The sequence below is a fragment of the Streptomyces sp. NPDC021622 genome (genome assembly GCF_040640795.1).
Lineage (GTDB): Bacteria > Actinomycetota > Actinomycetes > Streptomycetales > Streptomycetaceae > Streptomyces.
The window spans coordinates 171,697-229,367 of the sequence record NZ_JBFACK010000016.1; the positions used below are offsets into that span (position 1 = coordinate 171,697).

General features: G+C 70.7%; 43 protein-coding genes and 4 pseudogenes (2 of these 47 only partly in view). 10 read left to right on the top strand and 37 right to left on the bottom strand.

Going from position 1 to position 57,671, the window contains the following annotated elements; genetic code table 11:
• The 16 genes and pseudogenes from AB0G47_RS29400 to AB0G47_RS29475 form a co-directional block, all read right to left on the bottom strand.
• Positions 1-1,139: the 5' portion of a class I SAM-dependent methyltransferase gene (locus tag AB0G47_RS29400; RefSeq protein WP_360776121.1), read on the bottom strand. It extends 97 nt beyond the left edge of the window; the window shows 1,139 of its 1,236 coding nt (coding positions 1-1,139); it begins with the start codon at positions 1,137-1,139; its stop codon lies beyond the left edge, outside the window.
• Positions 1,140-2,381, bottom strand: coding sequence for a glycosyltransferase (locus AB0G47_RS29405; RefSeq protein WP_360776274.1), 1,242 nt, complete (start codon positions 2,379-2,381; stop codon positions 1,140-1,142). It lies immediately after the preceding gene.
• An 8-nt stretch (positions 2,382-2,389) separates the two neighbouring features.
• Positions 2,390-3,703, bottom strand: a complete 1,314-nt coding sequence (locus AB0G47_RS29410) for an O-antigen ligase domain-containing protein (protein WP_360776124.1) — start codon at positions 3,701-3,703, stop codon at positions 2,390-2,392.
• Position 3,704: 1 nt separating this feature from the next.
• A complete protein-coding gene (locus AB0G47_RS29415) occupies positions 3,705-5,246 on the bottom strand; it encodes a right-handed parallel beta-helix repeat-containing protein (RefSeq protein ID WP_360776127.1) in 1,542 nt (513 codons plus the stop codon).
• Between the two features lie 9 nt (positions 5,247-5,255).
• Positions 5,256-7,211, bottom strand: a complete 1,956-nt coding sequence (locus AB0G47_RS29420) for an alginate lyase family protein (RefSeq protein WP_360776130.1) — start codon at positions 7,209-7,211, stop codon at positions 5,256-5,258.
• A complete protein-coding gene (locus AB0G47_RS29425) occupies positions 7,208-9,397 on the bottom strand; it encodes a bi-domain-containing oxidoreductase (protein ID WP_360776133.1) in 2,190 nt (729 codons plus the stop codon). Before AB0G47_RS29425 ends, AB0G47_RS29420 begins: the two co-directional genes overlap by 4 nt.
• A gap of 18 nt (positions 9,398-9,415) precedes the next feature.
• Positions 9,416-11,350, bottom strand: a complete 1,935-nt coding sequence (asnB, locus tag AB0G47_RS29430; protein WP_360776136.1) for an asparagine synthase (glutamine-hydrolyzing) — start codon at positions 11,348-11,350, stop codon at positions 9,416-9,418.
• A gap of 3 nt (positions 11,351-11,353) precedes the next feature.
• Complete coding sequence (locus AB0G47_RS29435) at positions 11,354-12,886, bottom strand: Wzz/FepE/Etk N-terminal domain-containing protein (RefSeq protein ID WP_360776139.1); 1,533 nt, start codon at positions 12,884-12,886, stop codon at positions 11,354-11,356.
• Entirely contained in the window at positions 12,883-14,286 is a 1,404-nt protein-coding gene (locus AB0G47_RS29440; protein WP_360776142.1) for a Wzz/FepE/Etk N-terminal domain-containing protein, read from the bottom strand. The genes AB0G47_RS29435 and AB0G47_RS29440 overlap by 4 nt, the downstream gene beginning before the upstream one ends.
• The gene (locus tag AB0G47_RS29445) at positions 14,283-15,563 is read right to left on the bottom strand and encodes a glycosyltransferase family 4 protein (RefSeq protein ID WP_360776145.1); all 1,281 of its coding nucleotides are present in this window, start codon (positions 15,561-15,563) and stop codon (positions 14,283-14,285) included. The genes AB0G47_RS29440 and AB0G47_RS29445 overlap by 4 nt, the downstream gene beginning before the upstream one ends.
• The gene (locus tag AB0G47_RS29450) at positions 15,553-16,869 is read right to left on the bottom strand and encodes a nucleotide sugar dehydrogenase (RefSeq protein ID WP_360776148.1); all 1,317 of its coding nucleotides are present in this window, start codon (positions 16,867-16,869) and stop codon (positions 15,553-15,555) included. Before AB0G47_RS29450 ends, AB0G47_RS29445 begins: the two co-directional genes overlap by 11 nt.
• A gap of 82 nt (positions 16,870-16,951) precedes the next feature.
• Positions 16,952-18,433: a sugar transferase gene (locus tag AB0G47_RS29455; RefSeq protein WP_360776151.1), complete on the bottom strand. Its 1,482-nt coding sequence runs from the start codon at positions 18,431-18,433 to the stop codon at positions 16,952-16,954.
• A gap of 589 nt (positions 18,434-19,022) precedes the next feature.
• A pseudogene (locus AB0G47_RS29460) lies at positions 19,023-20,059 on the bottom strand (iron chelate uptake ABC transporter family permease subunit).
• Positions 20,060-20,165: 106 nt separating this feature from the next.
• A complete protein-coding gene (locus AB0G47_RS29465) occupies positions 20,166-20,336 on the bottom strand; it encodes an iron chelate uptake ABC transporter family permease subunit (RefSeq protein ID WP_360776154.1) in 171 nt (56 codons plus the stop codon).
• A 227-nt stretch (positions 20,337-20,563) separates the two neighbouring features.
• Positions 20,564-20,731: pseudogene (locus AB0G47_RS29470) on the bottom strand (AraC family transcriptional regulator); the annotation flags it as partial.
• Positions 20,732-20,737: 6 nt separating this feature from the next.
• Positions 20,738-21,499 carry a class I SAM-dependent methyltransferase gene (locus AB0G47_RS29475; RefSeq protein ID WP_360776157.1) on the bottom strand — a complete coding sequence of 254 codons (762 nt, stop codon included), beginning with the start codon at positions 21,497-21,499 and terminating at the stop codon, positions 20,738-20,740.
• A 110-nt stretch (positions 21,500-21,609) separates the two neighbouring features.
• Here AB0G47_RS29475 and AB0G47_RS29480 point away from each other — a divergent pair, with 110 nt between their 5' ends.
• Positions 21,610-21,897 (top strand): hotdog domain-containing protein, encoded by a 288-nt coding sequence (locus AB0G47_RS29480; protein ID WP_360776160.1) that lies wholly within the window; start codon positions 21,610-21,612, stop codon positions 21,895-21,897.
• A gap of 88 nt (positions 21,898-21,985) precedes the next feature.
• Here the strand turns inward: AB0G47_RS29480 and AB0G47_RS29485 are convergent, their stop codons facing one another.
• The gene (locus AB0G47_RS29485; RefSeq protein WP_360776277.1) at positions 21,986-23,389 is read right to left on the bottom strand and encodes an MFS transporter; all 1,404 of its coding nucleotides are present in this window, start codon (positions 23,387-23,389) and stop codon (positions 21,986-21,988) included.
• Between the two features lie 230 nt (positions 23,390-23,619).
• Here AB0G47_RS29485 and sulP point away from each other — a divergent pair, with 230 nt between their 5' ends.
• Together sulP and AB0G47_RS29495 are read left to right on the top strand one after the other, a co-directional pair.
• Positions 23,620-25,377 carry a sulfate permease gene (gene sulP, locus AB0G47_RS29490; RefSeq protein WP_360776163.1) on the top strand — a complete coding sequence of 586 codons (1,758 nt, stop codon included), beginning with the start codon at positions 23,620-23,622 and terminating at the stop codon, positions 25,375-25,377.
• A 60-nt stretch (positions 25,378-25,437) separates the two neighbouring features.
• A complete protein-coding gene (locus tag AB0G47_RS29495; RefSeq protein ID WP_360776166.1) occupies positions 25,438-25,902 on the top strand; it encodes a hypothetical protein in 465 nt (154 codons plus the stop codon).
• Here AB0G47_RS29495 and AB0G47_RS29500 read toward each other — a convergent pair.
• From AB0G47_RS29500 to AB0G47_RS29520, 5 genes are all read right to left on the bottom strand, one after another.
• Entirely contained in the window at positions 25,884-27,194 is a 1,311-nt protein-coding gene (locus tag AB0G47_RS29500; protein ID WP_360776169.1) for a diacylglycerol kinase family protein, read from the bottom strand. The genes AB0G47_RS29495 and AB0G47_RS29500 overlap by 19 nt on opposite strands.
• 28 nt (positions 27,195-27,222) lie before the next feature.
• Positions 27,223-28,707 (bottom strand): alpha-amylase family glycosyl hydrolase, encoded by a 1,485-nt coding sequence (locus AB0G47_RS29505; protein WP_360776172.1) that lies wholly within the window; start codon positions 28,705-28,707, stop codon positions 27,223-27,225.
• Positions 28,704-31,403, bottom strand: coding sequence for a glucosidase (locus tag AB0G47_RS29510; RefSeq protein WP_360776175.1), 2,700 nt, complete (start codon positions 31,401-31,403; stop codon positions 28,704-28,706). The genes AB0G47_RS29505 and AB0G47_RS29510 overlap by 4 nt, the downstream gene beginning before the upstream one ends.
• A 121-nt stretch (positions 31,404-31,524) precedes the next feature.
• Positions 31,525-32,031: a hypothetical protein gene (locus AB0G47_RS29515; protein ID WP_360776178.1), complete on the bottom strand. Its 507-nt coding sequence runs from the start codon at positions 32,029-32,031 to the stop codon at positions 31,525-31,527.
• Positions 32,031-33,482, bottom strand: a complete 1,452-nt coding sequence (locus AB0G47_RS29520) for a hypothetical protein (protein WP_360776181.1) — start codon at positions 33,480-33,482, stop codon at positions 32,031-32,033. Before AB0G47_RS29520 ends, AB0G47_RS29515 begins: the two co-directional genes overlap by 1 nt.
• Positions 33,483-33,639: 157 nt before the next feature.
• Here AB0G47_RS29520 and AB0G47_RS29525 point away from each other — a divergent pair, with 157 nt between their 5' ends.
• The 3 genes from AB0G47_RS29525 (at position 33,640) to AB0G47_RS29535 (ending at position 37,176) form a co-directional block, all read left to right on the top strand.
• A complete protein-coding gene (locus tag AB0G47_RS29525) occupies positions 33,640-34,188 on the top strand; it encodes a DUF1269 domain-containing protein (RefSeq protein WP_360776184.1) in 549 nt (182 codons plus the stop codon).
• The gene (locus AB0G47_RS29530; protein ID WP_360776187.1) at positions 34,188-34,673 is read left to right on the top strand and encodes a DUF1269 domain-containing protein; all 486 of its coding nucleotides are present in this window, start codon (positions 34,188-34,190) and stop codon (positions 34,671-34,673) included. The genes AB0G47_RS29525 and AB0G47_RS29530 overlap by 1 nt, the downstream gene beginning before the upstream one ends.
• 319 nt (positions 34,674-34,992) lie before the next feature.
• The gene (locus AB0G47_RS29535; RefSeq protein WP_360776190.1) at positions 34,993-37,176 is read left to right on the top strand and encodes a LuxR C-terminal-related transcriptional regulator; all 2,184 of its coding nucleotides are present in this window, start codon (positions 34,993-34,995) and stop codon (positions 37,174-37,176) included.
• Between the two features lie 44 nt (positions 37,177-37,220).
• On the opposite strand, the gene AB0G47_RS29540 is transcribed toward AB0G47_RS29535, so the two are convergent.
• Positions 37,221-37,736 (bottom strand): LuxR C-terminal-related transcriptional regulator, encoded by a 516-nt coding sequence (locus tag AB0G47_RS29540; RefSeq protein ID WP_360776193.1) that lies wholly within the window; start codon positions 37,734-37,736, stop codon positions 37,221-37,223.
• A gap of 80 nt (positions 37,737-37,816) precedes the next feature.
• Positions 37,817-38,068 carry a hypothetical protein gene (locus AB0G47_RS29545; RefSeq protein ID WP_360776195.1) on the bottom strand — a complete coding sequence of 84 codons (252 nt, stop codon included), beginning with the start codon at positions 38,066-38,068 and terminating at the stop codon, positions 37,817-37,819.
• Between the two features lie 140 nt (positions 38,069-38,208).
• Here AB0G47_RS29545 and AB0G47_RS29550 point away from each other — a divergent pair, with 140 nt between their 5' ends.
• A complete protein-coding gene (locus tag AB0G47_RS29550; protein WP_360776198.1) occupies positions 38,209-38,619 on the top strand; it encodes a hypothetical protein in 411 nt (136 codons plus the stop codon).
• A 42-nt stretch (positions 38,620-38,661) separates the two neighbouring features.
• Here the strand turns inward: AB0G47_RS29550 and AB0G47_RS29555 are convergent, their stop codons facing one another.
• Positions 38,662-39,054 (bottom strand): SHOCT domain-containing protein, encoded by a 393-nt coding sequence (locus AB0G47_RS29555; protein ID WP_360776201.1) that lies wholly within the window; start codon positions 39,052-39,054, stop codon positions 38,662-38,664.
• Positions 39,055-39,206: 152 nt separating this feature from the next.
• Here AB0G47_RS29555 and AB0G47_RS29560 point away from each other — a divergent pair, with 152 nt between their 5' ends.
• Entirely contained in the window at positions 39,207-40,610 is a 1,404-nt protein-coding gene (locus AB0G47_RS29560) for a DUF2252 domain-containing protein (protein WP_360776204.1), read from the top strand.
• A 44-nt stretch (positions 40,611-40,654) separates the two neighbouring features.
• Here AB0G47_RS29560 and AB0G47_RS29565 read toward each other — a convergent pair.
• From AB0G47_RS29565 to AB0G47_RS29575, 3 genes and pseudogenes are all read right to left on the bottom strand, one after another.
• Positions 40,655-41,500 (bottom strand): annotated as a pseudogene (locus AB0G47_RS29565) (YhjD/YihY/BrkB family envelope integrity protein); the annotation flags it as partial.
• Positions 41,389-41,850: an RDD family protein gene (locus AB0G47_RS29570; RefSeq protein ID WP_360776207.1), complete on the bottom strand. Its 462-nt coding sequence runs from the start codon at positions 41,848-41,850 to the stop codon at positions 41,389-41,391. The gene AB0G47_RS29570 and the pseudogene AB0G47_RS29565, both read right to left, overlap by 112 nt.
• A complete protein-coding gene (locus tag AB0G47_RS29575; RefSeq protein ID WP_360776210.1) occupies positions 41,832-42,689 on the bottom strand; it encodes a hypothetical protein in 858 nt (285 codons plus the stop codon). The genes AB0G47_RS29570 and AB0G47_RS29575 overlap by 19 nt, the downstream gene beginning before the upstream one ends.
• 157 nt (positions 42,690-42,846) lie before the next feature.
• On the opposite strand from AB0G47_RS29575, the gene AB0G47_RS29580 reads away from it, so the two are divergent.
• A complete protein-coding gene (locus AB0G47_RS29580) occupies positions 42,847-43,431 on the top strand; it encodes a DUF6461 domain-containing protein (RefSeq protein ID WP_360776213.1) in 585 nt (194 codons plus the stop codon).
• 44 nt (positions 43,432-43,475) lie between these two features.
• On the opposite strand, the gene AB0G47_RS29585 is transcribed toward AB0G47_RS29580, so the two are convergent.
• From AB0G47_RS29585 to AB0G47_RS29625, 9 genes are all read right to left on the bottom strand, one after another.
• Positions 43,476-44,891: a hypothetical protein gene (locus AB0G47_RS29585; protein WP_360776216.1), complete on the bottom strand. Its 1,416-nt coding sequence runs from the start codon at positions 44,889-44,891 to the stop codon at positions 43,476-43,478.
• A gap of 160 nt (positions 44,892-45,051) precedes the next feature.
• Entirely contained in the window at positions 45,052-45,861 is an 810-nt protein-coding gene (gene xdhC / locus AB0G47_RS29590; RefSeq protein WP_360776219.1) for a xanthine dehydrogenase accessory protein XdhC, read from the bottom strand.
• 1 nt (position 45,862) lies between these two features.
• Positions 45,863-48,319 carry a xanthine dehydrogenase molybdopterin binding subunit gene (gene xdhB, locus AB0G47_RS29595; RefSeq protein ID WP_360776222.1) on the bottom strand — a complete coding sequence of 819 codons (2,457 nt, stop codon included), beginning with the start codon at positions 48,317-48,319 and terminating at the stop codon, positions 45,863-45,865.
• Positions 48,316-49,779 (bottom strand): FAD binding domain-containing protein, encoded by a 1,464-nt coding sequence (locus AB0G47_RS29600; protein WP_360776225.1) that lies wholly within the window; start codon positions 49,777-49,779, stop codon positions 48,316-48,318. The genes xdhB and AB0G47_RS29600 overlap by 4 nt, the downstream gene beginning before the upstream one ends.
• 367 nt (positions 49,780-50,146) lie before the next feature.
• Positions 50,147-51,121, bottom strand: a complete 975-nt coding sequence (locus AB0G47_RS29605) for a helix-turn-helix domain-containing protein (RefSeq protein WP_360776228.1) — start codon at positions 51,119-51,121, stop codon at positions 50,147-50,149.
• Positions 51,122-51,143: 22 nt separating this feature from the next.
• The gene (locus AB0G47_RS29610; protein WP_360776231.1) at positions 51,144-51,788 is read right to left on the bottom strand and encodes a M15 family metallopeptidase; all 645 of its coding nucleotides are present in this window, start codon (positions 51,786-51,788) and stop codon (positions 51,144-51,146) included.
• A gap of 165 nt (positions 51,789-51,953) precedes the next feature.
• Entirely contained in the window at positions 51,954-52,682 is a 729-nt protein-coding gene (locus tag AB0G47_RS29615) for a CHAP domain-containing protein (protein WP_360776234.1), read from the bottom strand.
• 121 nt (positions 52,683-52,803) lie between these two features.
• Positions 52,804-55,911: a BTAD domain-containing putative transcriptional regulator gene (locus AB0G47_RS29620; RefSeq protein WP_360776237.1), complete on the bottom strand. Its 3,108-nt coding sequence runs from the start codon at positions 55,909-55,911 to the stop codon at positions 52,804-52,806.
• Between the two features lie 182 nt (positions 55,912-56,093).
• Positions 56,094-57,233 carry a PQQ-dependent sugar dehydrogenase gene (locus AB0G47_RS29625; protein ID WP_360776239.1) on the bottom strand — a complete coding sequence of 380 codons (1,140 nt, stop codon included), beginning with the start codon at positions 57,231-57,233 and terminating at the stop codon, positions 56,094-56,096.
• Between the two features lie 152 nt (positions 57,234-57,385).
• Here AB0G47_RS29625 and AB0G47_RS29630 point away from each other — a divergent pair.
• A pseudogene (locus tag AB0G47_RS29630) lies at positions 57,386-57,671 on the top strand (cellulase family glycosylhydrolase); its annotated part runs 169 nt beyond the window's last position; the annotation flags it as partial.

Genomic DNA, 57,671 nt, shown 5'->3' on the forward strand with positions numbered 1-57,671 from the left:
CGCAGGTTCCACGGGAGGACGAGGACGTAGTCCGGCTTGTCCGCGGCGATCTGCTCGGGCGGCAGGATCGGGATGCGGGTGCCCGGGGTGAACCTGCCGTGCTTGTAGGGGTTGCGGTCGACCGTGTACGGGAGCAGGTCGGGCCGGATGCCGCAGTGGTTGAGCAGGGTGTTGCCCTTGCCCGGGGCGCCGTAGCCGACGACCGTCTCGCCGCGCTCGGCCGCCTCGATGAGGAAGCGCAGGAGGTCCCTGCGCACCTTGGCAACGCGGGCGGAGAACTCGGCGTACCCGGTCAACTCCCCCAGTCCGGCGGCCTTTTCCCGTGCCAGTACGTCGGCCACCTGCCGGCTCGGCTCTCCGGCCGCCCCGGTCGGCCGGGCCCACAGCCGGATGGAGCCGCCGTGCGTGGGCAGCAACTCGACGTCCACGAGCGCGAGTCCGCCGCTCGCGAGAGCCCGGATCGCGGACGCGACCGTGTAGTACTGGAAGTGCTCGTGGTAGATCGTGTCGTACTGGTTCTCCTCGATCAGGGTCAGCAGGTGCTGCACCTCGATGGAGACCCAGCCGTCGTCGGCGACCAGGGCGCGCAGGCCCTGGGTGAAGCCGACGACGTCGGGGATGTGCGCGTACACGTTGTTGGCCACGACCAGGTCCGCCGGGCCGTGCTCGGCGCGGACGGCCGACCCGATGTCCGGACTCAGGAACTCCGTGAGCGTGGGCACGCCCGCGTCGCGCGCCGCGGCGCCGACGTTCACCGACGGTTCGATGCCCAGGCAGCGGATCCCCCGGTCCACCACGTGCTTCAGCAAGTATCCGTCGTTGCTCGCCACTTCGACCACGAAGGCCTCGGGGCCCAGGCCCACCCGCTGTGCCGCGTCGGCGACGAACGTACGCGCGTGCTCCACCCAGGATGTCGAGTACGAGGAGAAGTACGCGTACTCCTTGAACGTCTCCTCCGGCGTGATCAGCGGCGGGATCTGCGCGAGCCAGCAGTCGGTGCAGACCCGCAGGTGCAGCGGGAACGCGGGCTCCGGCAGGTCCAGTTGGTCCGCGGCGAGAAAGCTCTCGCACGGCGGCGTCGCCCCGAGATCGACCACGCTCGCCAGCGTCGCCGAGCCGCAGAGTCGGCATCGTGTCATTTACTGCCCCCCATTGATTCCGTCCCCCATTGGTTCCATCCGACCCGTTGATTCCGTCCGACCCGCGATCGCGGTGCGGTACCCCTCCACCAGGCGCTCGAGCCCGACGGCCGGGCTGAAGCCCTGCTCGTAGCGGCGCCGGGCCGCCTGCCCCATCTCCTGGTTGCGGTCCTCCTCGGTCGTGACCCTGCGCAGGCAGGACGCAAGCGATGTGGGCTCGCCCGGCCGGTGCAGGAGACCGGTCACGCCGTCCTCGACGAGTTCGACGAAGGCGCCGTGACCGGCGGCGACGGCCGGGACCCCCGCCGCCATCGCCTCCGCGACCACCAGGCCGAACGTCTCCAGGGCCGTGGAGGGAGCCACCACGGCGACCGACCGTGCGAGGGCCTGCCGGCACTGATCCGGGTCGAGCAGACCGGCATAGCGCACGTCGTCCCGGTCCGCCGCCCAGGCGGTCACCTCGCGCTCCAGTGGCCCCGCGCCGGCGAGCACGAGCGGCACGCCCACACCGCCGGCCGCCGTCAGCTCGTCCCACGCGGTCATGAGCAGCCGCACGCCTTTGGCCTCCGCGAGCCGGCCGAGGAAGAGCACATGCTCGCCGGCACCCGTTCGGCGGGCGCCGGGATCGGGTACGAAGTTGTGCTTCACCGCGAGGAGTTCGGCCGGCATGCCGGACCGCACCAGGACGTCGCGCTGCGCCGCGGAGATACAGAAGAACCGCTCCACGCCGGACCACCACCGCCGCCGGTTGACCGTCAGGCTGACCGCGAGCGGCACCGTCGCGAGGCGGGAGTTGCGGTAGCAGCCGTGCCGGACGGCGGGCAGCGAGGCCTTCGACCCGACGCACTCGGTACACGCCTTGCCATCCCTGTGCAGGGTGCCGGGCGGGCAGACCTGGGTGTAGTTGTGCAGTGTGGCGACGGCGGGTACGCCGGCGTCGGCGCAGGCGGCGAGGACCGCGGGCGACAGGAGCGGGAAGACGTTGTGGATGTGCACCACGTCCGGCCGCTCGGCGCGCAGTCGGGCGGCGAGTTCCTTGCGGATCGCCGGGTTCCACGGCACGAGGAGCGGCACCGCGGCCTTGCCGGCGAGTGACCGTCCCGCGATGTCGTCGCTGCGGCGCTCGAACAGCCCGACCCGGTGGCCGGCCGCGCGCAGCAGCCCCACTTCCTGGTCGACGACTACGTTCTCCCCGCTCGGCTGAGCCGAGGAGTAGCGGTTGTGCACCACGAGAACATGCATGCTCAAGGTCACCTCCTGGCCCATCGCGGGATACGTCGTTGCGGGACCGCGCGCGTCGTGAGGGGCGTCGCCGTCGAGAGGGGCGTGGCCGCGGCAGGTGTCGCGAGGAGCGAGGCGGCCAGGGCCAGATGCAGCAGATACGGCGAGGCATCGCCGAGTCCTGCCTCGGTGTACGACGAGATCGCGACGTAGCTGATCAGGAAGATCGCGCAGGCCCTCTGCAGTGACGGCGGTCGCAGCAACGCGACGCCGGCGAGGACGACGATGATCGCCCCGACAAGGATGACACCGATCAGCCCCTGCTCGCTGTAGACGGCCAGCCAGCTGTTGTCGATCGGCAGGCCGCCGAACGACTTGTCGCCAAGGCCCATGCCGAACACCTGCTCCGCGGTGGACCGGGGCGCTGTGAGCAGGGCGTCCCAGACCTTGGCCCGGCCGGTGAGGCTGGTGAAGTACTCCTTGCTCTGACCGCGCAGGAACCACGCCTCCACCGCGGAGGCGAACCCCACCGCGGCCACCGCCGTCACCACCACCGCCCAGACGAACAACCGGCGGGCGGCGGCGCTGGTCAGGACCAGCGAGCCGATCGCAAGGACAAGCCCGATGAGCAGGCCGACCGTGGCCGTCCGGGTGTGGGTCAAGGCGAGCAGGGCGAGTGACGGCACGATGATCAGGACCGCGCTGCCCCTGGTGGTCCGGCGGCCCAGGACGAGCAGCACGGTGAGCCCGATGATCACTGCGGCGTACTGTCCGATCTGCGGCGGGGTGAGCGGCCACAACGCGCCGACGAGCCGGCCGCCGTAGAGCTCGGGCATGGCCGCGCCGGGTGAGATGACCAGGCCGGCGGCCGCCGTCCCGATCGCCACGAAGTACATCCGGATGTGGTGCCGTACGAACGTCAGGCTGCCGTCCCACCATCGGCTGAGCAGCCACAGCGTGCCGACGAAGAGAGCCAGGCGGGCGCAGCGGAACAGCGCGCCCAACCCGACCTCCAGGTTCGCGCTGGAGATCACGCTCGGCACAAGGAGCAGGGTGAGCAGGAACAAGAAGGCGCTCGCCCGGATGCGCAGCCGGAGATTGAGCGCGAGCGCCAGCGCGAACGCGGCGGCCAGCGCACCCATGGTGACCATCTGGATGAGGGAGCGGGGCAGCGGCACGATGGTCTTCGCCCCGGCGGAGCCGAGGGTGTTGAGGGCGAGCAGCGCCCAGACGATCCCGACGGCCTTCGGCGTGCCGGCGGGGCGCGGTTCGGCGCCGGGCGGCCGCGTGTCCGCCGTATCCGGTCCGGCCGGCAGGACGCCGTGCTTCAGGTTCCCGTCCATCTCAACCACCGGACCGTGGCGCGTAGGTGCTGCCCGTGTCCTGCCGGTACGGCGTGTCCTGCCACTGCCCGGAGTCGAGCTTCTGGTCCGTGTTCTCCGCGACGAAGCTCCACGGTCCTCGGTAGGTGTTGTCGTGCCAGCGGTTGTGCTGCTTGTGGGTGATCGCGTCGGACACCCGCTTTCCCTTGTACGGCGACCACTTCGGATAGGTGCCGTAGTTGGAGAGCACCGCCATGCGGCCGCACTCGGTCTTGCACTTGACGACCGACGGGTCGAGGAGGAAGCGGTTGTCGTGGATGTCCACCCGCTGGGTCTTCCACCGGCAGTCGGCGTAGAGCGGAGCTTTGGTGATCTCCGGTTTCGCGCAGCTCTTGGTGTCCTTCACCAGCAATGTGCAGTATCCGGTGGAGGTGTTGGCCGGGCTGTTGCAGAACCGGTCGGCGTTCTCCCACAGGGTGATGCCGTTCCAGTTGTCCTCCAGCACGTTCCGGTAGATCTCGATCTTGTCGGTGCGGGCCTTGATCCGTGGTTCGCCGCCGGACTCGGACACATAGACGGTCGCGTACGGGAAGGGGTCGTCGCGCTCGGCGGACCTGCGGCCCTCGACCCAGTTGTTCCGCCGGATCGTGTTGTTGCGGATGACCGCGTTGTAGCTGGTCTCGTACATCAGCGCGGCACCGTCGTTGGCCTCAAGGAGGTTGCCCTCGATGCGGAAGTCGTTGTTGTTGTTGTCCGCCCACAGCCCGACGCCCCGGTTGTCGTGCACCCAATTGCCGCGTATCTCGGCGCCGTTGACCGCCCAGAACTTGATGCCTCCGGTGCAGCCGCAGCCCGGCCGCTTCCGCTCCCAGTCGCCGGTGTTGTTGCCCACGATCTCGTTGCCCTCGACCACCAGGCCGCGGATGGAGTCGCCGGTCTTGTACGCGTTCATTCCGTACTGCCCGTTGTCGCGCAGACAGTTGGCGCGGACCTTCTGGCGGGCACCGGCCATCAGCCCGGCGCCGGAGTTGTACTGGATCTTCGCGTGCTCGATGACCCATCCGTCGGCCATGTCGTGGTTGACCACGCCCTCGTCGGGCGGCGCGACGAAGCGCTGCACGGTCAGGTGGCGGATGGTGACGTCGCGGGCGGTGCCGCTGAACGCGTAGTTGTTCTTCTTCCCGCCGTCGAGCACCGCGCCCGGCGCACCGATGTAGCGGTTGCCCTTCTTGGTCATGACCTGGGCGTAGCGGTCCGCCTCGAGCCGGTGCTTGCCCGGCCGAAGCCAGAACGTGGTGCCCGGAGGGCTGCTCTTCGTCTTCTCGGCCAGGTCGCCGACCACCCCGGGGTCGACCGTCACCGCGCCCTTCGGCGCCTTCGCGGGGCCGGCCGCGGGCTTGGCGCACACCCGCGCCATGGACGTGGTGGGCGCCTTGGACGCGGATGACGCGTCGGTCGGCTCCGCCCGGGAGTCGTCCGGCGTGCTCGTACAGCCGGTCGCCGCCAGCACGACCAGCGCCAGCGGTGCCGCGGGCAACGCCAAGTTCCGCCACTTCATCCCCACACGTCCTCCCTAGCCGCCGAACCTGAGCACGGTGGTGAACTCCCCCGACGACGCGGCGCCGTCGACGCATCCGGTGCCGACCAGCGTGGTGGCGGGTTCCTTGCGCCCGAAGCCGGCGGAGTACCAGCCCAGCGGCGGATCGGTCTCGCCGAGATGCGCACGCCAGCTCAGCTGTCCGGGCAGGTCGAGCACCGCGGAGCGGCCCTCGCCGTCCCGGATCCAGCTGAGCGCCGCCTGGTTGCCCACCAGGTCCGCGGCGATCGCCGGGCCGAGGTGGAAGGCCAGGCGTACGTCCCGGCGTGGGCCGCGCACCTCGTCGACGACCCGCAACTCCTGTTTCGCGGGCGTCAGTTCGACCCGGCGGCGGTGCACGGAGCCGCCCTGGTAACCGTCGTGCTCGGCAGCCCACTTGGCCACGCCATCGCCGACTGCGTCCGCGACCAGAACACGGCTGCGGGCCTGCCGGGTCCACAGGAACGGGCCGCCCGATACGGACTGGTCGCCGCCGTCCAGTTCCAGGGTGTTGTGGCCGATGGTCGACCGGAAGTACTGCCGCCACAGGGGCTGCCCGTGGTAGCAGTACGTTCCCGGGTCGGCGAGCACGTCGACGCCGTCGTGCCGTACCTCCACGGACAGCGCGTCCGCGTGGGCGTGCGCGGCGATGGACAGGAAGCCGTGCGGACCACCGTCGCAGCGGCACCAGATCTCCTCCGGGCCGCGCAGGATGGTGAGCCCCGCGTCGGCGAAATGGGCCGGGCGGCTCGCGGGGCGGCCCGCGGCCGGTTCGGTGGGTTTGATGAGCGCGGCGAGGAGCGGCGTACGGACATCGGTGCCGGTCACTCCCGGCCACCAGTCGAGGCGGCCGAACACGGCGTCCCCGGTGGCGAGGAGCGAGGCCCAGCGGTCGGTGCCCGTGCCGTCCACGACCAGGCCGTGCCCGTCGTCCGCGTCGCCCTGGCGCGGCGGCCGTAACCGGTTGTCCACGACGGCCGCGAGCGCGTCGGTCATCCGCAGCAGCACGGGACGGATCGACGCGGGGACCGGCACGCCTGCGGCGTCCGCCTCGGCGACCGCGGCCAGGCCGAGTTCGAGGACGAGGCCGTGATACTCGGTGGCCAGCTCGCGGTTGAGGCCGGAGTCGAAGGTGTTGCCGCGCAGATGGCGCTCAAGCGATCGCAGCGCGTCGGCTCGCCAACGTGGCGATGAGGGGAACCACGCGAACGCACAGGCCGCCGCGAACTGCCCGGCGGCCTCGGCGATGACGTGGTTGTTCGCCGAGGAGCCCCGGCTGGGGAAGGCGGCAAGCCAGCGCTGGTGGTGCCAGATCTGGTTCAGCGCCACCGGGTTGCCCTCGAAGAGGCCGGCCGCGCCCGGCCAGCCGTCGAGCAACCGCCGGATCCACACCCAGGAGAGGAGTCGGATCCCCAGCTCGATGCCGCTGATCCAGTGCACTCCGCGCAGCGGCGCGTTGGCCGCCCACCACGACCGCAGATGCTCGGCCACGCGCTCGGCGTACCGCTCGTCCCCGGTGATCGCGTAGGCGGCGGCGAGCACGGTGAGGTACTGATGCCGGGACAGCTCCCAGATCTGCTTGATGTCCCCGACCGCCTCCTCGTTCCGGTACGGCACGTCGAAGGCATAGCCCCACGGAGCCCGGCGCCCGGTCTTCGGGTCGCACCACCAGTCCGGGTGGACGAGGTCGTCGCGGACCACCCCGAAATACTCGGCGTGCCCGTACATCAGGCGGTCCGCCTCGGCGATGAGACGTTTCGCGGCGTCCGGGGCTATGGCGGCGATCGTCCCCGCGGGCAGGACCGCGGTGAACAGGGCGTCGGTCACGCTCGGGCAGTCCGGCCGCGCCGATCGCCACCGCCGTCTGCGTACCGCGTCGACCACCCGGCCGCCGACCTCCCGCGGTCCCATCCGGGAGAGGCGTCGCAGGTACCAGTCCACGCTCATGGTCATCGCGCCCTCGCCAGCGTCACCGGCGCACCGCCCGCCAGGCCTGCCCGCACGGCGAGGGTGGCCGCCGTGGTGGCGACGAGGGACTCCAGCGGCACCGGCATCGGCCCGCCGCTCCGCACGGCCTTGACGAACGCGGCAAGCTCCGCGTTCTGGCCCTTGTCCCGGGCCTTGGGCAGCCGCGAACTGACCCACTTCTTACGCCCGACTGTGCCTTCGAAATACAGCGATGCGCGTACGAAGTCGTCGAGCCGCAGCACCTTGCCGTCCGCGACAAGGTCGAGCGTCTCCTTGGGGAAGCCCGGTGCCCCGGTGGTGACGTAACTGATGGTGGCGGTGGACCCGTCGGGGTAGCGGAGCACGACCTGCAGGTCCTCGCCGCCGGACGTGGCGACCGCGTACACGGAGACGGGGTCGGCGTCGAGCAGCCAGCTCGCCGTGTCGATGAAGTGCCCGCCCTCACCGGCGAACCGTGAGCCCTCGGTGCCCTGTTGGAGGTACCAGCTGCCCTGCTGCAGCCGGCCCGCGTTGACCAGGTAGCGCAGGCTCGCCGGTCCGGTCCGGGCGCCGAACCGCTGCCGGGCCTCGCCAAGGAGCGGCGCGAACCGGCGGTTGAATCCCACCTGCAGCCGGTCGTTGCCGGACTCCTCCACCGCCGCGAGCACGCCTGCCAGCTCGTCCTCGGTGAGGGCCAGGGGCTTCTCCACGAACACCGTCTTGCCTGCGAGCAGCGCTCTCCGGGTCAGTTCGGCGTGCGAGCTGTGCCGGGTGACCACGAACACCGCGTCGATGGACTTGTCGCCGAGCACGGCGTCGAGGTCGGTGGTCGCTTCGGTGAAGCCGAACTTCCGCTTCGCGTTGGCGGCGGACAGCGCGGTCGTGGTGACGACGGTCGAAAGATCGACGCCGTCGCGCCCGGCCAGGTGCGGCAGCAGCATCGACGTCGCGTAGTTTCCCGCGCCGACGAACGCGAGGCGCACCGGCGTCTTCGCGGCCCGTACCGGATGCGGCTTCACCTTCACCGCGGGCACGTCCACCGCTGCCGGGGCCTCGGCCTCCACGGCCTGTTCGGGGTACCGGAACAGCACGGCCACGGCCTTCAACTCGCCGTCCTTCAGGCTCTGGTACGTCTCGACGGCGTCGTCGAAGTCGGCGACGTGGGAGACCAGGGGCTCGACGTCGACGCTGCCGCGGGCGAGGAGGCCGAGGAAGCACGCCAGGTTGCGGCGCTCGGTCCAGCGCACGTAGCCGATCGGGTAGTCCCGCCCATCGAGTTCGTACTCCGGGTCGTAGCGCCCAGGGCCGTAACTTCGCGAGAACCGGACGTCGAGCTCCTTCTCGTAGTACGCGTTCCATGGCAGGTCGAGGCGGCACTTGCCGATGTCGACGACCCGGCCGCGGTCCCGGCTCAGCCGGGCGGCCAGCTCTACGGGCTGGTTGGTGCCGCCGCCGGCGGCCAGGTACACCTGGTCCACGCCGTGACCGTCGGTGAGTTCGGCGACGGCGGCCTCCACGGACGCGGACGCGGGGTCGCCGCAGGCCGCGGCGCCCAGGCTCTCGGCGAGCTCGCAGCGCACCGGGTCGGGGTCGGCCCCGACGACGCGGACTCCGGAGGCGGCGAGGAGCTGCACCACCAGCTGGCCGATCAGACCGAGGCCGATGACGAGCGCCACCTCGCCGAGCTGTGGCTCGCCCTGGCGGACGCCCTGCAGGGCGATCGACCCGACGGTGCCGAAGGCGGCGTGCCGCGGCGCGAGGCCGTCCGGCACCGGGGTGTAGAGGTTCTTCGGCACCCAGTTCAGCTCGGCGTGCAGCGCGTGTTCGTTGCCGGCGCAGGCCACGCGGTCGCCGACCTTCACGTCGTCGATCCCGGCGCCGACCTGCTCGACCACCCCGCACAGCGAGTAGCCGAGCGGCGTGTAGGAGTCCAGCTTGCCCATCACCTTGCGATAGGTGGCGGGAACCCCGTTGGTGGCCACGCTCTGCACGACCTTGGCCACCTGGTCGGGTCGGGAACGGGCCTTGCCGAGCATCGACATGCCGGCCTCGGACACCTTCATCAGCTCGGTCCCGGTGGAGATCAGCGAGTAGGTGCTGCGGACAATCACCCCGCCCGGCTTGCACCCCGGCACCGGCACGTCTAGCACCGCCAGCTCGCCGCTCTTGTAGTTCTGAACAACCTGCTTCACCCGAACTCCTCTGATTCCTTAAGCCGTTAACCGAGTGCTCTGCCCGGACCCAGAGGTCGCGTCGCGATACCAGTACTCGAGGGTCAGCACGTGCCACAGATGCTTGGAGAAGTCCCGCTGTCCTGCGGCGTCCTCGGCGACCATCCGCGCCAGCGCGTCGCGGCGCAGGATCCCGGAGTTGACGAGCACGCCGTCGTGCACCACCTCGCGCACCAGCGGTGCCAGATCCCGGCTCATCCAGGCGCGCAGCGGGGCGCTGAACAGGCCCTTCGGCCGGTACACGATCTCCTTGGGCAGGATCGAGGAGGCCGCCTCCTTGAGGACGGCCTTGCCCTGCCGTCCGACGATCTTGCGCTCGCCGGGCACGGCGAACGCCGCCTTGACCACCTCGACGTCCACGTAGGGCACCCGCACCTCGGTGGAGGCGGCCATGCTGGAGCGGTCGGTGTAGGCGAGGTTCAGGCCCGGCAGGAACATCCGGGCGTCGCCCAGGCACATGCGGTTGACGAAGTCGTCGAGGTCGTTGTCCTGGTAGATGTCCGCGTGCTCGGTGAGTACGTCGTCGACCGTCCCGGCCAAGTCCGGGTTGACCAGGGCGAGCAGCTCCGCCTGGTCGTACATGGTGTAGCTGCGGCGGAACGCGGTCTCCTCCGGCAGATCGGCGAAGGAGAGGAACCGCTTCGCGAACCGCACCGACCGGTAGCCGCGGCGGCTCGTCGCGACCGGCAGCCTGTCCACGGCCGCGGACAGGCCGCGCCGCAGGGGCCGCGGGACGCGCTGGTAGCGCAGTGCGAGCAGGTTGGCCAGGTGCTTGCGGTACCCGGCGAACAGCTCGTCGGCGCCCATCCCCGAGAGCATCACCTTGACCCCGGCCTCCCGTGCGGCCTGGCAGATCAGGAAGGTGTTGATCGCGGCGGGGTCGCCGATCGGCTCGTCCAGGCTGTACGTCATCCGTGGCAGCAGGTCGAGCACGTCCGGGGCGATCTCGATCTCGTGCAGGTCGACGCCGAACCGCTCGGCCACCTGCCGGGCATAGCGCAGATCGTCGGGCATCGCCTCGAACTTGGCGTCCTCGGCGCGGAATCCGATCGTGTACGCGGAGATCCCGGGCCGGTCTCGGGCGGCAAGGGCGGTCAGGTAGCTGGAGTCGAGGCCGCCGGAGAGGAAGGTCGCCACGGGTACGTCGGAGAGCAGGTGCTGCCGGGTCGATTCCTCGACGATGGCGGCCAGGTCCGGCAGCTCGCCGCTGCGGGCCCGCTCCTGGCCCTCGGCGGCGACGTCCTTCAGGTTCCAGAACCGGCCGCGCTCCACCCTGCCGTCGGGCCGCAGCTTCATCCAGCTCCCCGGCGGCAGCTTCTCCGCCTCGCGGAACGCGCACCGTGAGTCCGGCACCCAGTAGTAGAGGAGCGAGGCCACAAGCGCCGCATGGTCCACCTCCAGCGTGCCGCCGGTCGCGGTGGCGAGCGCCTTGAGCTCGGAGGCGAACACCAGGCCCTCGCCGCGCCGGAGCAGGAACAGCGGCTTGATGCCCAACTGGTCGCGTACAAGGACGAGTTCACCGGTGCGCTCGTCGAAGATCCCGAACGCGAACATGCCGCGCAGCCGGGGCAGGCAGTCCGTGCCCCAGCGCCGCCAGGCCTCGAGGAGCACCTCGGTGTCGGAGGTGCCGCGGAAGCGGACCCCGGCGGCCGCCAACTCGGCCCGCAGTTCGGGCGCGTTGTAGAGCTCGCCGTTGTACGTCAGGGCGAGGCCGTCCGAGACCATCGGCTGGGCACCGGTCCCGGACAGGTCGATGATCGCCAACCGGCGGTGCCCGAGCTGCACTTCGCCGTCACCGACGGGGTGACCGTACCGGCCCGCCCCGTCCGGGCCCCGGTGGGCGAGGGTGTCGGTGAGCCGGTCGGTCACGGCCTTCCCGTCCGGCCATCGGTAAGTACCTGCGATGCCACACATGTCCTACCGCGCCTCCTGGTCGTTGTCCGGGCCGTGCGCGGCCCGTACCGGCAGCCGCTCCGTCCGCCGTTGGCCCGTCCCGTTCTGCCGGGCCGGTATCTCGCTCCGGCCGCGCAGCGCGGTGTGCTGCCCGTCCCACAGCGTGCCGTCGGTCCTGTCCCGCGGATCGGGGTCGACGAGCACCACACCGATCACCTCGATGCGCTGGTCCGCGAGCTGCCGCGCCACGGTGTGCAGCCAAGCGGCGCTGCCGTGCCCGGCGCGCACGACGAGCACGGTCCGGGTCCCGAGGTACTGGAGGTCGGTCCACGCCGTGCCGGGTGCCACGGAGCCGACGCCGAGTCGGCGCTCCTGCCGCGACACGGTCCCGGCACGCTCGCCGCCGACCACGGTCGGGCCTCCCGGCCTCTGGCGTCTGGCGAGTTGAGGGCCCGGCAGACCGTCGACGACGGTCACAGGACGACCGTCCGCCCCCAGCGCCGTCGCGACGTCCAGAGCGAGCACGCTCGTACTGCGCGCGCAGCCCAGTTCGAGCAGCGAGAGCGGTTCCGCTTCCGCGGAGCCGCGCACCGTACGGACGAGGGTCCCGGTGAGCCGTTCGCGCGCCACCCGGGTCCGTCGGCGCTGCCACAACTTGCCCGACCGGTGGGGCAGTTCCGCGATGACCGAGGCGCCCAGGTTCGCCGCGATGTCCCGGCGCAGCACCGGACGGTCCGCCACCACCGTGCGGACCGCGGCGATCGCGAGCCCGAGGACGAGCCCGAGGACGAGCCCGATCGCGGCGTTGGTGGCAGCGGCCTTGGGCAGCGAGTTGCGCACCGGGCGCGCGGCGTCCACGATCTGCGTGCCGGCGATGACCTTGGGTGTGCCGGTGCGCGCCTCCGCGGCGCGCTGGTCGAAGTCGGCGATCCGCGAGGTGAGTTCCGCCCGGCGGGCGAAGAGCGACTCGACGCTCGCCGACTCCTTGGGGTCGCTCTCCGTCTCCGGCGACCGGTCTCCGATCTCCACGTTGACCTCGGCGAGTTCGCCCCGCATACGGTCACGCTGGTCGAGGAGGGCCTTGGCCTCGGCCTTCGCGGTTTCCCGCATCCGCCGCACATGGTCGGCGACGAACGCGTCGGCAAGCGCCTCGGCCCGGGCCACCGCATCCGCGTCGCTGTCCCCCGTCACATCGATCTGCAGCAGGTTGTTGGTCAGGCCGGTGCCCCGGTACTTCCCCATGAAGTCCTCCGGGGCTTCCGAGGACTTGAGCGACCGCAGGGCCTTGTCGGCGATCCGCGTGGTCTCCAGTACGGCCACGTCGGTGCGGATCAGCGTTCCCATGTCGTTGGGCTGGTCCTCCGCATGCGCGACAAGGACTTTGGTCCGCGCGCTCGGTGGCGGCGGCAGCAGGACCGCCACCGCCACGCCGGCCAGCAGTCCCAGGAGTGCCAGGGAGCACCAGAGGCGGCGGCGCCGGCGCACCGACACCACCAGCGCCTGCAAGTCGAAGAGCGGAGTGGCCGCCGACGACTCAGTGGTCGTGCTCGTCGTCACGCCGAACCTCCCGTCCCGTTGCCACGCGCCGCGAGCGCCTCAGCGGCGTGGTCCGCAGGATGGTCGGCAGACCGCGTCGGACGGGCCCGCACCGGTCCTGCGACGACGCATCCGACGACGTCGTGCCCGCCGTCCGCACACGCCTCGGCGATGCCGGCGGCCTCCTCCGCGGTCCAGCGGCCCGCGCTGAGGACGACCAGGGCACCGGACTCCGTGCCGCGGTCCGGCACCGTCGGCCGGTCGACCGAGACCTCCACCACCCGCAGCGCGGGGTATCCCCTGCTCGAAGAGCTTGCGGAAGGATCGCTCCCGGCCTCGGCGGCGAGTTTCCCGGCGGCCCGGAGAGCGATCTCGTCGCCGTCCGGTACGACGACCAACAGCCGCCGGGAACCCGGCAGTTGGTTCCGGAGGCGGGCGCACACCCGCCGGTAGCGGATCCGTCTGCCGGCCTCGTCGCCGGACCGCTGCGGGGTCGGCAGGTCCCACCGGGTGTCGACGCCGAGGAGCCGGCGGATCCGGGGCCATCGGCCACGGTCCTTGGGCCGGTGTGCGGACGGTTCATCAGGTACGTCGACGGTGCCGAGGAGCGCCGAGCCAAGCGCCGCGGCGATCTCCGGTTCGGTGCGCAGCCGGCGGTTCATCCGTGCGGCGGTGAGATGGCCGATGACCGCGGTCAGGAAGAACAGCAGCGCCCCGGCGACGATGAGCTGTGTCCGCGTCGGCGGCGCCTCACCGGACGGCCGGGCCGCAGGACCCATGACGACCATGCCGGCCTTGTCGCTCGCCGGGTCGGCCTGTTCCAGCTTCGTCATGGCCTCCTCCAGCGAGGTGCGCAGCTTCTCAAGGGTGGTGCGCGCCTGCACGCTCTCCACGGTGCGTCCCGGGTCGGCCGCTTCGGCCAGGTCGGTGATGCGGCGGTTGGTCTCCTGGACTTTCTTCCGCAGCGCCTCGGGCCCGGTGGCGGCGGCTTCGGAGTCGGTGCCGCCGCCTGAGATCCGCGCGGCGAACGTGACGAATTCCTTGGCCACTTGGTCGGAGAGCCGCTGCGCGCGCTCCGGGGTCCCGGCCGTACCGGAGATCTTGATGATGTTCCCGTCGGCGGCCTTGGCGGTCACGCTGTCCCGCAGCTCGCCGCCGCTGACGCCGCTCCAGCGGAGCTCGGCGGCCACGCGGTCGGCGACCGACGAACTGGTCGCGATGTCGACCTGGGTGAGCAGCTCGCGCTCCTCCCACTGCCCCGGCAGCAGTACGGATGCCGACGCCGTGTAGCGCGGCGGGAACAGCGCTACCGAGGCGCCATAGCCGACGAGTGCGCCCACCACAGTGAGGACGGCGAGCAGCCGCCAGCGCCGGCGGAGAATCCGCCCGATGGTGACCAGGCGGATCGTGTCATCGTTCAACGCCGCCGCCTCTTCCCTGTTCGGGCCGTCCTGCCCGTCGGCCCGGGGGCGTGGTCACCGCAGGCAACGGCGTACGCGGCGAGCAGCGACGCCTGCGAGTTCCGCCAGGAGAGCGGCCCGCCGATCCGCTCCTGGCCGATCTTGCCCATCCGGGCGCGCTGCTCCGGATCGTCGAGGAGCCGCGCGATGAGCCCGGCGAATGCGGCCTCGTCGTTGGCGGGCGCGTAGAGGGCGGCGTCACCGGCGGAGACGCGCGCCTCCCGGAGGTCGAACGAGACGATCGGCCGGCCCATCGCCATGTACTCCAGGACCTTGTTCATGGTCGACACGTCGTTGAGCGGATTGCGCGGGTCGGGGGACAGACACACGTCCGCGGTGGAGAGGTAACGCACCAGGTCGGCGTCCGGGATGCGCCCGGTGAACTGCACCTGGTCATCGATCCCGAGCCGCTTGGACAGCTCCACCATCGCGTCGAAGGCGTCGCCGGAGCCGATGAACACGGCGTGCCAGTCGGTCCGCCCCGTCTCGTCGCGCAGCTTCGCGAGGGCCCGCAACGCGTAGTCGACGCCGTCCTGAGGTCCCATGACGCCGAGGTAGCACAGCAGATGAGGCTTGCCGCGCTTCAACTCCGGCTCGGGCGGCACCGGTTGGAACCGGTCGGTCTGAGGTGCGCTGCGGACCACGAACACGTCCTGTGGCCGCTGACCGCCACGGCGTATCGCGACGTCGCGGTAGCTCTCGTTCGTGGCGAGTACGACGTCGGCGGCCCGGTAGGTCCGCCGTTCAAGCGCGCACACGGCGCGGTAGAGCAGATCTTCGCCGCGGTCGAACCGGGAAAGGTACAGCTCGGGCACCAGGTCGTGCTGGTCGAAGACGAACCGCGCGCCACGCCGCTTCAGCCACCGCGCCGCAAGGAACAGCAGGTCGGGCGGGTTGCAGGCGTGGACCACGTGGACCGGGCCGACCTTGCGGGCAAGGCGGGCCGTGTGCCACAACGCCGATCCGTACTCCCGCAGGTACCCGGCCGGACCTCCGGTGGCCGCGCGCAACGGGTAGCGGTGGATCCGCACCCCGTCGATCACCGCCTCCGGCTCCGTGTCCCTCTTCTCCCCCCGGGGGCAGATGACGTGCACTTCCCACCCCGCGTCGCGCAGCGTCGTGCACTCCTGCCACACCCGCCGGTCGAACGGCACCGACAGGTTCTCCACGAGGATCAGCGCGCGCCGGTGCGTCCGGTCGCCGCCGGTTGTTTCATCGAACGATGTGTCACCAAGCAAGGCCTACGTACCCCGGTTCGGTTCGACGCGCATCGGCGTCGGGAAGGTGGATGAGGTCGACGATCACCGGGCCGTCCCCATGGGGCAGCGCCGCAAGCACGGCAGGGTCGCTGGTCCCGACCAGGCACACCTCGGCGTGTTCGAGCACCTCGTCGACGGAGTCCGCGAGCAGGTGCGCGAGGTGCGGAAGGCGGGTCTCGATGTACTCGCGGTTCGCGCCGATCAGCCGGGAGAGGCTCACGTTGGCGTCGTAGATCTTCAGGTCGTACCCCTTGCCGAAGAGTCTCTCCGCCAGCTCGACGAGCGGGCTCTCGCGGAGGTCGTCGGTGCCGGGTTTGAAGGAGAGGCCAAACATTCCGACGCGGCGCTTGCCGGTGCGCTCGACCAGCTCCACCGCGCGTTGCAGATGCGCGGAGTTGGAGGGCAGCACATGGGCGAGGATGGGCACGGAGACGTCGGCCCGCTGCGCCGCGTGGACCAGGCTGCGCAGGTCCTTGGGCAGGCAGGAGCCGCCGAAGGCGAAGCCGGGCCGCAGGTAGGCGGGGCTGACGTTCAGCTTGCGGTCGGCCAGGAACACGTCCATCACCTGGTGCGAGTCGACGCCGAGCGCCTGGCACACCGCGCCCAGCTCGTTCGCGAAGCCGATCTTGAGGCCGTGGAACGCGTTGTCGGCGTACTTGATCGCCTCGGCCGTCGGCAGGGGCACCCGGAACACCTCGCCCGGCAAGCCGTCGTACAGCGCCGCCACCACGTCGCCGCTTGCCGGGTCGAGCTCGCCGATGACGGTCTTGGGCGGGTCGAAGAAGTCCCGCACGCTCGTGCCCTCGCGCAGGAACTCCGGGTTGACCGCGACCCCTACGTCGGCCAAGACCGTGCCGCCGACGTACTTCTCCAGGATCGGTACAAGGAGGTTCAGGCAGGTGCCCGGGAGCATGGTGCTGCGGAACACGACGGTGTGCCGCCCACCCCGCTCGGCAAGCGCGGCGCCGATCTGCTCGGTGACCCGCTCCAAGTACGTGGTGCAGAGGCTGCCGTTGGGCTCCGACGGCGTACCCACGCACACGAGGGACACCTCACTGCCCATGATCGCCTCGCGGACGTCATCGGTGGCGCGTAACGCTCCGGTCCGCACCGCATCGGCGACGAGTTCACCGATCCGCTCCTCGACCACCGGAGCCTTGCCGTCGTTGACCAGGTCGACCTTCACCTGGTTCACGTCCACCCCGATGACCTCGTGCCCCATGCCGGCCAGGCACGCGGCCGACACGCAGCCCACGTAGCCGAGCCCGAAAACGCTGACTCTCATGACGCGTTCCTCCCCCAAGGCAGGCCCTTTCGGCCTGCGGTCCGCACGCCGGCGGAACCGTTGAATTGCAGCCCCCCGCGCATCAGTACGCCCCCTGGCCATGTATCACCGCACGCAGGGTCTTCCACAAGATCACCGTGTCCAGGGCGAGCGACCAGTCCTCCACGTACCGCAGGTCGAGGCGGACGGCCTCCTCCCACGGCAGGTCGCTGCGTCCGCTGATCTGCCACAGGCCGGTGAGTCCGGGCTTGACCAGCAACCGCCGCCGGATGTCCGGGCCGTATGCGGCGGACTCCTCCGGCAGCGGTGGCCGCGGACCGACGAGCGACATCGATCCGGTGAGTACGTTGAACAGCTGCGGGAGTTCGTCGATCGAGTACCGGCGAAGCACCGCTCCGAGCCGCGTCACCCGCGGATCCCGGCGGAGCTTGAACAGCAGCCCCGCGCCCTCGTTGCGGTCGGTCAGCTCGGCTCGTGCCCGGTGGGCCCCGGCGACCATGGTGCGGAACTTGAGGATGGTGAACTCGCGGCCGTCCTTGCCGACCCTGCGCTGGCGGTAGAACACCCCGCCCCGGCTGTCCACGAGGACGAGCAGTCCGACGAGCACCATCAGCGGCGCGAACAGCATCAGCAGGACCGCCGCGCCCATCCGGTCGACGACCCCTTTGATCGCCCGGCGCCCCCCGGTGAAGGTCGGCATGCTGACCCGCAGCAGCGGGATCCCGAGGACGGCGTCGACGTGCAGCCGCGGTCCCGCCACCTCCATGAGGACGGGTGCCACGACCATCTCGGCGTCGCTGCCTTCGAGGTTCCAGGCAAGCCGCTGCAGCCGGTCCGGTGACCAGTGCGGGTCCGGTGTGACCGCGACGACACGGTAGTAGCCGTCGCGGCGGACATGGTTGGCCACGTCCGCAAGGCTGCCGACGACCGGCACTCCGTCCAGCTGGTCGCCCTCAAGCCCGAGACCGTCCGTCGTGCACACCCCGTCCACCCGCCAGCCGAGGTGCGGCAACTTACGGGTGCGGGTGATCAGATCGCGCACGGTGGCCGGGCTCCCGGCAGCGAGCACCGGCCTCAGGCACCGCCCTTCCTTGCGCTGCTTGTGCAGCCAGAGGCGGAGCAGATACCGCGCGGTCATGGTGACGAGTGCGATCGCGGGGATCGCGACGAAGATCCAGAGCTTGATGTTGCGTGAGGTGAGGGCGATTCCGCCGAGCGCCAGGACGACGGTCGCCGTGAACAGTGAGCGTCCGAGCCTGCGGAACTCCTCGGCTCCCTGGCCGAGTACGACCGGAGTCCATGATCGGCTCACCGCAAGCGCGCCCAGCACAAGCAGTTCGGTGCCGAAAGCGAGAATTCCCCACTTCTCGTGCCAGTTGGCCGCGTCCCTGACCCCGAAGAAATTGCCGATCGCCGCCACCACCAAGGCGGTGGCCACGGTGTCGCTGGTGATCACGATACGGCGGTACCGCTGCTCCCAGTCGGTCGCGGGCCTGCTGATCGCCCCATTCGCCAGGCTCCCGTGCGCCGACGAAAAGGGGCCGACTAATCCCCCCTGCCGCACAGAAGCCCCCCGGTCCCCAGTAATTCGACGTGGTCATCGCCCAACACCGTTCCTCCCCCTGGGAGGCCCCCCGGCCCCCATACATGCATCCCGGCTACATCGGTGCTACTTGAGCCACGTCGGTGCTACGTGAGCAACCCGCCCTGGCGGCAGCGGACTCGCATGTCTTTCCAGGACTCGGGTGCTCCCCGCACCCAAAGCCCCTCTCGGCTCCAAGAATTGATCAACCCCACGCCCGGCGCCGGAGACGCAATTGCCGGCTGTCCGTAGCGCCTGACCTATAGATCATTATTTGTCGCCTGGTGTCCCAGCATGTGAAGCACGGTCAATCTAGACCATCGGAGCCCATCTGAAGAGGGCCATGTGTGGAATTTGTGCCCATGATTTGAAGATGGATCACAGATCGGTCACCGCTTGCCCGCGGCTCGGCGGCAAGGGCACGCCTTGCGACCTGTGACGACGTGAGTTCTCCGGCCTGCCGCACCGGCAATCCCGAGGCGGCCATGACAACGCCAACTGGGCCGCGATGAGGGCTTGTTCGGCGGAAACTCGCCGGTGGCGCGGGCCGGGTCCAGAACCCTCGCGGGGTCTAGAACCCCCGCCGGCTCTCCCGTATCAGCAGGACGAGCAGATACACCCCGCCGACGCACACGGTGACCGCGCCGGTCGGCAGGGGCACGCCGGGGATCACATGCTGCGCCGCGATGTCGGCACCGACCAGCAGGACCGCGCCGACGAGCGCCGAACCGGCGAGGTCGACGGAGGTTCCGTGACCGGTGAGACGACGGGCGATCTGCGGCGCCGCCAGCGCGACGAAGGCGATGGGACCCGCGGCGGCGGTGACCGCGGCCGTCGCGGCCACTCCGAGAACGACCAGCATCAGCTTCGTACGCTCGACGGGTACGCCCAGCATCGCCGCCGTGTCGTCGCCCAACTCGAGGCGTCGCATCCGGCGTCGAGCCACCGGGGCCGCCGACGCGACCCCCGCGAGTGCGACGGCGGCCAAGGTGATGGCGGGCCAGCCGACGGCGCTCAGCGAGCCGGCGCCCCACGCCGCGGCCGGCAGCGCGGTGGCGACATCGGCCTTCACCGAGAACCACGTGTTGACCGAGGACAGCAACGCACCGACCGCGATACCCACGGTGATGAGCCGGAAGTCCCGCACACCCCGCCGGAACGCCAGCAGATATACGGCGAGGGCGGTGACAAGGCCGCCGGCGAGCGCGCCCGCGCCGCGAGCGCCGCGCAACTGGTCGCCCCCGCAAGGAGCGTGAGGACGACACCGGTGTACGAGCCCGTGGTGAAGCCGATGACGTAGGGGCTGCCGAGCGGGTTGCGGGTCAGGGACTGGAAGATCGCGCCGCCCACGGCGAGGGCGGCGCCGAACAGCACGGCGGCGACGATGCGCGGTGCCCGCCACTCCAGGACGACCGTGCGGACGCTGTTCCCGGCCGTGCCCGAGAGGACCGCGGTCAGGTCGCCGAGGCTCAGCGGGTAGCTGGCGAGGGTGAGGGCCCACAGGGCCAGCGCGATCAGCGTGAGCCACAGCAGCCCGCACACGACAACCGCGCGTCGCGTCACTTTCAGGCTCAGGGGCCCCGCCCTGAGGACGAACACCCCGTTCACAGTGCCCTCGCCGGGCTCGTGCGCACCAGCAGGATCAGTACGGGCGCGCCGATGAGCGGCATCATCACGCCGACCGGCAGCTCGGCGGGGATCACACCGCACCGGGTCACACCGACCCGCAGCCCGAAGACCGCGCGGCGTCGTCACCGAGGGCGATCGCGTTGAGCGGGCGCGCACAGCAGACGGCGACAAGGAGGCCCGCCAGGACGAAGGGCACGATGGCACCGGCGGTACCCGTGGGGCGGTCGGTGAGGGTGCCCGCTCCCCAGAACCTCATGCGGTCGAAGGTCTCCGTGCAGCACCGCCACGAGGAGCACGCCGACGGCGGCGCCCAGGCCGATGAGCCGGCGCATCCTGCGACGCGACGACTGCGACGAACCGGCCGGCGGTGGCGCGGTCGTCGGCGCGAGCGCCTGTGCCATCGAGCCTCCCTGCGCAACCCGCCCTCCGGACAGCCCGAAGTGCAGTGCGTGTTCGAAGTAGTTGAACTGCCCGACCCCTGGTTCAGTGCCCGCCGAGCGCCCCCACCGCGTCCGCCGACAGCGCGCTCACCGGCACCCCGGACTCACGGCTCAGCGCGCGCCGCAGTCCGGCCCGGGTCGCGTAACCGGCCGCCCTGGCCGCAGCCGTCAGCTCGCCGCCGCCGCGGAGGTGTTCGACGGCGGCGTCCATGGCAGCTCACGGTGCGGTGCAGGTGAGCAGGGAGCTGATGGGGAAGCGTCGGTAGACGCGCCAGAAGGATTCGTCGCGCTGTGCGTCGGGCGGCGGAGTGCGGTTGGGGCGGCAGTGGATGTGGGTGAATCCGGCTTGCGCGGCGGCCTGTTCGACGTCGGTGAGCTGCCACTCGTAGTACGTGAACGGGGTGGGCGGGTCGGTCAGGAACTCCACCCGCAGCTGCGGCGCCTCACGGCCGGGACGACGCTCGATGATGCGGGAGCCGAACGGTTCCCAGTTGCGTTCGGGGAACGGGGCCGGGTTCGGCACGATGGCAAGGAGTCGGCCGCTGGGGCCGAGGCGGGCACGGATCGCGCGGAACATCGCCGCCAGGACGAACCTGCTGGGCGCGTAGTTGAAGAGATAGACGGCGGTGGCCAGGTCGAAGACGCCCAGATCCGGCAGGTGCGCGGCGTCGGCAACGTGGTATTCAATGCCCAGCGGGTCGCTGATCTCCTTCTCGCGGGCCAGGTGGACCATCTGCGGGGAGATGTCGACGCCGACCACCTTCTGGGCTCCCGCCTGGGCCAGCAGCCTGCTGTTGTGGCCGTAGCCGCAGGCCACATCGAGCACCCGCCGGTTCTCGACGCCGCCGAGCTCGGCGAGGGCATCGAGGAGGGTGAAGGTGTCGGCGGCGGAGAAGGCCGCGGTGGTCTTGGACTCCTCATAGCGCGTGCCGATGGCGTCGTACTGTGCCGAGGATTCCTGTTCTTGTGCCTGATCCACAGCCGTGCTCAACAGCCCTTCGCCGCACGGGTGGTGGCCGGGCCGAACGGTTCACCCGCCCGACGCACGGAGACCGGGGAGCATCGTCAGGTTGTGGCAGCGTCTGGCCGGTGCGAGAACTCCCCTTCACCACCGCCGTCGCGGTACGCGCCATGAATCTTCAGTTCCTGCACCCGCTGACGGACGACAAGAAGCGGGCAGAAGTATCCGTCGTCGTCTGTGCCACCGGCCATACCTCTTTCACCGTCACCCAGGAAGCGCGCAACGAGACAGGACTCGTGTGTGCCACCAGCGAGGCGGTACTGGTCGCCCTCGACCTCGCCGCCGGCACCGCCCGGCCGCTGTCCAAAGCCGAGCGCGGCTACCTCACGGCACACCGACCCGCGCCGCACAGCTGATGTGAACGCCGCCCGCGCAGGCACACGGACCGGATGCACTCGCGCCTGGAGGAAGCGGGGGCGGACGACCTGCAGGAAGCACGACCCTTCAGCGAGGAACCGCCCCCCGAGGAAGGAACGCCGCCGCGGCAAAACCCCCGAGTCCGATGACGGCCAGGACGATCAGGGCGGCGGCGTACGCGCCGACGGCCGGGTCGGCGACGATGACGGTGCCGGCGATCGCCGTGCCGAGCGCGGAGCCGAGGTTGGACACGCTGCGGGACAGACCCGAGATCTCGCTCTGCCTGTCCTCGGGGAAGCTCGACTGGACCACGCTGACCGACGGGGTCAGCATGACGCCGAGTCCCAGACCGATCAGGAGCAGACCGGGCACCAGGGCCCAGGGACTCGGCGAACCGTGCGCCATGCCCAGCAGGACACCGATTCCGCCGAGCGTGACCGCGAAGCCCACCATGATGAGGGTCCGCTGCGCGTACCGCTTGGCGAGGCGACCGGCTGCCATCGACGTCACGAGGACACCGGCCGTGGCCGCCGTGAAGATCACCCCGGTGCGGATGGCGTCGTATCCCCGCACCACCTGCAGATAGGCGGACACCACGAAGGACACGCCCATGAGCAGCAGCCACTGGGTGTGCTGGGTGACGAGGCCGAGATTGGACGTCAGGTCACGGAACAGGCTGGTGGAAAGGAGCGGTTCCACGCCGGAACGCTCCTTTGCGTGTGTCCACCGGAAGAACCAGAGCAGGATCAGCGCGCCTGTCAGGAGTAGGGCGGCCATGAGCCAGGCGTTGTTGTCGGCGGCCAGGATTCCCATGACGATGCACACGAGGCCGACGGCCGAGAGGACCGCTCCGCCGGTGTCGAAGTGGCGGGTCGGGTCCGCGGGCAGCGGGTCCTCGATCCGGCGGGTGAGCAGGATGATCACCACGACCACGAGCGCCTGGAAGATGAAGGCCGCACGCCAGCTCAGCGCCGAACTGATGAGTCCCCCGATCAGCGGGCCCGCCGCGGCGCCGATGCCGCCCAGCGCCATGATGGTTCCGAACGCACGGGCGCGGGAGACGACGTCCGTGAACAGCAGCGTGGCGAGGATGTAGACGGGTGGGATCAGCAAGGCCGTCCCGATCCCCTCCAGAATTGAGTTGCCGAGGATGAGGACGCCTAGGCCGGGTGCGGCAGCGCTGAGCAGGGCGCCCACGCCGTACACGGCGAGTCCTGCCATGAGACACCGCTTGCGGCCGTAACGGTCGGTCAGTTTGCCTCCGGGGATCATCAGCGCCGCCATCACGAGCAGGAAGACGGTGATCGCGAGCTGCACCCCTTGCACGGTGGTGTCGAGATCCTCGCTGATGTCGTTGATCATCACGTTCATGTTGGAACCGGCGAAGCTGCAGATGAACTGGGCAAGGGCGAGCGGCGCGAGCACCTGACGGGCTGTGCTCGATGCGCGCCCTGCGCCGCTCGTTCCGGTGGACGTGGGCGGCACGGCCATCACCTCGTCTCCGCTCGGGGTCGTCAGGACGTCAGACACCGGCCCACGACGAGGTACGCGGCACACGGGTGGGCCGGATGCCGTACATCGTCGTGAGCCGCCGGACGTCCGTCGTCACCCTCTGCGGGTGACGACGGAGGCCGCCGCCCGGGAGCACGGTCCTCGGACGAAGGTGCGGGTGACCGCGCCCGGCCCGGATACGGAGGCCCTGCCATGGCCAGCATGACCGCGTGGCACGCGAGGTGACCGTGCGCGGCGCACCGCCCGGCGTGCGGACGCTCTCGGGCTACCGCCGGAAGTGGCTCGTCAAGGACGTCGTCGCGGGGGTCGTCCTCACGACTCTGCTGGTGCCGCAGGGAATGGCGTACGCGGAACTGGCCGGCCTGCCGCCGATCACCGGCCTGTACACCTCCGTGCTGTGCCTGCTCGCCTACGCCGTCTTCGGCCCGTCACGGATCCTGGTACTCGGTCCCGACTCCTCGCTCGGCCCGATGATCGCGGCGACGATCCTGCCGCTGGTCGCCGCCGACGGGGACCCCGAACGGGCGGTCGCGCTCGCCTCGGTGCTCGCGTTGATGGTCGGGGCGATCACGTTCCTGGCCGGAGTGGCGAAGCTCGGCTTCATCGCCGATCTGATCTCCAGACCAACCATGATCGGCTACATGAACGGCCTGGCCCTGACCATCCTGATCGGCCAGTTGCCGAAGCTGTTCGGCTTCAGCACGGACGCCGACGGACTGATCGGTGAGGTCGCCGACTTCGCGAGCGGTCTGGCCGACGGGGAGACCGTGCCCGCCGCCCTTGCCGTCGGCGCGGGCGCGATCGTGCTGGTCCTGGTGATGCAGCGCTGGCTGGCCAAAGTACCGGCGGTCCTCGTGATGGTGGTCCTCGCGATGGCCGTGTCCGCGCTCTTCGACCTGGGCGAGCATGAGGTGCGGCTCGTGGGCGAACTGCCCGAGGGGCTGCCGCCGTTGACGATCCCCGACGTCCGTTTCGACGACCTCGGCCCGTTGTTCGTCGGAGCGCTCGGCATCGCTCTGGTGTCCCTCGCCGACACCATCTCCAACGCCTCGGCGTTCGCGGCCCGTACGGGTCAGGAGGTGCGGGGCAGCGACGAGATGGTCGCGATCGGCTCCGCGAACCTGGCGGCCGGTCTGTTCCAGGGCTTCCCCGTCAGCACCAGCGGGTCACGGACTGCGGTGGCCGAGCGCGCGGGTGCGAGGACTCAACTCACCGGGGTTGTCGGGGCGTCGCTGATCGTCCTCATGCTGGTACTGGTCCCAGGTCTCTTCCGCAGCCTGCCGCAGCCCGTGCTCGCCGCCGTGGTCATCACGGCGTCGCTCTCGCTGGCCGACATCGCGGGGACGAGGCGGCTGTGGCACCAGCGCAAGGCCGAGTTCCTGCTGTCCGTCGTGGCCTTCCTCGGCGTGGCCCTGCTCGGTGTGCTGCCCGGGATCGCGGTCGCGGTCGGCCTCTCCATCCTGAACGTCTTCCGGCGCGCCTGGTGGCCGTACAACGCGGTGCTCGGACGGGTGCCCGGCCTGGGCGGCTACCACGACATCCGTTCCTACCCGGACGCCGAACGCCTGCCGGGCCTGGTGATCCTCCGCTTCGACGCCCCGCTGTTCTTCGCCAACGCCAAGTCCTTCCGGGGCGAGGTGCTGCGCCTCGCCCGCGGCGAACCGCGGCCGCGCTGGATCCTGATCGCGGCCGAGCCCGTCACCGACGTGGACACGACCGCCGCCGACGTACTGGAGGAACTGGACCGGACGCTCAACGAGCTCGGCATCAACCTGGTGTTCGCCGAGCTCAAGGATCCCGTACGGCGCAGGGTCGAACGCTACGAGCTGACCCGCACCATCGACCCGCACCACTTCTTCCCCACGGTCGAGGCGGCCGTCGCCGCGTACCGCGAGGAAACCGGCGCGGGCGCGGAGCGGACCGCCGACGGTTCATCCCCTGAGGGTGAACCGGACCGTCCCGCCTGACGGGATGCTCTAGCCCGTCCCACTCTCTGAGCCCATCCAAGAGCAAGAGGAGGCCCGGACATGACCGAACAGGGAACCACCTCAGGGCAGACCGGCTCCGGCGCGCCGGAGCCCGCGCCCCACATCAGTGTGGCCGCCGTCGGCGGTGTCGTGTTCGCCGTCTGCATCCTGGCCATCATCGGCACGTACCACATGGTCGCGGGCCTCGCCACGGTCCTCGACCACAACTTCACCCGCCAACAGAGCGACTACGCCTTCGACTTCGACGTCGCCTGGCGGGGCTGGATCGAGATGGTCTCCGGCGTCGTCGTCCTGGCGGCGGCGTTCCTCATCTTCAGCGGTCGCACCTGGGCGCGCGCCGTCGGCATCACCGTCGCGGCTGCCGGCGCGCTGGAGAACTTCGTCTTCACCCCGTACCACCCGGCGTGGTCCGCGATCCTCATCTTCCTCAATGTCCTGGTCATCTGGTCCCTGGCGGTGTACGGGCACCGGCAGGCCCACAAGGTCTACGGGGCTCCCCTGTAGGCGAGTCGGCCGAGCAGCCGCCAGTCCAGCGTCGGACGGGCCCGGCGCACGCCCGGCCGCTGCCGGGGCACGAGCACCCGCAGGGCCAGCGGCCGCACCTCGATGCGCACGGGCACGCGCAGGCGCAGGGCCTCACCGTCGACGCCGACGGGAATCCACTCACGGTCGGCCTCGACCACGACGTCCGTCGCGGTCGTACGCGTCGTACCGGTGGACCGTCGGCCGCGCAGCAGCCCCGCGGCCTGCGCGGCCCCGGTGATGTTCACTCCGACGCACCCCAGCTCGCCGCCGTCCAGGCGCGCACGTCGCCCGAGCCCCGCGAAGTCGCCGGTTCCGTACGGGTTGTTGCTCACCAGGAGGGCCTGTGGCGCGGAGAAGGTGTGCGAACCGGCGTGCGCGGTGAGACATGCGCCTTCGTGCCCCAGAAGCAGGTCGGGAAGCAGTTCCAGGGTGGTGCGGGTCTTCCCGTCTCGGTAGGCGGGGCTCTGCACGACCTCGGCGTAGGCACCGAACGAGACGTTGTTGACGAACGGCCTGCCGGCCGCGCGGCCGAGGTCGACGTGGAGTTCCACGCCGTCCCGCAGGGCGTCCAGCGCTTTGGACGGGTCGTCGCGGTCCAGGCCCAGGTCGAGCGCGAAGTGGTTGCGGGTTCCGGCCGGGATCACCAGGAAGGGAAGGCCGAGCGAGGCCGCGACGTCGGCGACCAGCGCCTGGGTGCCGTCGCCGCCCGCGACACCGAGCAGGTCGGCGCCCTCCGCCGCGGCCTTGCGGGCCGCTTCGGCCACGTCGGTCTCCTCCGGCCCTTCGAGGAGCAGCACCTCGGCTCCCAGGGCCTCGGCCTTCTCGCGCAGGGCGAACCGGTGGACCTTGCCGCCGCCCGAGCGGGGGTTCATGAGCAGGAAGGGGTGACGGACCTCGGACGCCGGATGCTCCGCCATCGGAACCGTCGGAACCGTCGGGGCCTTCGCAGCCGCCGAGGAGGAATCCTCCCGCCGGACGAGGGCGGCGCGTCCGGTACCGGCCGCGAGCAACCACAGCGCGCCCGACACCGCCACGACCCACGTCAGATGGGCGCGGGTGTACGCCACGAGTACCCAGGCCGGGGCGCCGAGCGCGAGGGCCACGGACAGGACCCGCAACACACCGCGTCGCGTGAGGATCCACCAGACCGCGGCGACAGTGGCCCACATGCCGATGAGTCCGACGGCCAACAGGCCGAAGGTCCGAAGTCCCGCGAAAACGGCGGGGACGAGCACGGCTCCCCCGGCGGCGGCCAGTGACGCGCGCGCCAACCATGCCCCTCCCCCCGGACCGCTCAGCTCAGTCACGGCCCGCCTCGAACGAGAAGATGTGGCCGCCCCATGCCGCGAGGTCGGTGTAGAGCCCGGGGGCGAGCAGTTCGTCGCCGTCCCGCTCGTACCGTGCCTCGTCCATGAGGTCGCTCAACTGCCATACCCTGCCCGCCAGTTCCGGCCAGGGCAGCCGGATCATGGCCTGGGCCCGCCGGCCGGACAGGTTGACGACGATCACGTGCCGGCCCGCCTCGCCCGTCCAGCACCATGCGAGCAGCGACTGGTGGGTGGGGTTGTCGGGCCAGCCGTCGCAGCTCAGGAGTCGCCACTCGCCCGTACGCATACGGCTCTTGTGCACGCGTGCGAGGAGCCGCTCGTGGAACGCCCGCTGCGGGTCGTCCGGTGTCTCGTCGGGGCGCCGGGTCAGGAAGACGGGCAGGTGCGTGCGGCGTCCGGTGAACTGGCCCTCGTGCCAGAGCGTGGCGCCGGGCAGGGTGGCGATCAGCGTGGCCGCGGCCCGTTCCTTGGCGGGGCCGAGGGTCTGGGCGGCGCGTGGTTCGTCGTGGTTCTCCAGGAAGCGGACGAGGTGGCGCTGGTAGTCGAGGTCCGCCTGGAGGTGGCCGCGCACCGATTCCGGGCTCTCGTGGACGAGCCGGTCGTAGAGGCGCTTGTCGTAGCAGAAGTCGAAGCCCTGTTCCTTCAGGGCCCATTCGAGGTCCCAGTAGGCCTCGGCGACGAAGGTCATGCCGGGCCGTCGCTCGCGCACGGCGGTGAGGACCGTCGGCCAGAAGTCCTGCGCCGGCATCGGTCCGGCCCGTTCGCCCCAGGTCCTGCCGAAGACGTCGTTCATCATCAGCATCGCCATGTCGCAGCGGACGCCGTCGCACATCCCGCCGATGCGCCGCAGGACGTCGGTGGTCCCTTCGCGCAACGCGGCGCTGTACGCGTTGAGTTGGACGACGTCGGGCCAGGGCGCGAAGTACGGGTCTCGGCCGCGCGCGTACACGGCACCGCCGGTCTCGTAGTACGCGGCCGGGTCGCGGTCCAGGTCGTCCCGGGTGCCCCGCACGAAGTAGTCGGGGTGCTCGGCGAGCCAGGGACTGTCCGGTGCCACGTGGTTGGGCACGTAGTCGAGGAGGAGTCCGATGCCGCGCCGGTCCAGTTCCGCCCGCGCGACGGCGAGGCCATCGGGGCCGCCGATGCGCTCATCGACGGCGTAGCGGCGGATGCAGTACGGGGATCCGGCGATGTCGTCCTCGCCCGCGTCCGGCAGTGCGCGGGCGAACGCGGCGCGCAGGGCGGAGTCGGCGAGCGCGATGCCGAGGCCTTCGGCGCTGCGTTCCCACACGCCCATCAGCCAGACGGCGTCGATGCCGTGCGGGGTGACCTCGTCCCAGGCGTCCTTCGACACGTCACCGAGGCCCACGGTCCTGCCGGTGCGGCGCTCCAACTCCCTCAGCCACACCCAGGTGTTGACTTCGTGGATCACAGGTTGCGATGGCAGCGCGCTCATGATGCCCGCCCTCCGGGTCGGGAGAGATAGTCCTCGGCCGACAGGCGCCCGAAGACGACCATCAGGGTGGCGACCAGGCCGGTCCAGCCGGTCTGGTGGGCGGCGCCGATGCCCGCGCCGTTGTCGCCGTGGAAGTACTCGTGGAAGGAGATCAGGTCCCGCCAGTGCGGGTCGCTCTGGAACTTCTCCTGGCCTCCGTAGACCGGGCGGCGCCCGTCGTCGTCGCGCAGGAAGATGCGGCCGAGCCGGTCGGAGATCTCCTTGGCGACCTCGAAGAGGTTCAGCTGGGTGCCGGATCCGGTCGGGCACTCGACGGTGAAGTCGTCGCCGTAGAAGGCGTAGAGGTTGAGCAGGGCGCGGATGACGAGGGCGTTCATCGGGAACCACACGGGGCCCCGCCAGTTGGAGTTGCCGCCGAACATGCCGGAGTCGGACTCCGCGGGGACGTAGCCCACGCGCAGCTCCTCGCCGTGCACGTAGAAGGTGTACGGGTGCTCCGCATGGTGGCGGGACAGGGCCCTGATGCCGTACGGGCTGAGGAACTCCCCCTCGTCGAGGAGGTGGCCGAGGACGCGGATCAGCTTCTTCTCGTCGACGACCGACAGAAGCCGCGCGCCACCCGCCTTGCCCGCCTGTGCCGCCGCGAGGGTCGCCTTCAGGGACGGGTGCCGTCGCCCGAACTCCTTCAGGCGTTCGGTGAGATGGGGGATGCCGGCGAGCTGGTCGGGCCGGAACACGGTCGACGCGCACAGCGGCAGCAGGCCCACCATGGAGCGGACCTTGAGGCGTGTCGCCTGTCCGTCGGGCAGGCGCAGCACGTCGTAGAAGAATCCGTCCTCCTCGTCCCAGAGTTCGTCACCGCGCTCGCCGATGCGGTCCATGGACGCGGAGATCCACAGGAAGTGTTCGGCGAACTTGACGATGAGTTCCTCGTACGCGGGTTTCTCCTGGGCGAGTTGGACGGCGATCTGCAGCATGGTCTGGCAGTAGAGCGCCATCCAGGCCGTGCCGTCGGCCTGTTCGAGACGGCCGCCGGTGGGCAGGGGTGCGCTGCGGTCGAAGACGCCGATGTTGTCGAGGCCGAGGAAGCCGCCCTGGAAGACGTTGCGGCCGTCCGGGTCCTTGCGGTTGACCCACCAGGTGAAGTTGGTGAGCAGCTTCTGGAAGGTGCGTTCCAGGAAGGCGTCGTCGGAGTGGCCCGTCAGGCGCTCCTCGATCATGTGGACGAAGTAGGCGGCCCAGGCGTGGACGGGCGGGTTGACGTCGCCGAAGTTCCACTCGTAGGCGGGGATCTGCCCGTTGGGGTGCAAGTAGGCGTCGTTGAGGAGCAGTTCGAGCTGCTGTTTGGCGAAGCCGGTGTCGACCACGGCGAGCGCCACCGTGTGGAACGCCAGGTCCCAGGCCGCGAACCACGGGTACTCCCACTTGTCCGGCATGGACAGGATGGAGTCGCTGACCATGTGGAACCACTCGCGGTTGCGGACGCCGTGCGCCTCGGGGCTCCACGGATCGAGGCCGTGCTCGGCCAGCCACTGCTCCAGGTCGAAGTAGTAGTACTGCTTGCTCCAGAGCATCCCGGCGAGGGCCTGGCGCAGGACGCGCGCCTCGTCCTCACCCAGTGAGGGCGGGGTCAGGGCGGCGTAGAAGGCGTCGGCCTCCTTGCGGCGGTCCCGCAGCACGGTGTCGAAGCCGCGGGTCAGGGAGATGTCCGTCCCCGCGGGCGCGAGCCGGAGGCGGACGGACGACGAGCCGCCCGCGGGCACGGTCAGCGTGTAGTGGGCGGCGGCCTTGGTGCCCGTGCGCTCCGGGTTCACCGCTCCGCTCTCGCCGTCGACGACGCAGCGGCCGATGCCGTCCTTCACGTACGGCGATGCGTTCGCCGAACCGAAGAGGCGCTCGTGGTTCGTCTCGTTCTCCGTGAACAGCAGCGGCACGTCACCTTCGAAGTGCAGTTCGTGGCTGCCGAGTTCACCGTGCGTCGTACGGATGACCGATGTGCCTTTGCCGCCCGTGACGGCGGTCATCTCCGGTTTGTTCGTGCCGTCCGACCAGGACCAGGTGTTGCGGAACCAGAGCGTCGGCAGCAGATGGAGCGGGGCCTCCTCGGGGCCGCGGTTCTCCGCGGTGATCTGGATCAGTATGTCGTCGGGGGCCGCCTTGGCGTATTCGACGGTCACGTCGAAGTAGCGGTCGTCGTCGAAGATCCCGGTGTCGAGCAGTTCGTACTCGAACTCCTGGCGGCCACGGGCGCGGTTGGTGGCGAGGAGATCGTTGTACGGGAACTCGCCCTGCGGGTACTTGTACTGGTAGCGCATGTACGAGTGGGTGGGCGTGCTGTCGACGTAGAAGTAGTACTCCTTGACGTCCTCGCCGTGGTTGCCCTCGCTGTTGGTGAGCCCGAACGCCCGCTCCTTGAGGATCGGGTCGTGTCCGTTCCACAGGGCGAGGGCCAGGCAGAGCCGCTGTTTGTCGTCACTGATGCCGCCGAGGCCGTCCTCCCCCCAGCGGTAGGCGCGCGAGCGCGCGTGGTCGTGCGGGAAGTAGAACCACGCTTCGCCGTCGTCGCTGTAGTCCTCACGGACCGTGCCCCACTGGCGCTCACTGAGGTACGGGCCCCAGCGCCGCCATGCCGCGCCTTCCTGGCCGGTCAGTGCGGTGCGCTGCTGTTCCGTCCGGGCCTTCCTCTGCGCGTTCATTCGGCGTCCTCCCTGCCGGTTCTCTGCGCCGCCTCCGCGTGTACACGGCCTGCTGGGGGCGCAGCCTTCCGTTTCGGCCGACACCCTGCCTCACCTCCCGAGGGTGATATGGGCGGGGTGTCTAACCGTGGGTCAGGGACTTGAAGTTGGCGAGTACGACGCCGAGGGCCGCCGCGGCGAGGCCGGTCAGGAGCGCATTCGTACGCGTACGCCCGGACAGGCCGCGTGCCGCGCAGCAGAACACGAACAGGAGGATCAGCGTGACCCAGCGGGACAGCGTGAAGGCGAGGCGCTCGGCGAAGAGTCCGAAGCCGGCCAGGACGAAGAACAGGATCGGCGCGACCGCGGCCGAGAACGCGGTGGAACGTTCGGCGGCCGTCCGCCGCCGCTCGCCCCACGTGGGCGGACGGCCGCGCTCCGCCTCCTGCCCGATCAGCGAGGCGAAGGCCTCGGCGGCCACGATGCCGGTGAGCGTGGCCGCGAGCAGCAGGGCGGTCTCGAACGCGGGCGGCGGATGGTCCTCCAGGGCCAGCAGGAGCGACAGGACGACGATGCACCCGTACACGCCTCGCGCGGCGATCAGTCCGGCCGTCGCCGCGGCGAGCCCGCCGTGCCCCTTCCGGAACATCACCCGGGGGCTGCCGTGGGGACGGACGGCTTCTCGGGGGTCCGTTCCTCCGCCTCGGGCTCATCGGGCTCGGCCGGGCGCGCGAGGACGGTGACGAGCACGACGTATCCGGCGAGCAATGCCGCCACGACCAGCAGGGCGGTCCACGAGGAGAACAGCAGGGCCACGACGGCGGCCACCACGACGCCCGCGACACGGAGCACGTCGAGGTGCCGGTGGACCCAGGTCCGCAATCCGCCGCTGGTGGCCACCTGTTGGGCGGTGCGCGCGGTGAACCGGCCGGTGGCCTTGGTCCCTTGGGCGGTGTACCGGCGCAGGGCCTTCGGCAGCCGCCCCGGACCGACGAGATAGGCGAGTACGGCGAGGACGATGCCGAGCCAGAGCAGCTGGTCGCCCCGTTCGCGCAGAGTGGTGAAGACCGTGTACAGGGCGGCCTGGACGCCGTCGCGGTAGACGCCCTCCGGGAGCGCCGACAGGAGCTGGTCCCGCACGGCACGGAGCACGGCGGCAAGCACCGTCACGGAGATGACGAGCCACAGGCCGAGCTGAAGTACCGTGCGGCGGCGGTTCGGTGAGACCCACAACGCGACGCCGAGCAGGACGAAGGTGCCGATGACCAGACCGGCCACGCCTCGCTTGAAGAGGAGCACGGCGTCCTGGAGCGGGCCGAGCTTGTCCCTGTCGTACAGGGTGATCTGCCCGAAGTCGGCGGGCAGCGAGACGCCGAGCGCGTCCTCGATCTTCTCGTGCAGGCCGGGGGGAATCTGTCCGGTGCCGATGGCCGGCAGGTCGAGTTCCTTGCCGAAGAGGGTGGGAAGTCGGTCCTCGACGGCCTTCAGGACGTCGTTCATCAGCGGCAGCAGGTTCAGCGTCACCGTGCTGCCGTCCACCGACACGTTCTCGGCCCGGTCCTCGAGGACTGCGATGATCCGCGCGTGCGCGGTGCGGTTCGTCCTCTCCCACAGCGACTGGAACGTGTCCGTCCCGAGGAGTTCGGAGACCTTGTCGCGTACGAAGTCCCGTACCGCTCCATCGACCGGTACGGCCAGGAAGGAGGCCTTCGGGGGCAGCGCCTCGGCCAGCCGCGCCTCGACGTTCAACTTGCCGTAGATCTCATCGGTCATGAACTTCGTCACCGCCGCGTTGATCGCGCGGTCCTGCGGCAGGGGCCCGACCGTGGCGACCCAGCGGTCCGTGTTCAGGGTCGTCCGCGCGCCCCAGACGCCGATCACCGAGGCGACCGTGCAGAAGCCGACCAGGGCGATGAGCACGGCGGCGATGGTCCTGCGCACCGTGAGCCCGAAGCTCCGCCGCCGGGTGCGTGCCGCCGCCTCGGCGCGCAGTCCCGCGACTTCCTCGCGCAGTTGTTCCACTTCGCTCCGGTCACCGGCGCTCCGGTCACCGTCCGGTTTCGCCGGAGACTTCGGCCCCTCGGGTCCGGCTTCTGACATGACTCCCCCTCGGCCGCCACGCCGGGCGGCTTCGCGCCGTCGGCGGTGCGGTCACCCTGGGGCCTTCGGGGCGCCCGTCCATCACCCCTTGCGGGTGACGCGCGGGCACGCGCGGTGCGACTGGATGGAGGCGACGCCGACCGGAGGGAGACACACCATGGTCACGATCGGACCGGTTCAGATGCTGGCCGTCGAGTTCGGACCGGACGCCAAGTTCGCGGGAAAGATCATCGAAGAGCTGGAGAGCCTGGAACGCTTCGGCTTCATCCGCGTCATCGATCTTCTGTTCGTACAGAAGGAGCAGGACGGCACGATCTCCGGCCGTGACTACCAGGCCGAGGGCATGGGCACCACGATCGCCTCCCTGCTCGGTCTGGAGACCAGGACCCTGCGGGAAGTGGAAGCACTGGAGGAGATGGCGGACGAGGGCTATCCGTTCGGTCTCTCGCAGGACGACATCAGGGAGATGGCGTCCGCACTCGACCCCGGTACGTCAGCGGGGTTCGTCCTCCTGGAGCACGTGTGGGCGAGGACGTTGCGGCGCGTGATCCGCGAGGCCGGAGGCGTGCCCATCGCGGAAGGGTTCCTCACCCCGGAGACCTTCGGTCCGGTGGCCGCCGAGATCGCAGAGGCGGTGCGTGCGCTCGACGCGGCCGCCGAGGAGACATCGCAACGCCATGCCCGCAGGCGTCTGGGGAGGCTGTGATGACCGAGCTCGTCGTCCTCGGCTTCTCCGACAGGCAGAAGGCCGAAGAAGTGCTCCGCCTCGGTGCGGACCTGTCACGTCAGGAGCTGCTCGACCTGGAGGACGCCGCGCTCGCCTGGCGGACACCGGACGGGAAGGTCCACGTACAGCAGGCGCACAGCACCACCGGGGCGGGAGCGGTGACCGGCGCCGTGTGGGGGACGCTGTTCGGCATGCTGTTCCTGATGCCGGTGTTCGGCGCGGCCGTCGGAGCCGCGGCGGGCGCGGCGGCCGGGCGCCTGCGCGACGTGGGCATCGACGACGCCTTCATCAAGGAGGTGGCCGCGACGCTGGAGCCCGACCGGGCCGCGGTGTTCGCGCTCGTGCGCAAGTCCACGCCCGACCGGGTCCGCGCGGCACTGCGCCCGTTCGATCCGACAGTGATCCGTACGTCACTGACGAAGGAGCGCGAGGAGGAGCTCGTCGCGGCGCTGCACGGGGTCTGACTGCACGGAGTCTGAGAGGCCGTCCTTCCCGGATCGGCGCCCCACTCTCCTCACCCGGGTGAGACGGCGGAAACGGACGATGCCGTCTCACCCCGTCCCATCCGATACTGGCCCTTCGCACAAATGCCTGAGCAGTGGAGGCGGTGTCGCGATGGCCGAGCGGTCGGAAGAGACGTCTTTGTCGTCCTTGTCGTCCTTGCCGGAGCAATTCCTGACGCTCCACTCCAAGGTCGGCATACCTCCTCTGCCGGCCTGGGCGATTGCCAGGCCACGGCAGACAGAGTGCCTCGCCCGAGGGGCGCTCGGCCCCCTGACGGTCGTGGCCGGGCCCGCCGGTTCCGGCAAGTCGGCCCTCGTGCTGCTCTGGGCGCACACAGGGAAAGTGCCGGGACCACTGGCCTGGGTCTCCTGCGACAGCGGCGACGAACTGCCGGGCGTCTTCTGGCCCTGTGTGCTCCAGGCACTGCGCCATGCCGGTGTCGACGTCGCCGCGGCCGGTGAAGCCCCCGAGTGCGGCGACGCCCTCGACTATGTGTTCATCGCGCGGCTGGCCGCCGGGCTCACCGCGAGGAGCACACCGGTCGCCCTGGTGCTTGACGACTTTCATCCCGCGGCCGGCTCCGTCCTCGCCGAAGGGGTGGCCTACCTGCTCAAGCGGGCCGGTGCGGCGCTGCGCCTGGTCGTCGTGGCCCGCCGGGACCCGCCTCTCCCCCTGCACCGCTCCAGGCTGGCCGGTGAACTGTCCGAGATACGCATGGACGACCTGGCCTTCAGCGACCGGGAGACCGCCGCACTCCTCGATCAGCACGGCGTCGCACTGTCGAGGCCGTCGGTCCGTGCCCTGCGGGAACGCACCGAGGGGTGGGCGGCCGGTCTGCGCCTCGCGGCCATGTCGATGGCCGGACACAGCGACCCGGAGGGCTTCGTGCGGCAGTTCACGGGCGATGACCAGGCCGTGGCGAGTTATCTGCTCGAAGAGGTTCTCGACACCCAGTCCCCCGACATGCGGCGCCTCATGCTGGCCACCAGCGTCCCGGAACGCGTCAACGCCGAACTGGCCACGGCGCTTGTCGGGCGCACAGCGGGCAAGCTCTTCTCCGCCATGGTCGAACAGAACGCCTTCTTCCGGCCGTTGGGGCACGGGTGGTATCGCGGCCACCAGATGCTCGTCACTTTCCTGCGGCTGCGCCTGCGCCACGAGACGCCCGGCCTGGCGGGGGAACTGCAGCGGAAGGCCGCCGCGTGGTTCAGCGGTCAGGGCCTCCTCACGGAGGCCGTGCGCAGTGCGGCCGAAGCCGGGGACTGGCCCTGTGCGAGCCGCCTGATCGTCCATCAGCTGGCGATCGGTCAGGCCCTGGGACTGACCGACGACCGCTTCACCGCCGAACTGTTCCGGAACATGCCGCACCACGTGGTGACCCGTTCCGCGGCCCGCCACGAGCCGGAACCCGCGTTGGTCTGCGCGGCGGCGGCCCTGTCCCGAGGCGACACCTCCGCCTGCGACGAGGCACTCGGCCACATCGAACGGGCTCTGGCACGCCGGTCGGACGCGGACGGCGAGCACGGCGCGAGGATCCGCCTGACGCACTCCGTGATCATCATCCAGCGCACGCGGACCAGCGATGTGCCCGCCGCTGTGCGCGCGGCGGCCACGGCGCAGGCACTCTTCGGCGAGGTCTCCCCCGAAGTGCTCGGCGACCGGCCCGAGTTGAGAGCGCTCGTCCTGTCGACCCTCGGCGGCGAAGAACTGCGCGGCGGCCGGCTGAAGGCCGCCGAGACCACGCTCCTGACGGGCCTCTCCGCGGCGACCGCGGTCGGCAACAGCGCCCTGCGCCGCGCCTGTCTGGAGGACCTGGCGCTGCTCCAGGCGCTCCGGGGGCGGTTCCGTGCGGCCGCCGAGTTCGCGGCGAGGGCCGAACACCCGACCCTGACCGCCCGGTCCCGCCCCGACCGCTCCGGAGCGGCGGTTCTCGTCGCCAAGGGCTGGGTGGATCTGGCCGGCGACCGGCTCGATGCCGCGGAGTCCGAGCTGAGCCGGGCAGGGACCGTGCTCCAGTCCTCGCCCGACCCGTTCGTCGGGGCCGTTCGCGCGCTGGTCCTGAGCCTGACGAACATCGCGGAGGGCCGCGGCAACCGCGCGCTGCGCACCTTGGCGAGCTCGCGCGAGCACGCGACCGCCCCTTGGCTTCTCCAGCGACTCGATGCCGCGGAGCGGGAGGCGCACGTCGCGCGGCCGCGCCCCGCGGGCGGCTTCCGCGCGGACGGGGAGCGGACGCGGGCACCGGACACGGCGGCGGCCCCACAGATCTTCGGATCACTCAGCGGGCGCGAACTCGACGTACTCGTCCACCTCGCGCAGATGATGACCACCGAGGAAATCGCCGCCGAGCTGTATCTGTCGGTCAACACGGTCAAGACCCATCTCAAGAGCGTCTACCGCAAGTTGGCCGTGACCCGGCGGACGGCCGCCGTACGGCGGGCACGCGAGCTGCGTCTGCTGTGAGAGGTGCGACCGCACCAGACGGTGCGGTCGGCGCGGGACCGGGGTCACAGGAGGCGGAGTCCGCGGGCCCGGCTGACCGCATCGCCGCGGGAGGTGACGTCGAACTTCCGGTAGATGGACCGCACATGACTCTTGACGGTGTTCACCGATACGTACAGATCGGCACCGATCTCCCGGAGCGACTGTTCGCCCTGCAGCCGTCGCAGCACGACCGCCTCGCGCTCGGTGAGCCGGACGGCGGGCTCCGGCGCCCCGAACACTGCTGCGGGCGGACCCGGCAGTCGCGCCGCCCGCTTCTTCGCAGGCGGCCGGACCGGGCGCGAGGAGGCCAGGAGGGCGGACGCCTCCTCCGTCAACGCGTCGGCGAGCGGCGGGTCGTGCAGCGAGTACGCGATGTCCGCAAGCACATCGGCTATCCAGGACGCGGACAGGGAGACCGCCGACTCCACGGTGAATCGGTCACAGCCGAGCGCCCGGAGCTCCCTGCGCAGCGCGGCCACCCGCACGGAGCTGATCTGCTCACGGCTCAACATCGCATGGCGCGCCGTTCGTCGGCACATCGTGGGCATGTCCTCACCCCTCAAGAGGAACACCGGCTTCTGCCCACATCCTCGGGCCGCTCCGCCCGGCCCGCCAATACCTAAGCGCCGTCCGCGCCGCCCTCGGTGCCCGGGCCGCCGCCACCCGGAAGCCTCCGCACCTCCACGAGTTCGAGCCCGAGTGACTGGATCCGGTCCAGGATCCCGTACAGCGCGGCCTGGTCCAGCGACGAGCCGCGCAACACGGTCTCCGCGGGATGCACCGAGATCGTCAGCTCGCTGAACGCCGCCCGCAACGACTCGCCCGCCCTGCCCTTGATCCGGATCTCGAAGCCGTCGGCCGCCGCGGCCATGACGCCACCTCCGTCCGGAGCGGGCGGTACGCACCGCATCCTCGTCCGGCCCCGGGAACCGGACATCACCCCGCGTGGGTGAGTACGGCTCCGGGTGCCGCGCGGGATGCTCGCCCCTCACCTCAGGGGAGGAGCCACTGATGACTCAGCGAACTCTGTCGGCCCAGCACCCGGCGGCCGTCGGATTCTCGGTGCTCGCCGGCTGCCTGATGCTGCTGGTCGGCGCCTACCACGCGATCGCGGGACTTGTCGCGATCATCGACGACGACTTCTACGTGGTGACGCGCAACTACACGTACGAGTTCGACACTTCGGCGTGGGGGTGGATCCACCTGCTGTCCGGCGTCGTCGTCATGGCTGCCGCCTTCGGCGTGTTCGCGGCCCGGGCCTGGGGGCGCGCCATCGGCATGATTCTCGCCGGGGCCAGCGCCGTCGAGAGCTTCTTCTTCATCCCGTACTACCCGGTCTGGTCCATCGTCATCATCGCCTTGGACGTCATAGTGATCTGGGCCCTGGCGGTGTACGGCAGGCAGCCGTCCGGCCAGGCCTGACGGCTGCGGGGCACCGCCTTCAGGGGGTTCCCTTCAGGGGGTTCAGGGGGCGAGGACCTTACTCTTCGCCCTCTGGTACTCCTGATCCGTCAGCGCCCCCGCCTGCCGGAGCTCGGCGAGCTGCGTCAGCTGGCTCGTCCCGGAGCTCCCCGGCCCAGCGGATGCTTCGCGTACGTACGAGCGGAACGCGGAGTCGCGCGCCTGCGCCTGCTGCATGTCCCGTTCACCCATCGTCCGGCCCCGGGCGATGAGGTACACGAACACACCGACGAACGGCAGCACGAGGACGCAGAGGAGCCACCCGGTCTTCGCCCAGCCTCCGAGGTCGTGGCTGCGGAAGATGTCGGTGATCATCCTGAACACCAGGATCAGCCACGCCGTCCACAGGAAGAACCACAGCATGGTGAGGAACAGGTTCATCAGCGGATAGTCCATCGTGCGCCTCCTCGGCAGTCGGTGAGATGCACCGTGGTGCGCCCGGCTCCACATCGCCTCACCCCCGCCGGGTGATGTCCTCGCGGGGCGCCGGGGCGAGAGTCGGCGGCATCAGCCCGAAGAGCGGGTGTGCCGAGAGAAGAGGCCTCGCCATGACCGGGAGCCGGACCGCGCATCTCACTCCGCAGGACCGGGCCGCCCGCGGCAGGGCGGCCCGCGGCTTCGTGCCGCGCTCCGCCCACGCGGAGTTCACACCGCAGCCGGACCGCCCGGATCCCGTGGACGTGCTCGAAGCGCAGTCGGCGGCCCGGGTGCCGGAGTTGGTGCCCGTGCGGTACGCACGGATGCTGGAGTCCCCGTTCCGGTTCTACCGGGGTGCCGCCTCGATCATGGCCGGTGATCTGGCGGGCACGCCGAGCACCGGCATCGAGGCGCAGCTGTGCGGAGACGCCCATCTGCTCAACTTCCGGCTGCTCGCCTCCCCGGAGCGCCATCTGATGTTCGACATCAACGACTTCGACGAGACGCTGCCCGGGCCGTGGGAGTGGGACGTCAAGCGGCTCGCGGCGAGCCTGGCCATCGCCGGCCGGAACAACGGCTTCACCGATGGGGAGCGGGCGACCGTGGTGCGCGGGGCGGTGCGGGCGTACCGCGAGTGGACGGCCCGCTTCGCCGGCATGCGCCACCTCGACGTCTGGTACACAAAGATCGAGGCGGACGATCTCTACCGGGCGCTGCGCGACAGGGGCAACCGTGTGATGCGTACGAGGACGGCCCGGGCCCTGGCCAAAGCACGCACCCGCGATCATCTGCACGCGTTCGAGAAGCTCACCCACCTGGTCAAGGGCGAGCGCAGGATCACACCCGATCCCCCACTGATCGTCCCCGTCGACGATCTCCTGCCGGACATGGAGCGCGATCAGCTGGAGGAACAGATCAGGGGTCTCATCGAGCGGTACGGCGAGAGCCTGCCGTCCGACCGGCGGGCCCTGCTCGACCAGTTCCGCCTGGTGGACATGGCCCGCAAGGTCGTCGGGGTCGGCAGCGTGGGCACCCGCTGCTGGATCATCCTCATGCTCGGCCGTGACGAACAGGACCCCCTGCTCCTCCAGGCCAAGGAGGCAGAGACCTCGGCGCTGTCCGCGTACACGGGTCCGAGCGCGTACGAGAACCAGGGCGAGCGGGTCGTCTCGGGCCAGCGGCTGATGCAGGCCACGAGCGACGCCCTGCTCGGCTGGGAGCGGGCCGAGGGCATCGACGGCCGTCAACGGGACTTCTACGTACGTCAGTTGCACGACTGGAAGGGCATTGCTCCCGCCGACACCATGAGCCCGCGGGGCATGGGGATCTTCAGCCAGGTCTGCGGTGCGACGCTGGCCAGGGCCCACGCCCGCTCCGGCGACCGCATCGCCGTCGCCGCCTATCTCGGTCGGGGCGACACCTTCGACCGCGCCGTCGCGAAGTTCGCCGAGGCGTACGCGGACCAGAACGAGGCCGACTTCCGGGCCCTCGGCCGCGCGGCCCACACCGGGCGGGTCCGCGCCGAAGCACCCTGAGATGGCCCCAACCTCCCCTTGAACGGGGGCTGTTGGGCCAGCAGATATCCCAGGGCGATGCCCAGGGTGATGACGACGAAGAGGAAGATGAGCCAGGAGAGCAGAGTGAGGACCGATCCGAAGGGGCCGTAACGACGGATGCTCTCGTTCAGGGCGTGCGGCAGGTAGAGCCGGGACACGGCACTGAAGGCGGCGATGCCCGCTCCTGTGAGCAGGGCGCCGGGCAACAGCGGCCCCCACGGCACACGCTTTCCCAGCAGGAGGTGCTGGGTCCACCACCACATCAGGACGGTGGTGCCCAGCGCGATCGGGAATCCGACCAGAGGGCCCGCCCCGAACCCGTCCTGGCAGGCACCGTGGAACACCAGCGAAGCGAGCCACCCGAACAGCCAGGCGAGCCACCGCCATGCGGCCGGCCTGCCTCCCGCGGGCGGCAGGTGCCAGGCACGCTCGCACAGCCGCTGCAGGGTGCGACTGACGGCGGTGGCCGACAGCAGCGTCATGAGGACGCTGAACGCCCCCCACGACTCACGGGGCGGTGGGCGGCCGGTCGTGAACTGCCGTGCCTGGTCCGCCGAGACACCCTTCAGGCCGAGGAACGTACGCAAGGAGGAGAGCAGTTCCTCGCGCACGGCCGGCGGCCCGAAGGACACCACGACGAACACCACGGGCAGGGCGGCCAGAAAGACCTGAGCCGCGAGGCGGGTCGCAGTGTCGAGGACATTGACGTGCCTCAACTCCCCCGCCACGGACCGCACGCGCGCGTGCAGCCCCGTTGTCACCTCGTACCCCAGTCGTAGAGCACCGCGGTGCGCACAAGGAGGTCTTGGACCGAGGCGTTCCGGCGGCTGACGAGTACCCAGCAGAGCCCCATCGGAAAGAGCACGCACAGTACGGCACGCAGTGCTGCCCGGCCTGCGGGCACGGGACGGCCGGAGGCGCAGACCACGCGCAGGCCTGCGAACTGTTTCCCGGGCGTCCGGCCCGCCACCGTCCAGCCCGCGGCGAGGTATCCGACGGCGATCAGGGAGCCGCCCGCCGCGCCGCCCGGTCTCGGGAGATCCGGTAGCGCGAACGGCGCGCCGGTCACCACGTAGTCGCCCACGCCGTACAGGAGCAGGGCAGCTGCGCAGAGCGCGCCGACGAGCCCGAGGTCGATCACATCGGCCACCGTCCGGGAGGCGATCCCCGCGCGCCGCCCCTGGACCGCGGGCGCCCGGTTCACGGTTCCTCCGGCCACGGCGAGGGTCCTGCCGTGTTCCGTTCGGTGGACCGGAGCATGACCCGGTCGGCGATCCGGCTCAGGAACCGGTCCGCGCTGACGCCGCGGTCCCGGAAGGCGTCCACCGTCTCGACCGCCATCGTGCCGCTGGACTCACGGACGATGCCTGCGAAGTCGATCTCGTCGAGCACGCGCCGCACCAGATCGGCCAGATCGAGACGGGCGATCACCGCGTCGAGATCCGCCCGCGCCACCACCGCGTCGACATCGATGCGCGCGACGATGCGGTCGACGTCGATCCGCGCGGCGATGCGGTCGACGTCCACGCGCCTCGCGACACGGTCGGCATCGAGACGCTCGGCGGCCCTGTCGAGGTCGAGTCTGCGCGCCGCGCGATCCAGGTCTATGCGGTCCGCCGCTCCGTTCAGATCCACCTGGGCCAGCACGCCGGACGCCACCTCCTGGACGACCGCCCGGACAAACCCCGCGGCCAGTTCCCGATTACGCTCCTGCTCCGCGGCCCCGCGTTCTCCCCACTGCACCAGCAGCCGCCACGACGAGACGAACGGCTCATGCGTCACCACCGGGCGCGCGGCGCACGCGACGACCGCGCCCACCCGGGAACCGGCGCACCGGACCGCCCGCGCGGAGCGTCGCCGGGCGGCGGTGCCCAGAGCCAGGGCCGCGCAGGGCAGCAGGCGGAGCAGTTCGGGTTGCCGCCCCGGCGCCGTGTCGTCGGCGTCCGCAGGGTCGAGCACGCGCCGCAGACCGGACCCGGTCAGGCCCAGGAGACCGAGCGCCGTGCGCAACGCCTGTTCCGGCAGGCTGTCCGTCTCTTCCGCTCCGCGTGCACCCATCCGCGTACTCACCGCCTCCGACCACGCCACCTTGGAACAGAATCCGGCCGGGTGCCCTCACCCGTGGCAGGTGACGCTTCAAGGGAGCGCTATATGATCATGCGTGCGGCGGCCGACACGCCACGCACGTCCTTGGAGCCGATCGAAGGGAAGCCGGATGAGCAATCCGCTGGCCTGGATCGCCGAGCTGCACATGGCGCACAGCCTGACCCTGGTTCAGGGCCTGACCGGCCGCGATCTGCTCGTACGCATCGGCGGTGAGCCTCAGAGCATCCGGCAGCCGGACGACGCGGACGAGGTGGGGGCGTTGCGCGACGAAGCGCTGGAGGACTACTGGGACTTCGGCGCGCTGCACGGCGGCGTCGCCGGGGACTGGGCCTTCGCCTTCGAGCCGGCGAGCACCTGGGCCTTCGACGACGAGCGTCTCGCGGCCGCGTCGCGCGGCACCCGGCTGATCGGCTGCTACAACGGCGACTCGCTCGGCTTCGTCGAGCACTGGGTCGACGGGACGCTGATCACCAAGTTCGACACACGGCAACCCGAACTCCGGCACGAGCAGCGGGGCGATGACCCCGACCGGCTCGTACCGGAGATGGGCCGGGCAGGCTTCTTCGACCCGGAGAACGGTCTTTCGCCGAACCTGCGCGCCCTGGCGCTGCTGCACGACTGCACCGGGGTCACCCTGAGCCCGCATCAGGTCACCTTCGGCCTGATGGCCAGGCTTCCGGCGTACGACGAGTGAGGCGGGGCGGGATGGCCCCGCCCCGCCCCGCCGCGCACCGCAGGTCAGCCCACGCTGATCCAGAACTTCTCGCCGTCGATGACCCGTTGCTTCTGGTAGAAGCCGCTCAGTGAGCCACCGACCGAGCCGTTCTGCTTGTTGGGCACGTGCCCGATGGTGCACTCACTGCTCGGGGTCACGTTGTTGACGTAGTAGATGGTCCACTGGCCCTTCCGGCTGCCGCTGGTCTCCTTGTGGGGGCGGATCTCCGCACAGTCCTTGCCCGCCAGCTTCCGCTGCCCGCCGCTCTGCCGCGTCTTGGCGAACGGGTACTCGTCGCAGCTGTCGTCGGGAACCTGCGGGTCGGCCTTGAAGGTGCCGTCCTGGCAGATCTTGTTGCGGTTGGCGTTCGACTTGTCGTCGTCGGCAAGGCGGGTCAGCGGCTTGCCCCGGCCCTGCCAGCCCCAGTGGCCCTTGAGATTCCGCATCGACCAGGCGACGTTGGCCTGTCCGGCGTTCCGCAGCGGCAGCTTCATCGTCGGCACCGCCTGGGGGAACACGCAGCCGACGTTCTTGCCGCTCGGGTACCGGGAGTCACCGAAGGTCCGGTCGCACCTGAGCTTCATGGGCGGCGCGAACCAGGCCGGGGAGATGAGGACTTGGCCCGCGCCGAGGATGGTCACGGTGTTCTTCGCGCGGAAGCTCTGGACCGGGACGGCCCCCTTCCACACATGGCTGGTGGCGCCGTCGAGGACCCGGCCCTTGCTGATCGGCACCGACCCCGACCACGCGTTGTCGGCCGCGCACGCGCCGCCCGAGCACGTGGTCTTCCACGACGCCCGCAGCCCCCTGGCGGAGCCCGACGCGGCGTCGAGCCGCAGCGTGTTCTCGGTGTGCCACAGCCCCTCCTTGATGGAGGCCTTGCCGTTGTGCTCCTTGGGGTCGAGCTCGATCTCCTGCGTTGCCGTGAACACGGCCCTGCCGGTCGTCCGCTTCGTCTTGAGGTCGATCACGGTGTACGTGAGCGACACCCGGCCGCAGGCATCGGTGCGCGTATAGAACCAGCGCCCCGGCTGGACCCGGCACTGCCGGCCCGCCTGCGACGCGATCTCGGACGCCGACTTCACCTCGGGCTTGGGCGGCTTCGCGCTCTCCCAGCAGCCGATGCTGTCGAGCCCCTTCTTCAGGAACCCTTCGAGCGCCGCCTTGACCTGCTTGCAGCCCTGCTCGAACTCGAACTTGACCGCGCCGCCCTCCTGGGCCTTCGGCGCCGCACCGGCGGCCTTGACGACCTGCCCGCTGGCGGCCTGCGCCCCGGCGTCCTGCGCGCCCTTGTCGTCCTCGCCGCCGCCCTCGGGCCCGCCGCAGGCCACGGCACCGGCCAGTACGGCGATCGACAGCGCCGTCGCCAGCACCGGCCGTACAGCCTTCCCGACCTTCCCGGCCGGCGTCCCCGAGGGCTTCCTTGCAGCCGATCTCACGGCCCCTCCTCATCATGATCACGCCAAAGAAGTGATCATGATGCCACGCCGACTGTCATGTCCTGCGCGGGCGAAGTGAACGTCATGTGCTCACTTGCACCCGTCCCCCAGGCTGCTGGCTCATGGCCGGCAGGAGCGTCAGTCGCCCTCTATTTCACGTTCAGTCGCCCTCGTTTTCGAACGTGCGCAGCAGGTCCGCGGCGACGCTCACGGCGATGGTCGCGGGTTCCTTGCCGGTGAAGTCCGCGAGGCCGATCGGGGTCTTGATCCGGTCGATGGTGGTCTCGTCGTGACCGCCCTCGGTGGCGAGGCGCTTGCGGAACCGTACCCACTTGGCCGCCGAGCCGATCAGCCCGATGGAGCCGAGATGGGTCGTGCGCAGGGCGGCGTCGCACAGCGCGGCGTCCTCGGCGTGGTCATGGGTCATGATCAGGACGTGGGTGCCGCGCGGCAGCTCCTCAAGCACCTCCTCGGGCAGCAACGGCGTGTGATGTACGTGCACTTGACCCACCGCGTCCGCAAGCACGGCGAGCCGCCCCTCGGTGAGGATGTCGGCGCGGGAGTCGATCAGATGGAGGTCGAGGTCCTGACGTGCCAGGATGCGCGCCAGTTCAAGCCCGACGTGCCCGACGCCGAAGATCGCCACCGCCCGTACCACGGCGAGGGGTTCGAGCAGCACCGTCACCGTGCCGCCGCAGCACTGCACGCCATGCCGGTTGGTCACCTTGTCGTTCAGGGCGAACTCGATCAGTTCCGGCTCCGGCTTGGACGCGGCGATCATCTCCCGGGCCCGGTCGATGGCGACGGCCTCGACATTGCCGCCGCCGATCGAGCCCCATGTCTCGCTCTCCCCCACGACGAGTTTCGCTCCGGCGTCGCGCGGGGCGTGGCCGCGCACGGTCGCGACGGTCACCAGGACGCCGGACTGCCGGCGTGCCCGCAACCGTGCGACCGCGGCGACCCACGTCATGTCAGGCACCGCTCGGCGTTGTGGCTGCGGTGCGGTTCTTGCCGTTGGGGGCGAATCCGGTGGGGGCGAATCCGTTGTCGGCGGATCCGTTGTCGGCAAGTCCGTTGTCGGCGTGGCCGTTTCGGGAGGCGTGGCCCTGGCGGGCTCCCTGGATCGCCCAGTACACCGCCTCCGGCGTGGCGGGCGAGGCCAGCTCGACGCCGACCCCGCCCGGTCCGAACGCGGCGGCGGCCTGCCGCAGGGCCTCTCGTACGCAGAAGGCCAGCATCAGCGGAGGCTCGCCGACCGCCTTGGACCCGTAGACCGCGCCCTCTTCGGTGGCGTTCTCCATGAGCGTGACGTTGAACTCCTCGGGCATCTCCGAGAAGCTCGGCAGCTTGTAGGTGCTCGCGGCCTGGGTAAGGAGCCGGCCGCGGTTCGGCCCGTCCGTGGCGTCCCAGCGCATGTCCTCAAGGGTGAGCCAGCCCGCGCCCTGCACGAAACCGCCCTCGACCTGACCGATGTCGATCATCGGGGACAGGCTGTCGCCGACATCGTGCACGATGTCCACCCGTCGGATGCGGTACGCACCGGTGAAGCCGTCCACCTCCACCTCGGCCGCGGCGGCGCCGACGGCGAAGTACTTGAACGGCGCCCCCTGGAACGTCTTCGCGTCCCAGTGCAGGCCCTCGGTCCGGTAGAAGCCCGCCGCCGACAGCTGCACCCGCTGGAAGTACGCGGTGCGCACCAGGTCGTCCCAGGCCAGCTCCTTGTCGCTGCCCAGGGCGCGCGCGACGCCGTCGACGATGCGTACGTCCGAGGCGCTCGCACCCAGCTGACTGGCGGCCACCTGCAGCAGCCGCTCGCGCAACTGCTCGCAGGCGTTCTTCACCGCCGCACCGTTGAGATCCGTACCGGAACTCGCCGCGGTGGCAGAGGTGTTGGGGACCTTGTCGGTGCGCGTCGGGGCAAGCCGCACCTTGTGCAGCGGGATGCCCAGCGAGGTCGCGGCCACCTGCAGCATCTTGGTGTGCAGGCCCTGGCCCATCTCGGTGCCGCCGTGGTTGATCAGGACCGAGCCGTCCTTGTAGATCAGGACCAGCGCGCCGCCCTGGTTGAAGGCGGTGAGGTTGAACGAGATGCCGAACTTCACGCCGGTGATCGCCAGTGCCCGCTTGGTGTTCGGGTGCGCGGCGTTGAAGGCGGCGATCTCGCGCCTGCGATCGGCGATGGCGCCGTTGTCCTTGACCTGCTGCCAGACGGCGGAGATCCGTTCGGGCTGAGTGACCTGCTGTCCGTACGGCGTCGACTGGCCCTGCCGGTAGAAGTTGCGCTCCCGCAGCTCCATCGGGTCCAGGCCGAGCAGCGGCGCGCACCGGCCCATGATGTCCTCGATCACCAGCATGCCCTGCGGTCCGCCGAAGCCGCGGAAGGCGGTGTTGGAGGCCTTGTTGGTCTTGGCGATGCGACCGGCGATGCGTGCGTTGGGGATCCAGTACGTGTTGTCGATGTGGCACAGCGCACGGGCCACCACCGGCTCGGAGAGGTCCAGGCTCCAGCCGCCGTCCGCGGTCAGGGTGGCGTCCAGGGCCTGGATGCGTCCTTCGGCGTCGAAGCCGATCTTCCACGTGGCGTTGAACCCGTGCCGCTTGCCGGACATGGTCAGGTCCTGCGTCCGGTTGAGCCGCAGCCGGACCGGGCGACCGGTCAGCTTGGCGCCGAGTGCGGCGATGGCCGCGAACCCGTGCGGCTGCATCTCCTTGCCGCCGAAGCCGCCGCCCATCCGCAGACACTGCACGGTCACCTCGTGGCTGTGCAGACCGAGGACGTGCGCGACGATTTCCTGGGTCTCCGAAGGGTGCTGGGTGCTGCTCTGGACGAACACCTGCCCGGACTCGTCGACCAGGGCGAGCGCCGCGTGCGTCTCGAGGTAGAAGTGCTCCTGGTCGGAGAACTGGAACTCGCCGGTGAACACGTGCGCGGAGTCGGCGAAGCCCGCCTCGACGTCGCCGGTCAGCATCACGGGCCGCGCGCCGTGAAAACTGTCGGCCGCGATCGCGTCCTGCAGCGTGATCAGGGAAGGCTGTTCGTCGAGTTCCACCTCGACGGCCGCCGCACCGAGCCGGGCCGCCTCCAGGGTCTCGGCGAGCACCCAGGCCACCGCGTGGCCGTAGAACATGACCTCGTCGGGGAAGAGCGGTTCGTCGTGCTTCATTCCCGCGTCGTTGACGCCGGGCACGTCGGCAACGGTCAGCACGCGGACCACACCGGGCACGGCGAGCGCGGGCTCGGTGCGCAGCGCGGTGATCCTGCCGTGGGCCTTCATGGCCTGGACCGGGTGGGCGTGCAGCACGTCCTTGGTGCGATGGACCAGGTCGTCGGTGTAGAGCGCGGTGCCGGTGACGTGCTGGGCCGCACTCTCGTGCGGCATGGAGACGCCGACGACAGGCTTTTCGGGGCGCTCGGACAGATGGCTCATGACGACACACCCTCGGTGGTTTGTGCGTACAGCTTCAGCAGGCTCTGGCCGAGCATCGCGGAGCGGTAGGCGGCGCTAGCGCGGTGATCGTCCATGGGCGTGCCCTGGGCCCGCAGCACCTGGGCCGCGGCCTCGACCGTCTCCGCCGCCCACGGCTTGCCCTCCAGGGCCGCCTCGACGGCACGGGCGCGGATCGGGGTGGCGGCCACACCGCCGAGGCCGATGCGTGCCTTGCGTACGATCCCGTCCTCGATGTCGAGCGCGAAAGCGACCGCCACGCTGGAGATGTCGTCGAAGCGCCGTTTGGCGATCTTGTGGAAGGCCACGACCGGCGACAGCGGCAGCGGGACGCGCACCGCGCGGATCAGCTCGCCGGGACGGCGCACGCTCTGGCGGTAGCCGGTGAAGTAGTCGGACAGCGGGACCTCGCGTTCGCCGTCGGCGTCGGCGAGCACCACCGACGCCTCGAGCGCGAGCAGCACCGGCGGGCTGTCGCCGATCGGGGAGCCGGTACCCAGGTTCCCGCCGAGGGTCGCGCCGTTGCGGATGAGCCGGGATGCGAACTGCGGGAACAGCTCCGCCAACAGGGGGACCCGGCCGTCGAGTCGGCGTTCGATCTCGGTGAGCGTCAGCGCCGCCCCGATCTCGATGTGGTCGGATTCGACGCGCAGCTCCCGCAGTTCGGGCAGCCGGTCGACGGCGACCACGCAATCGGCCCGGCGGGAGCGGATGTTGACCTCAACGCCCCAGTCGGTGGAGCCGGCGACCACCACCGCGTCGGGCCGCTCGCGCAGCAGCCGCAGCACTTCGGTCAGGGTGCCCGGCCGAAGGAACTCCCTGCCGTCCTGGGTGTATTCGGTGGCAACCGGCGCGGGCGGCGACTGCTCGCGACGCTGCGCGAGGAGGTCCTCATCGGTGGGCGTACCGACGGCGAAAGCGGCATCGCGGATCGGGCGATAGCCGGTGCAGCGGCACAGGTTTCCGCTCAGCGCGTGCAGATCGAACCCGTTCGGACCGTGCTCGGCATCGGTGACATCGGCCGTATCCGCGTGCGCGCAGCGGTCGGGGCGGTAGTACTCGGCGGCCATGCTGCAGATGAATCCCGGTGTGCAGTAGCCGCATTGGGAACCGCCGCGGGCCGCCATCTCCTCCTGCACCGGGTGGAGCGCGGGCGGCGTGCCGGGTTCGCCGGCGGTGGCGAGCCCTTCGGAGGTGATGATCTCCTGGCCGTCGAGAGCCGCTGCCGGGACCAGGCAGGCGTTGACCGCCACCCAGTCGGTGGGCTTGTTCACGCCGGGACGGGCCACCAGGATCGAGCAGGCGCCGCATTCACCCTCGGCGCAGCCTTCCTTCGTGCCGGTGAGCCCACGCTCGCGCAGAAAATCCAGCGCCGTGGTGTGGGGCGCGGCCGGTGAAATCGGGGCTTCTGTTCCATTGACGGTGATACGCGCCGCTACCATGACGGGCCTTCGATTCGGTGCGCGATCGGTCGATTCATCATGTTCGCCAATTTTCAGGCAGCTTTCTGTGTTCAGAACTCTGTGTTCAGAGGCGCCACGCGCGAGAAGCGGGCGCAAAACGGCACACAACAGATGCGTGCCGAGAAGCGGTGACGGGAAACCCGGAATGCGCCGCAGACGGGCACATCAGAACGGCGTATTCAGCAGCCGTGCGCGATCCGGCCCGGAACCCAGACCGTGCACTGGGCGAGGCGACCGAGATCAGAGCTGGTGTTCATCCGCTGGTCGCCCCCTTTCGGCAGTTCAGGTCGATGGCCACCGCAACCTAATGGCTGGGCCCCCAGGGGTCAAGAGGCCCCCCGTGTCATCACACATGCCGGTGGAGCAGGCTGGCACCGAGCGGGGTGACCTCGTGGAGCACGCTGTTGCCCTCGCGGGAGCTGACGATCAGCCCGGCGCGACGCAGCACGGTGAGGTGCTCGCTGGCCGATGAAAGCCGCAGGCCCGCGCGGCGGGCGAGCTGGCTGGTGTTGCTCTGCCGGCAGGCGTCGGCCGCCTCAAGGACCGCGGCACGGCTGCACCCCACAAGGTCGGCGAGGGTGTCGCTCGCGTCGTCCGCCGCCCGGAAGTCCCACGGCTCATGGCCGAGGGGGTACAGCAGGACCGGCACCCCCTCCCCCTGTCGCACCAGGGTCACCGGGTGGCAACGGCAGAAGTAGGAGGGCACGAGGAGCAGGCCGCGTCCGTCCAGGTGCAGGTCGCGGTCCACCGGATAGTCGATGTCGAGGGCAGGCGCGCACCACCGTGCGGACGGGGACAGGCCGCGGAGCAGCGCCTCCACCCCGCCGGTGGCGAGGAGCCGGCCGGCCCGCGCTCGTTCGCGTGCGGTGTGCGTCAGGATGCCGCTGAGGAACGGTGTGATCGCAATCCGCTGGTAGTCCTGGAAGGACCGGCCGAGGTGGTCGAGCGCCGGGGCGAGGCCTCGATGCAGGTCGCGTACCCACGGCGACAACGGCCCTCCGGTGGCGAGGAGTTCGAGGTCGTCGCGCACCTCGTTCCTGGGGGTGAGCAGGACGGGCTCCACCGCCTCGGCGAGGCACAGGGTGGCGGTGTGCGGTGTCAGGAAATCCGGGAAGTAGCCCTGCTTCGGGATCAGTTCGGCCAGCGACCGGGCCCGCGGCGGCAGGTCGGGCCGCACCCGCCCGCGCCACCACATGCCGAGGAGTCCGGCGCAGCCGTCCCGGAGCCAGTGGGTGCTCAGTACGGTTTCCCACATCAGAGCCGGCGCGCTCGCCACCCGTGTCCGGGCGAGGTCAGGGCCGGTGAAATGAATGCGCAGCATGTGTCCCCCGATCACAGCTGTGTCACATGGGCCCGTACCGTGCGGCAGGGGCTCCCGTCAGCAGCGCCCAGTAGCGGTCGCCGTAGGACCAATGCCACCATTCCGTCGGGTAGTTGATCAGTCCCGCGGTGGTGAGCGCCGCACACAGGGCGAGCCGGTTGCGGCGTACTTGGCCGGAGATGTTCGGTGCGTCGGTGTAGCAGGCTCCGCCACTCGCCTCCGGGCTTGCGTCGACCGGTGTGCCGAGGTCGAGTTCTTCGCCGTCCGTGGTGCACAGGGTGAGGTCGACGGCGGCACCGGCGACGTGCGGCCCTATCTCGGGCGGCGCCAGCGAACGGCTGGTCTGGGTGCGCAGGTGGTCGTCCGGCCAGTCCGGGTTGGCGCGGCGCAACTCGGCCGCGTACTCGTCGAAGTAGCGGGTCTGCAGGTCAAGGGGCCGGTACCCCTCGGTGATCAGCAGCCGCAGCCCGTCGGGCAGCAGGCGTGCCGCCCTTTCGAGGCGCAGGGCGACCCCCTCGCGGACCATGGCATACGCACCGTCCGGATCCGCCTGTCGTGGGTCCACTTCGAGGAGGGACAACTCCCGCAGGTCGACGAGGAGTTCGCCGCACTCGACGACGGAGACGTGGGCCACTTCGGGTGCGTTCATGAGGATGATCGGGGCCATGGCATGTCCTTCTTCGTCATACGTAGTCGTACGACGACGTACGTCGTCCTGCGTGTGGGAAGTGCCGGTGGCGGCGCACGCGCCCGGCCCCGGAGAGAGGCAGGTGCGGCACTCTCCCCGGGGCGCCCCCGTCGGGCGGTGGTCCTGGTCGGCAGGTGGTGGGCGTTATCGCCTTTCGGGCGAGACGTAGCCGACGACGTCGCCGCGCTCGGTGTTGTACCGGGTGCGCTTGAAGACGCCTTCCTTGCCGCTGCCGCTCGACGTCTTCGTGGTGTTGCCCTCGATGGTCGTCAGCTTCTTCCCGCTCTTGCGGTACTGGACGACGACACCGACGTGGTCGACGTCCCAGCCGTTGGTGCCGAGGCTCGGCGTGCCGCCGTCCCAGTCGTAGAGCACCGCGTCACCGGGCTGGGGTACGTAGGAGCCGCGCTTGTGCCACTTGCCGGTGCCGGCCTTGGCTGCCCGGTAGAAGGAGCCCGCCCACGGGTCGGTGTGCTTGGTCTTGGCGCCGGACTCCTTCCAGACGTAGCGGACGAAGTCGGCGCACCAGTTGTTGGAGCGCCACTTCACGCCGCCGGTCGACGTGCTGCAGATGTTGTCGCCGCTGGGCTTCCAGTAACCGCTGTAGAAGTTGCAGTTGTTCCCCTTCTCGCGGTTGTGCTTCGGGTTGTCCTTCTCGATGGTGGCCGTCTTGACGATGTTCATGCGCAGAGGGCTCGGTGCGGCCGACGCGGTCGTGGTCAGCGACCCCGCGGCGACGACGCCGGCGACTGCGGTGGCCAGCAGCACGACCGCCGGGCGGCGGTAGGCGGACGCCTTCGTGGACAGAGAGGTCGAGTCGAGTGCCGATCCGGCCATGGTGCTGTTCGTGGTGCTGTTCGTCGAGCTGGACATCAGTGGTCCTTCCCCGTTGATTCCCCGTTGTGCCGGAGGCTGTTTCCCTCCGACATCACCAAGGTTCGCCGGGGCTTCTGCAGCTTGCCTGTAAGCCCTCAGGAACACGACTCACAGCGGCTTACAGTTCGTCGCGCTCCCGCGTGCCGAACTCCGTGAACACGGACTTCGCCTCCGTACGCAGTGCCGCCGCACCCTGCCCGTCACCCAACGCCTCGCGGGCCGCGGCGAGATCGCGCAGCGTGCGGGCCCGAGGCAGCCGCAGCTCCAATGCGTCCCACAGGCGCACGGCGGCGGCGAGCCGCTTCTCCGCCTCCTGCTGCCGCCCGTCGGCCAGGGCACACTCGCCGAGCGTGCGCAGGGTCAGCGCCTCGCCGAAGCGGTCCCGGTACGCCCGGCAGACGTCGAGCGCACCGAGCAGCTCCGCCTCCGCCTCGCGCGTACGTCCCAGCCTCAACCGGGCCTTGGCTCGGGCCCGTTCGGCGTACGCGGCCATCAGCGGATCACCGAGGCCCGCGAGGATCTCAAGGGCTCGCCCCGCGTACTCCTCGGCCTCCTCGTACGCCCCGAGCGACCGGTGCACCAGGCTCAGCGTGCGCAGCGTGAGTGCCTCGCCCCGCCGGCTGCCCAGGCTCCGGTAGGCGCCCAGTGATACGTCCAGGAGCGCCGACGCCTCGTCTTGGTCGCCGAGTTCCATGCGTACGGAGCCACGCAGCCGGCACGCGAGACCGACGCCCGCGTCATCGCCCAGGCGCTGGAAGACGTCGACGGCACGGCCCAGCGCGTCGTCGGCGGCCGCCAGCCTGCCCAGCTCACGCAGGTTCCCGCCGAGACCCGCGAGGGCGGCGGCCTGGCCGTGCAGATCGCCTATGGCGGCGCACAGGGGCTCGGCCTGCCGGAAGTAGTCCTGGGCCTCGGCGTACCGGTCCTGTTCGAACCGCAGTTGCCCCAGGCCGATGAGCAGCAGCGCCTCGCCGGCCCGGTCCTCGGCGCGCCGGGCGGCGGCGAGAGCGGCGTCATGGCTGCGCCACCAGGCATCGAAGCGGTTGCCGACGGCGAACGACGACGAGCAGAGCGCCGTCGCGGCGGCACAGGCGAGGGTGTGCAGGCCGAAGGCCGCAGCGCGCTCGACGGCCGTGGCGAGCGCGTCGGCCTCGGCCTCGAACCAGGCGAACGGATCGGCGAGCGCCCGCCGCGTGGTCGCCGATCCGACCTCGGCCGCCGGTCCGCGGCCTTGCGTGCCGGTGCCGTCCCACTCCGCCTTGGCCCCGCCGGCGGACCGGTTGACGCTCGCCGAACCTCCGAGATAGGGCCGCAGTACGACCACCCCCGAAGGCGCCTCCTCCGCGACGCGCTCCACCAGGCGCAGCCCGGCGGCCAGCGCACGTCCCACCGCCGCCGTGCGCACCTCGACGGAATCCTCGGCCTCGGCGCGCTCAGCGGCGTACACCCGCACCAGATCGTGGGCCCGATAGCGCGACTGACCCGCGGAGTCGGTCCCCGTCCAGTCCAGCAGCTGCGCGTCGACGAGCCGCTCAAGGACCTCCTCCACTTCGTCCTCGGCCCCGTCGACGAGCAGCGCCACCATCCAGGGGGCCGTGTCGCACGGGCCGAGGACGGCAAGGCGGCGCAGCACCGTGCGGGCGTCGTGATCGAGCGACTCGTAGCTGAGACCGAGGCTGGCCCGCACCTCCAGATCGCCCACGGCCAGCTCGTCGAGGCGGCGCCGCTCGTCCTCCAGGCGGTCGGCGAGGATGCGGGGAGTCCAGTGCCTGCGGGTGGTCAGCCGGGCCCCGGCGATCCGCAGGGCCAGCGGCAGACCGCCGCACAGGGTGACGATGCGGCGGGCCGCGGCGTCCTCGGCGGGATCGTCCGTCGCGCCCTGCGGGCCGGTGACCCGGGCCAGCAGCTCAAGGCTGCGTACCTCGTCCAGGACGGCGAGATCGGTACGCCGGGCCCCGTCGAGGCCGCCGAGCCGGGCCCGCGAGGTGACGAGCACTCCACAGCCCGCGCTGCCCGGCAGCAGGGGCCGCACCTGAGCCTCCCTGCCCGCGTCGTCGAGGACCAGCAGGAGGCGGCGCCCCGCGACGAGGCTGCGGAAGAGGTCCGCGCGCTCATCGGCATGCTCGGGCGGCGCCGCCCCCAGGGCGCGCAGCAGCCGCCCGAGGACGTCGCCGGGCGGCAAGGGGCCGCCGGTGCCCTGCAGTTCGGCGTACAGCTGCCCGTCGGGGAAGGCGTCCATGGCCAGGTGGGCGGCCTTCACCGCGAGGGCGGACTTGCCGACGCCGGCCGGCCCCGACACCACCACGACGGAGGTCGCGTCCCGGGGTGCGGTGAGCCCGTCGACGACGTCCGCGATTTCCGTCTTCCGCCCGGTGAAGTCCTGGATGGCTGGAGGAAGCAGGCACACGGGCCGGGGCGTGGCGGGCACCTGCGGCGCCGAGACGTCGGTGGCGTCCGCACCGCCGCCCTCTGCGGGCAGCAGCACAGGGTCGGCCCGCAGGATCGATCCATGCCGCCGGCTGAGCTCAGGACCGGGATCGATGCCGAGTTCCTCGGCGAGCACGGCACGTCCGTCCTCGTACACCGTGAGGGCGTCGGCCTGCCGCCCCACCCGGTAGAGGGCGAGCATGAGCTGTCCTCGCAGCCGCTCGTTGGTGGGCTGGGCGCCGACGAGTCCCTTGAGCTCGGTGATCAGCTCGCTCTCCCGCCCCCCGCATTCGAGTTCGGCGGCGATGCGCTCTTCGAGCACGGCCTGCCGGGCCTCCTCGAGCCGTACCGCCTCGCTCCGCAGCACCTCGCCGACCCCGCCGAGCGCGGCACCGCGCCACAGCGTGAGGGCGTCACGCAACAGCCGGGCGGCGGCGGAGTGATCCCCCTGAGCTGCGGCCCGCCGACCGGCCGCTGCCAGCTCCTCGAACCGCCCGAGGTCCACGGCCCCGGCGTCTGGCCGGATCACATACCCCGGCGCCCGCGTCTCGATCGCCCCCCGGCGCGCCTCCGGCAGGGCCCGCCGCAGCGCCGAGACATACGTCTGGATCAGCGCCCTCGCCGTCTCCGGCGGCTCATCGCCCCATACGACATCCACCAGCGCATCGGCAGGCACGACATGCCCGGCGCGCAACAACAACGCGGCCAACAGGGCACGAGGCTTGGGCCCGCCCACCCGCAGGGGCCGGTCTTCCCACAGCGCTTCGACCGGCCCGAGCAGGCGGAATTCCAATGCCATGTTCTGTCCCCCGAGGCGTCACCGACACTGACTCACGCCTCATGGTCCCCTAACTTCCCTGGCAGGGCGAAGAGTTGAGGGGCACGGCACGTCATGGCGTCCGGTTTTGGGCCATCGGTTCCGCGAGGTCGGCGGCTTCCAGGCGCAGCCCGGGCGGGGCGCCGCCGGGCAGCCGTCGTTCGCTACGCCGGGTCGATGCGGGAGACGCTGCCGCCGATGTCGAGCACGTACAGCTCACCCTTGCCGCCCTGCACGAACGAGACCACCTCACCGCCGTTGACTCCGAGATCGTGCACGCCGGTCACCTTGCCGTTCTCGATCTGCAGCGAGCGGACGGTGCCGTCGCAGTAGTCGCTGAACACGTACTGACCCTTGAGGTCGGGGATCGCCTTGCCTCGATAGACGTAGCCGCCGGTCACCGAGCAGCCGAGGCCGGTGCGGTCGTACTCGTGGACCGGCGGCACATGGTTCGCGGGCTCGGTGCCGTCCCGGAAGGGATGGTTGCCCTCCATCCGGGACCAGCCGTAGTTCTCGCCGCCCTTGCTGTTCGCCGGGGCCCAGTCGATCTCCTCCCAGGCGCTCTGGCCGACGTCGCCGATCAGCAGATCGCCCGTGCCCGCGTCGAACGAGAACCGCCACGGGTTGCGCAGCCCGTAGGCCCAGATCTCGTCCTTCGCCTTCGGGTCGTCCACGTACGGATTGTCCGGCGGGATCGCGTACGGCTTGCCGCCGCTTGGGTCGATCCGCAGGAGCTTGCCGAGCAGGGTGTCGAGATTCTGCCCGTTGCCGTGCGGGTCGCCGCCCGAGCCGCCGTCGCCGAAGGCGATGTAGAGGTAGCCGTCGGGGCCGAACTTGATGTCGCCGCCGTTGTGGTTCGCGTAGGGCTGTGTCTGGGTGAGGACCGTGCGCCGGGTGTCGGGCCGGATCTTGCCGTGCCGTACGGCGAACTCGTCCACGGTGCTTGTGCCTTCGAGGTTCGTGTACGAGATGTAGAAGTGCGCGAACTTCCTGTCGAACGCGATGCCCAGCAGGCCGCGTTCGCCGTCGGTGGTGGTCTCGCCGGAGATGTCGAGGACGGGCTTCCCGAGCCCCTGCCCGCTCAAGACCCGCACGGTGCCTGCGCGTTCGGCGATCCAGACCGTGCCGCCGGGCCCGGCGGCGCCTGCGGATGGATTCTTGGCCGTGGCCACATTCTTGAGCGCGACCTTCGGTGCCGCCTGCCGCGGGGCGGCCGGCTCGACGGCGGACGCCGCCGTCAGGGCGAGGGACGCGACGAGGCAGATGGTGCCGATGATCGCCGAGCTTCTGGTGCGAACTCTCACCGTGATCCTCCTGGAGGCGGCGAATGGGGGGGTCACCAGGCTGCCGATGGTGTGCCACCGGCCACGGATGAGGGTACTGGGACAGGCGTTGTTGGTATAGACCAAGAGCCGATCCGGCCGCCGCGAACTTCGAGACGGCCGATTCGCAGCCCATCACGCGCACCGCGGCCGTCGCTGCCGGCTCGCTCCTCGCTCTCGCCCCGCACTTCAGCGCCAGCGCGGGAGAGGAGAACGACGCCGTCCGGGCCCCGGCCGGATCGCCCGTCGCCGAGAACGGGCAGCTCAAGGTCTGCGACACCACGCTGTGCACCGCACAGGGCAAGGCAGTTCAGCTCAAGGGCATGAGCTCGCACGGCACGCAGTGGTACGAGCACTGCCTCACGGACGGCTCCCTCGACGCCCTGGCGCAGGACTGGCAGGCCGATGTGCTGCGCGTCT

What these genes read in the sequence shown, in the direction of transcription:
- AB0G47_RS29580 (WP_360776213.1), top strand. Translation starts at nt 42,847, where the DNA reads ATGAGCAATCCGCTGGCCTGGATCGCCGAGCTGCACATGGCGCACAGC.
- AB0G47_RS29520 (WP_360776181.1), bottom strand. Translation starts at nt 33,482, where the DNA reads ATGTCAGAAGCCGGACCCGAGGGGCCGAAGTCTCCGGCGAAACCGGAC.
- AB0G47_RS29485 (WP_360776277.1), bottom strand. Translation starts at nt 23,389, where the DNA reads ATGGCCGTGCCGCCCACGTCCACCGGAACGAGCGGCGCAGGGCGCGCA.
- AB0G47_RS29560 (WP_360776204.1), top strand. Translation starts at nt 39,207, where the DNA reads ATGACCGGGAGCCGGACCGCGCATCTCACTCCGCAGGACCGGGCCGCC.
- AB0G47_RS29600 (WP_360776225.1), bottom strand. Translation starts at nt 49,779, where the DNA reads ATGGTAGCGGCGCGTATCACCGTCAATGGAACAGAAGCCCCGATTTCA.
- AB0G47_RS29605 (WP_360776228.1), bottom strand. Translation starts at nt 51,121, where the DNA reads ATGCTGCGCATTCATTTCACCGGCCCTGACCTCGCCCGGACACGGGTG.
- AB0G47_RS29540 (WP_360776193.1), bottom strand. Translation starts at nt 37,736, where the DNA reads ATGTGCCGACGAACGGCGCGCCATGCGATGTTGAGCCGTGAGCAGATC.
- AB0G47_RS29530 (WP_360776187.1), top strand. Translation starts at nt 34,188, where the DNA reads ATGACCGAGCTCGTCGTCCTCGGCTTCTCCGACAGGCAGAAGGCCGAA.
- AB0G47_RS29620 (WP_360776237.1), bottom strand. Translation starts at nt 55,911, where the DNA reads ATGGCATTGGAATTCCGCCTGCTCGGGCCGGTCGAAGCGCTGTGGGAA.
- AB0G47_RS29555 (WP_360776201.1), bottom strand. Translation starts at nt 39,054, where the DNA reads ATGGACTATCCGCTGATGAACCTGTTCCTCACCATGCTGTGGTTCTTC.
- AB0G47_RS29610 (WP_360776231.1), bottom strand. Translation starts at nt 51,788, where the DNA reads ATGGCCCCGATCATCCTCATGAACGCACCCGAAGTGGCCCACGTCTCC.
- AB0G47_RS29420 (WP_360776130.1), bottom strand. Translation starts at nt 7,211, where the DNA reads ATGACCATGAGCGTGGACTGGTACCTGCGACGCCTCTCCCGGATGGGA.
- AB0G47_RS29405 (WP_360776274.1), bottom strand. Translation starts at nt 2,381, where the DNA reads ATGCATGTTCTCGTGGTGCACAACCGCTACTCCTCGGCTCAGCCGAGC.
- AB0G47_RS29545 (WP_360776195.1), bottom strand. Translation starts at nt 38,068, where the DNA reads ATGGCCGCGGCGGCCGACGGCTTCGAGATCCGGATCAAGGGCAGGGCG.
- xdhC (WP_360776219.1), bottom strand. Translation starts at nt 45,861, where the DNA reads ATGACGTGGGTCGCCGCGGTCGCACGGTTGCGGGCACGCCGGCAGTCC.
- xdhB (WP_360776222.1), bottom strand. Translation starts at nt 48,319, where the DNA reads ATGAGCCATCTGTCCGAGCGCCCCGAAAAGCCTGTCGTCGGCGTCTCC.
- AB0G47_RS29515 (WP_360776178.1), bottom strand. Translation starts at nt 32,031, where the DNA reads ATGTTCCGGAAGGGGCACGGCGGGCTCGCCGCGGCGACGGCCGGACTG.
- asnB (WP_360776136.1), bottom strand. Translation starts at nt 11,350, where the DNA reads ATGTGTGGCATCGCAGGTACTTACCGATGGCCGGACGGGAAGGCCGTG.
- AB0G47_RS29575 (WP_360776210.1), bottom strand. Translation starts at nt 42,689, where the DNA reads ATGGGTGCACGCGGAGCGGAAGAGACGGACAGCCTGCCGGAACAGGCG.
- AB0G47_RS29410 (WP_360776124.1), bottom strand. Translation starts at nt 3,703, where the DNA reads ATGGACGGGAACCTGAAGCACGGCGTCCTGCCGGCCGGACCGGATACG.
- AB0G47_RS29465 (WP_360776154.1), bottom strand. Translation starts at nt 20,336, where the DNA reads ATGAGGTTCTGGGGAGCGGGCACCCTCACCGACCGCCCCACGGGTACC.
- AB0G47_RS29450 (WP_360776148.1), bottom strand. Translation starts at nt 16,869, where the DNA reads ATGAGAGTCAGCGTTTTCGGGCTCGGCTACGTGGGCTGCGTGTCGGCC.
- AB0G47_RS29615 (WP_360776234.1), bottom strand. Translation starts at nt 52,682, where the DNA reads ATGTCCAGCTCGACGAACAGCACCACGAACAGCACCATGGCCGGATCG.
- AB0G47_RS29510 (WP_360776175.1), bottom strand. Translation starts at nt 31,403, where the DNA reads ATGAACGCGCAGAGGAAGGCCCGGACGGAACAGCAGCGCACCGCACTG.
- AB0G47_RS29495 (WP_360776166.1), top strand. Translation starts at nt 25,438, where the DNA reads ATGACCGAACAGGGAACCACCTCAGGGCAGACCGGCTCCGGCGCGCCG.
- AB0G47_RS29505 (WP_360776172.1), bottom strand. Translation starts at nt 28,707, where the DNA reads ATGAGCGCGCTGCCATCGCAACCTGTGATCCACGAAGTCAACACCTGG.
- AB0G47_RS29550 (WP_360776198.1), top strand. Translation starts at nt 38,209, where the DNA reads ATGACTCAGCGAACTCTGTCGGCCCAGCACCCGGCGGCCGTCGGATTC.
- AB0G47_RS29525 (WP_360776184.1), top strand. Translation starts at nt 33,640, where the DNA reads ATGGTCACGATCGGACCGGTTCAGATGCTGGCCGTCGAGTTCGGACCG.